The sequence below is a fragment of the Pseudomonas sp. SAR267 genome (assembly GCF_052077595.1).
GTDB lineage: Bacteria > Pseudomonadota > Gammaproteobacteria > Pseudomonadales > Pseudomonadaceae > Aquipseudomonas > Aquipseudomonas vlassakiae.
In genome coordinates this window covers 5166381-5218015 of the sequence record NZ_JBQIHU010000001.1, presented here as the reverse complement: position 1 = coordinate 5218015, position 51635 = coordinate 5166381, and the positions used below count along the sequence as shown (strand labels likewise).

75 protein-coding genes, 1 tRNA gene and 1 pseudogene (2 of these 77 cut by a window edge) are annotated in these 51635 nt (G+C 60.4%); 32 read left to right on the top strand and 45 right to left on the bottom strand.

All coding sequences use genetic code 11. From position 1 onward, the window contains the following. The 8 genes from ACTORR_RS24575 to ACTORR_RS24540 all read right to left on the bottom strand — a co-directional run. Positions 1 to 137 carry the 5' portion of a hypothetical protein gene (locus ACTORR_RS24575; protein WP_441343975.1) on the bottom strand. The gene continues 463 nt to the left of window position 1, outside the view, so the window shows 137 of its 600 coding nt (coding positions 1–137); the start codon lies at positions 135 to 137; its stop codon lies off the left edge, out of view. Beyond that, positions 137 to 721: a hypothetical protein gene (locus ACTORR_RS24570; RefSeq protein ID WP_441343974.1), complete on the bottom strand. Its 585-nt coding sequence runs from the start codon at positions 719 to 721 to the stop codon at positions 137 to 139. The genes ACTORR_RS24575 and ACTORR_RS24570 overlap by 1 nt, the downstream gene beginning before the upstream one ends. Before the next feature lie 26 nt (positions 722 to 747). Next, on the bottom strand, positions 748 to 885 hold the full coding sequence (locus ACTORR_RS24565) for a hypothetical protein (protein WP_441343973.1): 138 nt from the start codon (positions 883 to 885) through the stop codon (positions 748 to 750). Positions 886 to 906: 21 nt separating this feature from the next. Continuing rightward, positions 907 to 3387 (bottom strand): phage tail tape measure protein, encoded by a 2481-nt coding sequence (locus ACTORR_RS24560; RefSeq protein ID WP_441343972.1) that lies wholly within the window; start codon positions 3385 to 3387, stop codon positions 907 to 909. 44 nt (positions 3388 to 3431) lie between these two features. Continuing rightward, positions 3432 to 3758 carry a superinfection immunity protein gene (locus ACTORR_RS24555; RefSeq protein WP_441343971.1) on the bottom strand — a complete coding sequence of 109 codons (327 nt, stop codon included), beginning with the start codon at positions 3756 to 3758 and terminating at the stop codon, positions 3432 to 3434. 62 nt (positions 3759 to 3820) lie between these two features. Then, on the bottom strand, positions 3821 to 4039 hold the full coding sequence (locus ACTORR_RS24550; RefSeq protein WP_441344132.1) for a phage tail assembly protein T: 219 nt from the start codon (positions 4037 to 4039) through the stop codon (positions 3821 to 3823). A gap of 2 nt (positions 4040 to 4041) precedes the next feature. After that, positions 4042 to 4509: a phage tail assembly chaperone family protein, TAC gene (locus tag ACTORR_RS24545; protein ID WP_441343970.1), complete on the bottom strand. Its 468-nt coding sequence runs from the start codon at positions 4507 to 4509 to the stop codon at positions 4042 to 4044. A gap of 8 nt (positions 4510 to 4517) precedes the next feature. After that, positions 4518 to 5033, bottom strand: a complete 516-nt coding sequence (locus ACTORR_RS24540; protein ID WP_441343969.1) for a phage tail tube protein — start codon at positions 5031 to 5033, stop codon at positions 4518 to 4520. A gap of 187 nt (positions 5034 to 5220) precedes the next feature. Here ACTORR_RS24540 and ACTORR_RS24535 point away from each other — a divergent pair, with 187 nt between their 5' ends. Next, positions 5221 to 5421 (top strand): hypothetical protein, encoded by a 201-nt coding sequence (locus ACTORR_RS24535; protein WP_441343968.1) that lies wholly within the window; start codon positions 5221 to 5223, stop codon positions 5419 to 5421. A 170-nt stretch (positions 5422 to 5591) separates the two neighbouring features. Here ACTORR_RS24535 and ACTORR_RS24530 read toward each other — a convergent pair whose 3' ends face one another. The 12 genes from ACTORR_RS24530 to ACTORR_RS24475 all read right to left on the bottom strand — a co-directional run bounded on the left by ACTORR_RS24530 (position 5592) and on the right by ACTORR_RS24475 (position 13419). After that, positions 5592 to 5960 carry a DUF3168 domain-containing protein gene (locus ACTORR_RS24530; RefSeq protein ID WP_441343967.1) on the bottom strand — a complete coding sequence of 123 codons (369 nt, stop codon included), beginning with the start codon at positions 5958 to 5960 and terminating at the stop codon, positions 5592 to 5594. Continuing rightward, a complete protein-coding gene (locus tag ACTORR_RS24525) occupies positions 5957 to 6442 on the bottom strand; it encodes an HK97-gp10 family putative phage morphogenesis protein (RefSeq protein WP_441343966.1) in 486 nt (161 codons plus the stop codon). Before ACTORR_RS24525 ends, ACTORR_RS24530 begins: the two co-directional genes overlap by 4 nt. Beyond that, positions 6435 to 6773, bottom strand: coding sequence for a phage head closure protein (locus ACTORR_RS24520; RefSeq protein ID WP_441343965.1), 339 nt, complete (start codon positions 6771 to 6773; stop codon positions 6435 to 6437). Before ACTORR_RS24520 ends, ACTORR_RS24525 begins: the two co-directional genes overlap by 8 nt. Next, positions 6770 to 7099, bottom strand: a complete 330-nt coding sequence (locus tag ACTORR_RS24515; RefSeq protein ID WP_441343964.1) for a head-tail connector protein — start codon at positions 7097 to 7099, stop codon at positions 6770 to 6772. Before ACTORR_RS24515 ends, ACTORR_RS24520 begins: the two co-directional genes overlap by 4 nt. Continuing rightward, positions 7096 to 7362: a hypothetical protein gene (locus ACTORR_RS24510; protein WP_441343963.1), complete on the bottom strand. Its 267-nt coding sequence runs from the start codon at positions 7360 to 7362 to the stop codon at positions 7096 to 7098. The genes ACTORR_RS24515 and ACTORR_RS24510 overlap by 4 nt, the downstream gene beginning before the upstream one ends. A gap of 36 nt (positions 7363 to 7398) precedes the next feature. Beyond that, a complete protein-coding gene (locus ACTORR_RS24505; RefSeq protein WP_441343962.1) occupies positions 7399 to 8565 on the bottom strand; it encodes a phage major capsid protein in 1167 nt (388 codons plus the stop codon). Positions 8566 to 8580: 15 nt separating this feature from the next. Then, positions 8581 to 9246 carry an HK97 family phage prohead protease gene (locus tag ACTORR_RS24500; RefSeq protein WP_441343961.1) on the bottom strand — a complete coding sequence of 222 codons (666 nt, stop codon included), beginning with the start codon at positions 9244 to 9246 and terminating at the stop codon, positions 8581 to 8583. A gap of 18 nt (positions 9247 to 9264) precedes the next feature. Beyond that, positions 9265 to 10536 (bottom strand): phage portal protein, encoded by a 1272-nt coding sequence (locus tag ACTORR_RS24495; protein ID WP_392524732.1) that lies wholly within the window; start codon positions 10534 to 10536, stop codon positions 9265 to 9267. Continuing rightward, positions 10536 to 12257 (bottom strand): terminase large subunit, encoded by a 1722-nt coding sequence (locus ACTORR_RS24490; RefSeq protein ID WP_441343960.1) that lies wholly within the window; start codon positions 12255 to 12257, stop codon positions 10536 to 10538. The genes ACTORR_RS24495 and ACTORR_RS24490 overlap by 1 nt, the downstream gene beginning before the upstream one ends. Further along, complete coding sequence (locus tag ACTORR_RS24485) at positions 12257 to 12742, bottom strand: phage terminase small subunit P27 family (RefSeq protein WP_441343959.1); 486 nt, start codon at positions 12740 to 12742, stop codon at positions 12257 to 12259. The genes ACTORR_RS24490 and ACTORR_RS24485 overlap by 1 nt, the downstream gene beginning before the upstream one ends. A gap of 135 nt (positions 12743 to 12877) precedes the next feature. Beyond that, positions 12878 to 13246 carry an HNH endonuclease gene (locus ACTORR_RS24480; RefSeq protein ID WP_441343958.1) on the bottom strand — a complete coding sequence of 123 codons (369 nt, stop codon included), beginning with the start codon at positions 13244 to 13246 and terminating at the stop codon, positions 12878 to 12880. Next, a complete protein-coding gene (locus ACTORR_RS24475) occupies positions 13237 to 13419 on the bottom strand; it encodes a hypothetical protein (protein WP_441343957.1) in 183 nt (60 codons plus the stop codon). Before ACTORR_RS24475 ends, ACTORR_RS24480 begins: the two co-directional genes overlap by 10 nt. A gap of 109 nt (positions 13420 to 13528) precedes the next feature. Between ACTORR_RS24475 and ACTORR_RS24470 the strand changes: the two genes are divergently transcribed. Next, a complete protein-coding gene (locus tag ACTORR_RS24470; protein WP_441343956.1) occupies positions 13529 to 13936 on the top strand; it encodes a hypothetical protein in 408 nt (135 codons plus the stop codon). Between the two features lie 15 nt (positions 13937 to 13951). Here ACTORR_RS24470 and ACTORR_RS24465 read toward each other — a convergent pair whose 3' ends face one another. From ACTORR_RS24465 to ACTORR_RS24410, 12 genes are all read right to left on the bottom strand, one after another. After that, entirely contained in the window at positions 13952 to 14233 is a 282-nt protein-coding gene (locus ACTORR_RS24465) for a phage holin family protein (protein WP_441343955.1), read from the bottom strand. Continuing rightward, positions 14234 to 14608, bottom strand: coding sequence for a putative holin (locus ACTORR_RS24460; RefSeq protein WP_441343954.1), 375 nt, complete (start codon positions 14606 to 14608; stop codon positions 14234 to 14236). 97 nt (positions 14609 to 14705) lie between these two features. Continuing rightward, a complete protein-coding gene (locus ACTORR_RS24455) occupies positions 14706 to 14933 on the bottom strand; it encodes a hypothetical protein (protein WP_441343953.1) in 228 nt (75 codons plus the stop codon). A gap of 171 nt (positions 14934 to 15104) precedes the next feature. Then, complete coding sequence (locus tag ACTORR_RS24450; protein ID WP_441343952.1) at positions 15105 to 15791, bottom strand: hypothetical protein; 687 nt, start codon at positions 15789 to 15791, stop codon at positions 15105 to 15107. A gap of 12 nt (positions 15792 to 15803) precedes the next feature. After that, positions 15804 to 16121: a hypothetical protein gene (locus tag ACTORR_RS24445; protein WP_441343951.1), complete on the bottom strand. Its 318-nt coding sequence runs from the start codon at positions 16119 to 16121 to the stop codon at positions 15804 to 15806. Then, positions 16118 to 16531 carry a hypothetical protein gene (locus ACTORR_RS24440; RefSeq protein ID WP_441343950.1) on the bottom strand — a complete coding sequence of 138 codons (414 nt, stop codon included), beginning with the start codon at positions 16529 to 16531 and terminating at the stop codon, positions 16118 to 16120. The genes ACTORR_RS24445 and ACTORR_RS24440 overlap by 4 nt, the downstream gene beginning before the upstream one ends. Further along, a complete protein-coding gene (locus tag ACTORR_RS24435; protein ID WP_441343949.1) occupies positions 16528 to 17826 on the bottom strand; it encodes a tyrosine-type recombinase/integrase in 1299 nt (432 codons plus the stop codon). The genes ACTORR_RS24440 and ACTORR_RS24435 overlap by 4 nt, the downstream gene beginning before the upstream one ends. Then, on the bottom strand, positions 17823 to 18251 hold the full coding sequence (locus tag ACTORR_RS24430) for a VRR-NUC domain-containing protein (protein WP_441343948.1): 429 nt from the start codon (positions 18249 to 18251) through the stop codon (positions 17823 to 17825). Before ACTORR_RS24430 ends, ACTORR_RS24435 begins: the two co-directional genes overlap by 4 nt. Further along, positions 18248 to 18544 carry a DUF1364 domain-containing protein gene (locus ACTORR_RS24425; protein WP_441343947.1) on the bottom strand — a complete coding sequence of 99 codons (297 nt, stop codon included), beginning with the start codon at positions 18542 to 18544 and terminating at the stop codon, positions 18248 to 18250. Before ACTORR_RS24425 ends, ACTORR_RS24430 begins: the two co-directional genes overlap by 4 nt. Positions 18545 to 18546: 2 nt before the next feature. Continuing rightward, entirely contained in the window at positions 18547 to 19359 is an 813-nt protein-coding gene (locus ACTORR_RS24420; RefSeq protein WP_441343946.1) for an ATP-binding protein, read from the bottom strand. Next, the gene (locus ACTORR_RS24415) at positions 19349 to 20191 is read right to left on the bottom strand and encodes a replication protein (protein WP_441343945.1); all 843 of its coding nucleotides are present in this window, start codon (positions 20189 to 20191) and stop codon (positions 19349 to 19351) included. Before ACTORR_RS24415 ends, ACTORR_RS24420 begins: the two co-directional genes overlap by 11 nt. Positions 20192 to 20330: 139 nt before the next feature. After that, a complete protein-coding gene (locus tag ACTORR_RS24410) occupies positions 20331 to 20555 on the bottom strand; it encodes a helix-turn-helix transcriptional regulator (protein ID WP_301424465.1) in 225 nt (74 codons plus the stop codon). Positions 20556 to 20659: 104 nt separating this feature from the next. Between ACTORR_RS24410 and ACTORR_RS24405 the strand changes: the two genes are divergently transcribed. The 9 genes from ACTORR_RS24405 (at position 20660) to ACTORR_RS24365 (ending at position 25855) form a co-directional block, all read left to right on the top strand. Further along, positions 20660 to 21388, top strand: coding sequence for an XRE family transcriptional regulator (locus tag ACTORR_RS24405; RefSeq protein ID WP_301424464.1), 729 nt, complete (start codon positions 20660 to 20662; stop codon positions 21386 to 21388). 355 nt (positions 21389 to 21743) lie between these two features. After that, on the top strand, positions 21744 to 22181 hold the full coding sequence (locus tag ACTORR_RS24400; protein WP_441343944.1) for a tellurite resistance TerB family protein: 438 nt from the start codon (positions 21744 to 21746) through the stop codon (positions 22179 to 22181). Beyond that, complete coding sequence (locus tag ACTORR_RS24395) at positions 22178 to 22372, top strand: hypothetical protein (RefSeq protein WP_441343943.1); 195 nt, start codon at positions 22178 to 22180, stop codon at positions 22370 to 22372. The genes ACTORR_RS24400 and ACTORR_RS24395 overlap by 4 nt, the downstream gene beginning before the upstream one ends. 234 nt (positions 22373 to 22606) lie before the next feature. Next, on the top strand, positions 22607 to 22990 hold the full coding sequence (locus ACTORR_RS24390; protein ID WP_441343942.1) for a response regulator transcription factor: 384 nt from the start codon (positions 22607 to 22609) through the stop codon (positions 22988 to 22990). Positions 22991 to 23008: 18 nt separating this feature from the next. Next, the gene (locus ACTORR_RS24385; protein WP_441343941.1) at positions 23009 to 23278 is read left to right on the top strand and encodes a hypothetical protein; all 270 of its coding nucleotides are present in this window, start codon (positions 23009 to 23011) and stop codon (positions 23276 to 23278) included. Continuing rightward, on the top strand, positions 23275 to 23817 hold the full coding sequence (locus ACTORR_RS24380) for a hypothetical protein (RefSeq protein ID WP_441343940.1): 543 nt from the start codon (positions 23275 to 23277) through the stop codon (positions 23815 to 23817). The genes ACTORR_RS24385 and ACTORR_RS24380 overlap by 4 nt, the downstream gene beginning before the upstream one ends. An 81-nt stretch (positions 23818 to 23898) precedes the next feature. Continuing rightward, a complete protein-coding gene (locus ACTORR_RS24375) occupies positions 23899 to 24147 on the top strand; it encodes a hypothetical protein (RefSeq protein ID WP_313446888.1) in 249 nt (82 codons plus the stop codon). 77 nt (positions 24148 to 24224) lie between these two features. Then, positions 24225 to 25235 (top strand): nucleoid-associated protein YejK, encoded by a 1011-nt coding sequence (gene yejK / locus ACTORR_RS24370; protein WP_441343939.1) that lies wholly within the window; start codon positions 24225 to 24227, stop codon positions 25233 to 25235. A gap of 14 nt (positions 25236 to 25249) precedes the next feature. After that, entirely contained in the window at positions 25250 to 25855 is a 606-nt protein-coding gene (locus ACTORR_RS24365; RefSeq protein ID WP_441343938.1) for a hypothetical protein, read from the top strand. A 77-nt stretch (positions 25856 to 25932) separates the two neighbouring features. Here ACTORR_RS24365 and ACTORR_RS24360 read toward each other — a convergent pair whose 3' ends face one another. Then, complete coding sequence (locus tag ACTORR_RS24360) at positions 25933 to 26508, bottom strand: hypothetical protein (protein ID WP_441343937.1); 576 nt, start codon at positions 26506 to 26508, stop codon at positions 25933 to 25935. 71 nt (positions 26509 to 26579) lie between these two features. Between ACTORR_RS24360 and ACTORR_RS24355 the strand changes: the two genes are divergently transcribed. Beyond that, positions 26580 to 27134 (top strand): hypothetical protein, encoded by a 555-nt coding sequence (locus ACTORR_RS24355; RefSeq protein WP_441343936.1) that lies wholly within the window; start codon positions 26580 to 26582, stop codon positions 27132 to 27134. Next, complete coding sequence (locus ACTORR_RS24350) at positions 27131 to 27391, top strand: hypothetical protein (RefSeq protein ID WP_441343935.1); 261 nt, start codon at positions 27131 to 27133, stop codon at positions 27389 to 27391. Before ACTORR_RS24355 ends, ACTORR_RS24350 begins: the two co-directional genes overlap by 4 nt. Positions 27392 to 27411: 20 nt before the next feature. Here the strand turns inward: ACTORR_RS24350 and ACTORR_RS24345 are convergent, their stop codons facing one another. Together ACTORR_RS24345 and ACTORR_RS24340 are read right to left on the bottom strand one after the other, a co-directional pair. Further along, positions 27412 to 27693 (bottom strand): hypothetical protein, encoded by a 282-nt coding sequence (locus ACTORR_RS24345; protein ID WP_441343934.1) that lies wholly within the window; start codon positions 27691 to 27693, stop codon positions 27412 to 27414. Between the two features lie 105 nt (positions 27694 to 27798). Further along, entirely contained in the window at positions 27799 to 28095 is a 297-nt protein-coding gene (locus ACTORR_RS24340; RefSeq protein ID WP_441343933.1) for a hypothetical protein, read from the bottom strand. Between the two features lie 460 nt (positions 28096 to 28555). Here ACTORR_RS24340 and ACTORR_RS24335 point away from each other — a divergent pair. From ACTORR_RS24335 to ACTORR_RS24320, 4 genes and pseudogenes are all read left to right on the top strand, one after another. Continuing rightward, positions 28556 to 29263 (top strand): annotated as a pseudogene (locus tag ACTORR_RS24335) (hypothetical protein); the annotation flags it as partial. A gap of 179 nt (positions 29264 to 29442) precedes the next feature. Further along, on the top strand, positions 29443 to 29694 hold the full coding sequence (locus ACTORR_RS24330) for a hypothetical protein (RefSeq protein WP_441343932.1): 252 nt from the start codon (positions 29443 to 29445) through the stop codon (positions 29692 to 29694). Further along, positions 29691 to 30074, top strand: coding sequence for an ASCH domain-containing protein (locus ACTORR_RS24325; RefSeq protein WP_441343931.1), 384 nt, complete (start codon positions 29691 to 29693; stop codon positions 30072 to 30074). The genes ACTORR_RS24330 and ACTORR_RS24325 overlap by 4 nt, the downstream gene beginning before the upstream one ends. Next, entirely contained in the window at positions 30071 to 30502 is a 432-nt protein-coding gene (locus ACTORR_RS24320) for a phage protein NinX family protein (protein ID WP_441343930.1), read from the top strand. Before ACTORR_RS24325 ends, ACTORR_RS24320 begins: the two co-directional genes overlap by 4 nt. 10 nt (positions 30503 to 30512) lie before the next feature. Here ACTORR_RS24320 and ACTORR_RS24315 read toward each other — a convergent pair whose 3' ends face one another. Further along, a complete protein-coding gene (locus ACTORR_RS24315) occupies positions 30513 to 31232 on the bottom strand; it encodes a hypothetical protein (RefSeq protein WP_441343929.1) in 720 nt (239 codons plus the stop codon). A gap of 34 nt (positions 31233 to 31266) precedes the next feature. On the opposite strand from ACTORR_RS24315, the gene ACTORR_RS24310 reads away from it, so the two are divergent. Genes ACTORR_RS24310 through ACTORR_RS24300 form a run of 3 tightly spaced genes read left to right on the top strand, consistent with a single transcriptional unit; the run spans position 31267 to position 33157 of the window. Then, positions 31267 to 31818 (top strand): hypothetical protein, encoded by a 552-nt coding sequence (locus tag ACTORR_RS24310; protein WP_441343928.1) that lies wholly within the window; start codon positions 31267 to 31269, stop codon positions 31816 to 31818. Between the two features lie 39 nt (positions 31819 to 31857). Next, entirely contained in the window at positions 31858 to 32103 is a 246-nt protein-coding gene (locus ACTORR_RS24305; RefSeq protein WP_441343927.1) for a DUF4224 domain-containing protein, read from the top strand. A 1-nt stretch (position 32104) separates the two neighbouring features. Continuing rightward, positions 32105 to 33157 carry a tyrosine-type recombinase/integrase gene (locus ACTORR_RS24300; RefSeq protein WP_441343926.1) on the top strand — a complete coding sequence of 351 codons (1053 nt, stop codon included), beginning with the start codon at positions 32105 to 32107 and terminating at the stop codon, positions 33155 to 33157. A 96-nt stretch (positions 33158 to 33253) separates the two neighbouring features. Here ACTORR_RS24300 and ACTORR_RS24295 read toward each other — a convergent pair. Further along, positions 33254 to 33327, bottom strand: a tRNA-Cys gene (locus tag ACTORR_RS24295). 153 nt (positions 33328 to 33480) lie between these two features. Then, entirely contained in the window at positions 33481 to 34500 is a 1020-nt protein-coding gene (gene sohB, locus ACTORR_RS24290) for a protease SohB (RefSeq protein WP_054884933.1), read from the bottom strand. Positions 34501 to 34695: 195 nt separating this feature from the next. On the opposite strand from sohB, the gene ACTORR_RS24285 reads away from it, so the two are divergent. From ACTORR_RS24285 to ACTORR_RS24270, 4 genes are all read left to right on the top strand, one after another. Continuing rightward, a complete protein-coding gene (locus tag ACTORR_RS24285; protein WP_054884932.1) occupies positions 34696 to 35406 on the top strand; it encodes a histidine phosphatase family protein in 711 nt (236 codons plus the stop codon). Positions 35407 to 35460: 54 nt separating this feature from the next. After that, positions 35461 to 35778 (top strand): SCP2 sterol-binding domain-containing protein, encoded by a 318-nt coding sequence (locus tag ACTORR_RS24280; protein WP_054884931.1) that lies wholly within the window; start codon positions 35461 to 35463, stop codon positions 35776 to 35778. Between the two features lie 185 nt (positions 35779 to 35963). Beyond that, positions 35964 to 37031, top strand: coding sequence for a phosphotransferase family protein (locus tag ACTORR_RS24275; protein WP_054884930.1), 1068 nt, complete (start codon positions 35964 to 35966; stop codon positions 37029 to 37031). 23 nt (positions 37032 to 37054) lie between these two features. After that, a complete protein-coding gene (locus tag ACTORR_RS24270) occupies positions 37055 to 37822 on the top strand; it encodes an SDR family oxidoreductase (protein WP_054884981.1) in 768 nt (255 codons plus the stop codon). A 104-nt stretch (positions 37823 to 37926) separates the two neighbouring features. Here the strand turns inward: ACTORR_RS24270 and ACTORR_RS24265 are convergent, their stop codons facing one another. Further along, positions 37927 to 38277 carry a hypothetical protein gene (locus ACTORR_RS24265; protein WP_054884929.1) on the bottom strand — a complete coding sequence of 117 codons (351 nt, stop codon included), beginning with the start codon at positions 38275 to 38277 and terminating at the stop codon, positions 37927 to 37929. Positions 38278 to 38380: 103 nt separating this feature from the next. Here ACTORR_RS24265 and ACTORR_RS24260 point away from each other — a divergent pair, with 103 nt between their 5' ends. The 5 genes from ACTORR_RS24260 to ACTORR_RS24240 all read left to right on the top strand — a co-directional run bounded on the left by ACTORR_RS24260 (position 38381) and on the right by ACTORR_RS24240 (position 42977). After that, positions 38381 to 38674 carry an RcnB family protein gene (locus ACTORR_RS24260; RefSeq protein ID WP_054884928.1) on the top strand — a complete coding sequence of 98 codons (294 nt, stop codon included), beginning with the start codon at positions 38381 to 38383 and terminating at the stop codon, positions 38672 to 38674. A 113-nt stretch (positions 38675 to 38787) separates the two neighbouring features. Then, entirely contained in the window at positions 38788 to 38970 is a 183-nt protein-coding gene (locus ACTORR_RS24255; protein WP_054884927.1) for a hypothetical protein, read from the top strand. A gap of 74 nt (positions 38971 to 39044) precedes the next feature. Further along, complete coding sequence (locus ACTORR_RS24250) at positions 39045 to 39437, top strand: glycine zipper domain-containing protein (protein ID WP_082433539.1); 393 nt, start codon at positions 39045 to 39047, stop codon at positions 39435 to 39437. Between the two features lie 153 nt (positions 39438 to 39590). After that, on the top strand, positions 39591 to 41420 hold the full coding sequence (locus ACTORR_RS24245; RefSeq protein ID WP_313365456.1) for an SLC13 family permease: 1830 nt from the start codon (positions 39591 to 39593) through the stop codon (positions 41418 to 41420). Between the two features lie 138 nt (positions 41421 to 41558). After that, entirely contained in the window at positions 41559 to 42977 is a 1419-nt protein-coding gene (locus ACTORR_RS24240) for a GGDEF domain-containing protein (protein WP_262109616.1), read from the top strand. A 1-nt stretch (position 42978) separates the two neighbouring features. On the opposite strand, the gene ACTORR_RS24235 is transcribed toward ACTORR_RS24240, so the two are convergent. Then, entirely contained in the window at positions 42979 to 43737 is a 759-nt protein-coding gene (locus tag ACTORR_RS24235) for a sulfite exporter TauE/SafE family protein (RefSeq protein ID WP_262109617.1), read from the bottom strand. 98 nt (positions 43738 to 43835) lie between these two features. Between ACTORR_RS24235 and ACTORR_RS24230 the strand changes: the two genes are divergently transcribed. The 3 genes from ACTORR_RS24230 to ACTORR_RS24220 all read left to right on the top strand — a co-directional run bounded on the left by ACTORR_RS24230 (position 43836) and on the right by ACTORR_RS24220 (position 47881). Then, positions 43836 to 44756, top strand: a complete 921-nt coding sequence (locus ACTORR_RS24230) for a LysR family transcriptional regulator (RefSeq protein WP_313365455.1) — start codon at positions 43836 to 43838, stop codon at positions 44754 to 44756. 482 nt (positions 44757 to 45238) lie between these two features. Then, complete coding sequence (locus ACTORR_RS24225; RefSeq protein WP_054884921.1) at positions 45239 to 45811, top strand: cysteine hydrolase family protein; 573 nt, start codon at positions 45239 to 45241, stop codon at positions 45809 to 45811. A 123-nt stretch (positions 45812 to 45934) separates the two neighbouring features. Further along, a complete protein-coding gene (locus tag ACTORR_RS24220; RefSeq protein ID WP_441343925.1) occupies positions 45935 to 47881 on the top strand; it encodes a tyrosine-protein phosphatase in 1947 nt (648 codons plus the stop codon). Between the two features lie 62 nt (positions 47882 to 47943). Here ACTORR_RS24220 and ACTORR_RS24215 read toward each other — a convergent pair whose 3' ends face one another. The 5 genes in view from ACTORR_RS24215 to ACTORR_RS24195 are tightly spaced (at most 2 nt apart) and all read right to left on the bottom strand, a layout consistent with a single transcriptional unit that may run on beyond the window. Further along, positions 47944 to 48372 (bottom strand): phage tail assembly chaperone, encoded by a 429-nt coding sequence (locus ACTORR_RS24215; protein ID WP_135001205.1) that lies wholly within the window; start codon positions 48370 to 48372, stop codon positions 47944 to 47946. Positions 48373 to 48374: 2 nt separating this feature from the next. Beyond that, positions 48375 to 49604 carry a gp53-like domain-containing protein gene (locus ACTORR_RS24210; protein WP_135001206.1) on the bottom strand — a complete coding sequence of 410 codons (1230 nt, stop codon included), beginning with the start codon at positions 49602 to 49604 and terminating at the stop codon, positions 48375 to 48377. Further along, positions 49604 to 50185: a phage tail protein gene (locus ACTORR_RS24205; protein ID WP_135001207.1), complete on the bottom strand. Its 582-nt coding sequence runs from the start codon at positions 50183 to 50185 to the stop codon at positions 49604 to 49606. The genes ACTORR_RS24210 and ACTORR_RS24205 overlap by 1 nt, the downstream gene beginning before the upstream one ends. Next, positions 50178 to 51299 carry a baseplate assembly protein gene (locus ACTORR_RS24200; RefSeq protein ID WP_135001208.1) on the bottom strand — a complete coding sequence of 374 codons (1122 nt, stop codon included), beginning with the start codon at positions 51297 to 51299 and terminating at the stop codon, positions 50178 to 50180. Before ACTORR_RS24200 ends, ACTORR_RS24205 begins: the two co-directional genes overlap by 8 nt. Next, on the bottom strand, positions 51283 to 51635 hold the 3' portion of the coding sequence (locus ACTORR_RS24195) for a GPW/gp25 family protein (protein WP_135001209.1). Its footprint extends 25 nt past the window's final position; only the last 353 of its 378 coding nucleotides appear in the window; its start codon lies off the right edge, out of view; its stop codon occupies positions 51283 to 51285. The genes ACTORR_RS24200 and ACTORR_RS24195 overlap by 17 nt, the downstream gene beginning before the upstream one ends.

Here is a 51635-nt window from a genome sequence, read left to right as displayed (position 1 = left end):
AGCACCAGGTCACCGGTCCCGGTATGGGCGAACACCATGCCGTCGGGGAAATCCAGCTGACAGGCGTAGACCGCCATGAAGCGGCCCTGCCCGATGATGTCGACCACGCGCTGGCTGAATGGGAATGAACCCGCCATCAGAAAGCCTCCCTGAACTCAAGTGCGCCATTGGCCACCAGAGGACGCAGCGTCAACGAATGCGTGTCGCTGGTCCTGCGCATCTCGGCATACGGCGCCTTGTACTCGACGGCAGTGCCGGCGGCGATGGCCTTGCGGATTGGCTTGTTCACATTGATCACCACCTGGCCGGTACCGTCCGAGGAGGCATCGTCGATGACTTCGAACATGACCCCGCCGATGGTGATGTAGTCACCCATGGAGAACACCTTCTTGTTCGGTGTCACCCCGCCCAGCCGCATCGAAGAGGCCTGGGCAATGGCCGTGACCACCACGGGCGCGCCGATCGAATCGCTACGCGTGCGGGTGAACGCGGGCAAGTTGAAGGTGTTGAACATCCCCTGCAGGCGACCAATAAAGGCCGTCAAGATTCGCTCCTCATCCCGGGACAGCGCCGAGAACGTCAGCTGGCACTGCCAGTAGGCCCCCGGGTAACCCACGATCTGCTGGGCATTCGACAAGGTCGAGGTGAACGCCCGGTTGTTGTAGACGACGCCCCAGGTCATTTCACTCGGGCACAGGCCTTCCGGCCATGCGATTGCCATGTAGGATCTCCTGGTGATCGGTCTGGTTACTGCGCTGGGCCTTTGCGCAAGTCCTTGAGCACCATCTGATAGCCGAGCTGGGCGCCCTGACGTGCAGCTTCTTGGATTCGCGCCCGCAGCTCCACTACAGCAGCGTTATCGGTATTCTTCTGACGTTGAGCCATTCATGCTCTCCTGGCCGTGTATCAGCCCTTGCGCAGCTGCTGCCGCGCAGGACCGTTACTGCGGAAGTCCTTGAGGACCATCTGATAGCCGAGCTGGGCGCCCTGCCGAGCCGCTTCTTGAATCCGCGACAACGTTGCGTCGTCGGCAGAACCCTGCACCACGATGTGCTGCTGGATAGGCGGCATAGAGCTGCTGACGCCCTGGCCAATGCTGGACGCCTGAATGTCACTGAGGGTACGGTCAAGCTTGGCGCTCGTCCCGGCAGTGGTAACTCGCTCCCCCTTCTGGAGCAACCAGGTGCCTTCACGCGGCACGCTGTCGATACCGTCGTGCGCCATACCGACCAGGGCCAAGCTGCTGGCCAAGCCGGTGGTACTGGTGATGGCAGCAGAAGCCGGCGCGGCGTTGGCGCCGAAAGACGCCAGGGACGCCATCGCAGCCGCGGGAGCGTAGGCGGCAGCCATAGCAGTACCGGTCGCTGCAGCCAAGGCGGCGGACGAAGCCGCAGCCGCATCACCGATGGCCGCGTTGACAGCCATCTGCAAACCGACCTTCACGAGCATGTGCAACAGGTCATCCGCGATGCCCTCTGCGAAATCGCTGAAGTTGAACTCGCCGGTTTTTACGAACCCGACCAGCTCATCTTCCAAGCTGCCGAGCGCGTTGCTCGTCACGTCGTACATCTGCGATGACAAGTCGCGCGCGTGATCGGCATAGTCCTGCCAGGCGTCCTCCGCACCATCCAGCCAATTGGTCTGAAGCTCATCCTGCTTGCTGTAGTAGTCGACCTGCATAGACAGGCGCTCATCCAGCGAGGATTGCAGCAGTTCCGCCTCCCGCTTGAAAAGGCTCTCGCTGATGTCTCCAGAGTTGCGCTGGGCCTGGAGATCAGCGTATTTCTGGTCGAACTCCTGGCGTATCTCAAGAATGCCCTGCAGGCGTTCGCGGGTCTTGCTGCCCATGCCAGCGCCAACGAACTCCATGTTCAGGCCAGACTGAGCAGTCGCATTCGCTGCAGCCAGCGTTGAGGCGTAAGACGCCGCCTTGGCATTGTCTTCGTTGGCAAGTTTGAGCTGCTTGAGCTTGTCCAGCTCCTCGGCCAGACCCTTCAGCTTGTTCTGCTGTAGAGAGGTGATGCCCTTCAGCTTGCCCGACTCCACTTCGAACTGCAGCTTCGCTACTTCAGTTGCGTCTTTTCGTTTATCCACCTCGGTGTTGATGAGCGCTATCTCACGCTTGTAGCCTTCCTCAGCAGTATCAAACTGACCTTGCAGTTTTTTGCTCGCAGCTTCTGCCGCCTTCGCGGCAGCCTGTTGGTCTTTCGTAATAGCAGTGAAGCTTCCGGCGCCACCCTTGCGCATCTCGGCGAGTAAATCGGCCAGTTCCTTCACCTGATTGGTATTGCCACTGCTAGGATTTTCATCGAAGGAGGCCATCAGGTCGCCATAGCCGGTAGCAAGGTCGCCCATCTTCGCCTTGGCATCGCCAATGCTCTTGCCCATGGCATCGATGTTCTTGAAAGCATTGTAAATGCGCACCGGCGGCAGGTAGCGGTCCCACCACTTTGCCTCATCGCCGCCAACCATCGCATCATCTACATCAGACAGAGACTTCAGGCCGATGCCGAGCAGATGGATACCAGCCATAGTGCCGACAGCAAATTTACCCAAAGCGCGCAAGCTGGCCGCTAGATCATCTGAAACTCGCTTCGCCAGAACACCGTTGATGGTTGTATCGCTCAACCTCGTAGCAAAATTCGCGAGCGTAGGGAGCATCGCGCTGGTGATCTGGTTAGAAAGGCCACTTACAGACTGATCGACGAGCCACGTTGCAGCTTTCAGCTCTTGCGCGGCCCGAATGGTCTTGTCATCCATGATCGCGCCTGCAGCTTCGGCTGCATCACCAAATCGCTTGAATCCTTCCGAGTTATTCCTGAGTAGTGGCAACAGTAGAGTTGCATCGTTTGCAATCGCTTCAAGGTAGAAGGTCATGTCGGATTGACTTACCTTCGCTTTTTCGAGACTGGAAACATATAGCCCAAGAGCCTGGCTACCGCTTAAATTCCTGAACTGCTCCGCCGTCACACCAACTTTTGGAGCAATCTGCTCAAAAAAGTCGGCCATTTCGCCGCCGCCAGTATTTAGAAAATCACCAACCTTATCGTTTACGTCCTTCAGGATGTCGGAAAGTTTATCCTGCTCTATCCCTACCGTCTTTGCGCCGGCTGCCAACTTTTGAAAATCCGAAGTACTGACGTTGGCTACCGAGGCCAGGTTTGTAATTTCTGACGCTGAGTTTATTGCCGACACGGTGATGGCAGCGAGCGCAGTTACACCTGCAGCAACCCCAGCGCCGATTGCCGTACCGACTGCCTTTGCATTTTTCTCAACTTGCTTACGCCACCTCTCAGAGCTGCGTTCGGCCTTGTCCATACCAGCTACAAAACCACCAACTTGCGCTATCACATCAAGAGTCAACGTACCTAAAGATCTTGATGCCATAAAAACACTCCAAAAAAAACCCGCCGATTGGCGGGTGTGCGTTGTTAGCCCAAGAGCCGGGATTTCTCCCTTTCAAATTCTTCTTCTGTGAGATCTCCTTTCCTTTTTAATTCAGAGATCCGTTCAAGCTCTTCATATTTACTTGGACCCGAAGAGGCTGAATTTACAACATCATACCGCTTAGCACTGCCAACGAACGCCCAAACAAGACAAACTACCCAGACAATACCAGTCCAACCCAACAGAAGATTGATTAAGAAGATGGCCGTGTAGTTTTCATGACGACGATAGAATGCCACCATCATCGGCAGGATATAAATGAAGAATGAGGCTGCAGCTATGATCAAATAGCTGCCGTAGATGAGTTCCATGGCCACTCCCTTGGGTCGAAACCGATCAATCTACCACCTCGCCCGCCGATGGCCAAAAGTGATCACGTCCAAGTCGCCATTGCGAGTTCCAGGCTGGCCACCACCTGATCGCCATGCCTCATGAAATCATCGGGGGTGTACGGCTCTGGCCGGCGCTTACTGTCTCGCACCTGGTTGGCCAGCATCGAGGCCAACAGGGCGGCCCCTCGCTCGACACGCATGCCCACATTTAGTGAACCGCGCCGCCTCTGGTACTTCACCCAGGAATGGAACTCGCGCAGGCTCAGGTTTTCTTGCGCTTCCGCGATCGTGCGGCCGCCGACTCCGGCGAGGACGAGTTCGTGCCAGAGCTCGTCGAGGGCGGTGAGCTCGTCGTCTTTCCCAGGTTGTTCACCTCATGGATGGCGGTGAGCAGCGCTACGGTGAGGTTGCCGTCCAAGGCACCAAGGCGCTTGGTGCTCTTCGGGTCTTTCGCCAGCTCAGCCTTATCCAGAGGGCCATGGGTTATATCCAAGACCGAGAACACAGGCTGGCCTTCCTCGTTGCAGATCGCTGCGGCAATGCGGCCGGCGATGCTGTCTTGGTGGCCTGCAGCGGCAAGGACATCGCTGACGGCTGTCTGGTAGCCGAGTGGGCGCACAAACACTGTTCCGGTGAGCTGTTCGCCGCCTTGGCGCCAGGTGATTTCCTTTTCAACGGGTCGGCCAGTGAACGAGCCGACCTGCTGCAGCGTTTCAATATTGAGCTTCATGGGCCACCTCAAGCGGTCTTCTTGATCCAGGCGGAACCGCCCGAGCGCTGGATGGAAACCGCAGTGCTAACAACGGAGTTGGCGGCGAAGTCGAACGGGAAGTCCGCGACATAGCCTTGGAACACGAACCAGGTGCGGGACGTTGGCAGTTCGAAGTCATCACCTGCGGTGTTGAGTGTTGGCACAGCCGTCGGCTCACCATCGGCATCCAACGGCCCATCGGACCAACCCACCGCCCAGCGGATGGTGGTGTCACCGTCTGCCTCCGAGAGCTGGTGCAGCCGAATGTGGCTCGCGCTACTGGGGTCAGCGTTGATGGTCAGGGAAGCCTGGCCAGGCGTGCGCAGGCCAGGTTTGTAGGAGCGATCCTTTGCCTTCAGGCAGGTATCTTCGATCTGCTCTTTCGGCGAACCACCAGGGCTGAAGGCGGTGGCACACTCCACCTCCATCACGGTCATTGGGCCGGTGCCGGAGGCAGGCGGTACCAGGGCAAACACTTGGGTACCTTGGGTCAAAATCGACATGGTGGTCTCCTGTCGGGCAAAGAAAAGCCCGCGCTTGGCGGGCTGGTGTGATCTGTTTTCGGGTGGGAGTGGATGGAAATCCAGTACCGGGCAGTGTCGTAACCGTAGTAGCGTTGCGCCTCCAATAAACCGCCCCGGCCCGATGCCGGAAAGCCCAGGGACGGGGCATAACGACCTAGGAGGACAAATGAAGTACGCGTTGTCAGGGGTTACAATTGAGCAATCTCAAAACCCTACTAAGGTGTTGGTCAGCTTCAGGGAGCCGGCCACCGGCAATGACTTCAAGATTTGGGTGACCCCGAACAAGCCCATTATGGAACTCACCTTGAGTGAAATTCTTATGCAGGCTATCGGGTCGGTTCCCGGGAAGGAGGATCTGCAGCCTTAATGACGTTGGAGAGGCTGTCGATTCGAGCATATATCGCCGCTTCGGCAGCCATTCTCTCTGACACCTCTGCTACAAGCAGTGCTTCAAGCTCTTCCAGTTTCTCCCGAAGAACTATTTGTTGCTCTGAACATGAACAACTCATTTGACCTCCTGTGACTTGGCCGCATTAGTTATCTGCGGACTATCCAGTCCACGTCAAAGCTGGTTCGGAAATTCTTGGTGGTTTGGTCCCGCCCTTCGCCCCCCCACCGGGTGACGTTGGCACGCAGCTCAATGGCGTCGCGGATGGCGTCGCGCACCTGGCGAACCGAAGAACTTGTCGTGCCGTACACGTCAACCTGTAGTGTGAAACCGTCGGCGTCGGGACGGCCGGCCAGGTAATTCTCCGGTTCGCCATTGACCAACTGCCACACCGCGTAGGGCTTGGCCACATCCTGCGGGGCCTCGCCAAACGAGTAGAGCCGCAGATTCGCCCCGGCACCGAGCAGCGCCGTGACGCCCGCGGCCCGGGAGCAGATCTGAAAAATTGGTGGTGTCATGAGGATGCAGCCTTCTTCGCGGCGCGCCGGATGGCACGATCGATTGCCTTCTCGTACTCGGTGACAAACGTGTTGGTGACTTCGCTGATGCTGTTAGCCAGAGCAGACCGCATGAACGGATCGGCAGCCATGTTCTCGGTACCGAACTCAATCAGACGCCAGTGCGGCGTCGGTGAGTTCGGACTGAGGTCGCCGCCATCCTTGAGTACGGCGCCGTGCAGCACACCGATCCGGAACCCGAGGTTGCCGGTCTGCTTGAACAACCTTCCGTTCCAGCGCAGGGCGATGTTGTCGGCGATCGAGCGGCCGGTTTCCTTGTCGTCGATGCGCTCGGCGCCTTCCTTGGCTTTCTGCACCACAACCTGAGCGGCCTTCCGCAGCGCGGCCCGTCCACCCTTGCGCCGAACGTCATAGCTGACCGACTCCAGCTTCCCCAGCAGGCTATCCAAGCCGGTGATGCTGAACTCGACGCCGTCAGCCATCTTTCACCCCTTTCGATACGAGGATGGTCAGGTACTCCTGGCCGGACTTGTCGTCCTCCAGGGGTGGGCCTTCAATGCTGTAGATCTGTCCCCGATGGATAATTCGCATGGTGGACAGAACGTCAGGCCGGTACCGAATCACAACCCTGGCCGTGGCTTCCGACTGAGCTGCCTGGGCAGCGATGAGGTCTTTCGCGGAAAGAGGCTCAACCGAGGCCCAGGTATTGGCGAACGCCTGCCAATCCGGCTCACTAAACTCACCGGTGTCTGGATCGCGGACTGCGCTGAAGTGCTGTATCTCGATCGGGTGTCGGAGAGTGCCGGCCTTCATGGAGCCACCTCGTCTGGAGGCCCCCTCCAATCACGGGAGGACCAAAGCAATGAGTCGACGGCCATCGGCAGCTCTGTTGCGATGGTTCCTGTGACGATCGCCTCGCGGTTCGCATAGGAGTGGCCGATCAGCAGAAGAAGCGCGGCCTTAAAGCTGGCAGGGAAATCGGCCGCATCGAGCAGCTTTGGGCTATCGCAGTACCACAGCGCCCAGGCCAGAGCAGACTCCGCGTAAAGCTCAATCAAAGCGTCTTCAGCTGAATGATCGACACGCAGGTGCTGCTTGATCGTTTCGATCGGAAGGAGCTCAAGCGCTGTGACGGTCATTTTTTCTTGCCCGCCTTAGGCTCTGGCTCTGGCTCTGGCTCTGGCTCTGGCTCTGGCTCTGGCTCTGGCTCTGGCTCTGGCTCTGGCTCTGGCTCTGGCTCTGGCTCTGGCTGATGCTCGGGGTCGAGCACTTCCTCGGCAAGCCCCATCCCGATCAGAGCTTCTGCATACTCGTCCAACACGGTACGGGTTTCGTGCTGGTCGAAGTTACCGGCGTGATAGTGCGAGAACTGACGCAGTGCGCGAATTTTCTTCATGGTCATAGCGGGGCAGTTTCCTGCCCCGCTCCCTTGGCTGGATTATGGGGTTGGTACGGTGAAGGTGCCCTTGATGATCGCGCTGGTACGGTAATGGGCCAGCGCCAGGCGCTCTTCGCACAGAATGGTCAGCATGTTCTTCACGAAGTTGTCACGGTCTTCGCGGCTAATCTCGACAGTGGCATCCATGCGATCCCAGACTTGGGACGCCAGGTCGAAACCGCCGACGGTGAAGGTGCCGAGTGCTTGTGCCTTGGTGGCCACGACCGGCAGCCCCCACATAACCTTCGCGGCGAATGCCGCCGGACCGCCGAAGATGTACCGGCCTTCAGCATCCTTCAGCAGCGCGATGGCATGCCAGTCGCGCGGGTTCAGGATGATGCCCGACGCTTCGAATTCCGATTCGCTGGTCTGGAAGATGGCGTGAGCGATCTGGTCAGCGCGGGTGTCACCTGTGGCGTTCAGTGCGGTGTCGTAGGCGGTAGCGACTGTGTTCAACCCGGTGAGGTTGTCACCGGTGCCATCGCCATTCAGCAGCTGCCCTTCTTCGACCAGGGCCAGGCCGAACAGCAGGCGGTTGTTCACGTAGGACTCGAGCATCGGCGCATCGTCCATCACCTGGCGGGATGCCTGGATCCAGTGAGCGATGGTTTTGACGTTCGCGGTTTCCTTGGTGAAGGTCAGGTTGGACTCAGGCTTCAGGTTACCTTCAGCCACCGGCGCAGCACTGTTGGTGAACACGTTCTCGCGAACGTATTCCAGCGAGTTCGAGCTGATACGACCTTGAGCGAGCAGGTCTCGAATGGTCAGACGGCGGAGGCCTGGCATCAAGATGCCTGGGTTTACCTGCGGCTGGATCAGCGCGCCGGCAGAAGCAGCACCGCTGCCCAGCTGCTTGTCGAAGCTCTTCACATCCACCTTGCCCGAGGACTTACCATCCCAGGACTTTTTCAGGTCTTCAGCCGTCTGGGCCGCGAAGCTCTTCTTGGTGGACGGATCATCGACGGCGCCGCCAGCCAGCTTTTGCTCGATATCGAACAACCGCGTGCCGGCGGTCTTGAGCTCGTCCTGAACGGTGGTCAGGTCGATCTGAAGCTTCTTGCTGACCTCGCCATTCTGTTGGATCTCGGTTTTCTGGGCGTCGAACAGCTCCTGCATGCGGGTCTGCGCAGTCTCGATCGCCTTCTGGATTTGGGCCAGTTCGGACATAGGTGAATCCTCGGTTCAGATTTGGGGGAAGGTTTTCAGGCGCTCCAAGAGCGCGGCGATTTCAGTGGGGTCGCCGCTTTCGGACTCGCTCCGAACCGCGGACTTGATGCGGGCGATCAACGCCTGCGCTTCGGACTTGGAAAGGCCGGCGGATTCCCTCAACCAGCTCTCCGCATCGCGGATGCTTTCAATGGTGTCCATGCTCTTGAGCGTGGAAACGGTGGCCGCTTCGTTGGCCGGGAAGGTGCACACGCTGATCTCCGTCAGGCGCGATACCTTGCGGAAGGAGAAACCGGTGGCGATCGTGGACATATCGCCCTTGGCGATACTGCACCCGACCGACATACCCCCTACCGTCCCGTGCATCATTGCGGCTTTCAGGGCTTCGGACTGAGGGTTTCCGGGTGTTAGCTCGCCTCGAACGTGAAGACCGTGACTGTCTTCTGAGAGGTCGAGCCACTTACCCACCGGAATCTCATTGCGCTGGTGGTTGAAGAACATGGCCACAGCGCGGCTTTGATTCTTGAGCGCATCCGCGAAGGCGCCGGCCTCGATGACGTCGCCGTCGCTGTCGACCACGCCGAACACACTGGCATAGCCTTCGAACACGCCCTGGGCACCGCCATTGGCGAATTTGATTGCGGCCTGATCGAAGGCCAAGGTTTTGCAAACGCTGGGCATTTGCTGCCTCCAGAATGATCAAGCCCCGCTGGATGCGGGGCCTGGGTTGCCGAGTTGAGTGATGGGTATGTTTTGGGACTGCACGGTGGCTTCGTCCCCGCCAGGTAAGGGCGGCATGTTGTCCAGCCGGCGCAACTCGTTGCGAGTACGCAGCCCCTTGTCGGCCATCACGCCCATGAAGTTAGCGCGGGCCGTCGAGTCGCCGCGGAGTAGCCCATCGATGTTGTGCTCAGCATGGAAGCGACCGAGTTCGCCGGGCTTCAATAACCAGCGCTCGATCGCGTATTCCCAGCGGTTGAGGTATGGCGACAGGGTGTACTGCAAAAAACCCAGGTTCTGCTGCTCGATTCCCGACCCCCAGCTAGTGGACTTTTCCACATCGCCCACCAGGTGCGGCGGCACACCGAAGAATCGAGCCAGCTCGCTGACCTGAAACTTGCGAGCTGCCATCGTCTCCGCATCCTGGGGGCTGACCCCGATGGCCTGGGTGGTGAATCCACCTTCCAAAATCCACAGCCGCTTCTTGACGGGGCCGCCGGAAATCTCCTTGAAATTCTCTTCGACCTGGGCGCGCTGTTCCTTGTTGAGCACCTTCCCTTCGCCGGTCATCAGAAGTTGCGGCGACTTGGCACCGTTGGCATAGAAGTCCCGTTGCTGATCCTCCATCGCCACCGCGACCCCTGCTGTCTTCGCCGCGAAAGCGATAGGCGACAGGCCGACCAGCCCGTTGAACCCGAAACCTTTCAGGTGGAAGATTTCCGCGGGCTTGAAGTCTGCGTACTCGCTGTCTCGACGATATCGGTACACCACGCGCTTACCTTCAAGGCGGACATCCATGTTCACCGACATCAGGGGCATCATGCTGATCACGTCCCCGACGCTGTTGCGCTCAATCAGGGCATAAGCGTTGCCGTAGTAGCAGAGCTGCATGGTCATCGCTTCGCGGAACTCGACAGCAGTCATGTACTGGTTTGGGCTGTAGCGCAGCAGACGGGCCAGCGGGTTGTCGATGCCGACTTTTCTCCGGTCATCACCGGTAGTCTCGAAAACATCCAGCGGCAGGCCGGCCGTGACGGTGGAGATCAGGCGGACGCAGGCGAACACCGTGGAGATCTGCAAAGATCGCTCGTCGCTCACGACCGAATCGCCCACCACCCCAGAGGCGGACACTGGCCCGGTCTGCGAACCCTTCTCCGGCGAGACCAGGCGGCCGCCGACAAAGAAGCTCGCCATACGCGCCCAGAAGGGACTGCGCGTGCGCAGATCAATGCTGTAGTCGGTGTCTGCCATTACATGCTCATCGGTCTGGAAAGGAAGTCGTCGACAGAACCTTGGGTATCCGCATTCGCGAGCACCCGGCCTATCGTCATGATCAGCGCTACGGCGCCGTCGATCTTGTTGTCGTCGCCCTGCTTGATCGGGCGCACCACGTCATCGTTGCCCGGCAGGTACTTGCCGATAACATTGCCGATACACCAGGTCATGATCGGATTGCCGTCGTGATGGAACCTGCCGGCCTCGATCGCTGCCTCCAGCTCCTTCATGCCGTCGGACATGTTGGTGTAGTTCTGGGTGATGGTGATCGGGTTGAAACCCTCGTCGTCTAGGTCATGGCTCAGGCCCGTGGCGCCGTGCGGATCGATCGGGCATTCCCTGATCGGTGCCAGCTTATTGGCTTCCTTGGTGTCCTCGAGGATTTCGCGGTAGTCCACCTCGGCACCAGGTGTGGCGGTCAAGTGGCCGCTATTGACCCAGGCCTGGAAGCGCTCGGCCATGCGCTTGTTGTCCACGTCATTCGCAGTGTCCTCGGGAACCCAGAACGCCGGACCCACGCTGTAGTAATGGACCTTCCCATCGATTTCTCGCCAGAACAGCCTGGCCCTGGAGTTCATGTCGAGCTTTCGCGCCAGGTCGAACCCCGCCATCCACTCTTGCCCCTCGAACTGCTCAAGCGTGAGCGTCTTGTCCTCGCAGGCCTTCCAGCTTTCCATGTTGAAGAAGCCGGATTTGGCGCTCACCCACAGGTTCAAGTGCTTGGTCTTGAACGTGTTGGTGAAGCGCGCCGAGCGGATCGCCCGGGCCAGCTGGCTCTCCAGGTACTCCTGAAACACGGACACACCCATGCAGGGGTTGGCCTTGGCCAGATTCTTCGGGTCGGTCCAGTCGTCGCCCTCGTCAAGCGTCCAGATGTAGCCGAACAGCTCGTCGTCCGGGACGGTACTGTTGAGCATCTCGATGACCTGGCGGCGCTTGTCGTAGCACGGCCCCTCGATGTTCGCGCCGGCGGTGGTGATGATGAACATCAACGGCTGGCGGCGGGCGCCCATCCCGGTGAGCATCGTGTCGTACTGGGCGGCGCTGTCGTGCTCGTGGTATTCGTCGATGATCGCGCAGGACGGCGACGCACCATCACCTGGGTTGCCAATTAGCGGCTCGAATCGGCTGCCGTTCGACGGGATGTTCAAGTTCGAGGCGTTGACCTCGATGCCGGCTGCCTCGATCAGCATGGGTGACCGGCTGACCATCAGCCTTGCAGGCCGGAAAACCTCCCACGCCTGCTTCTCGGTGGTCGCACCGGAGTAGACCTCGGCGCCGAACTCGTTGTCGGCGGTGAACATGCTGATGCCGACGCCCGCGGCAATCACCGATTTGCCGTTCTTGCGCGGCACTTCCCAGTAGCTCTCGCGGAAGCGCCGGTACCCGCCCTTCTTCCGGACCCAGCCGAAGGTGCAGGCCAAGCCGAAAAGCTGCCAGGGTTCCAGGGTGATCAGTTGTCGCTTGAACGCCCATTCGCCCTTGGTGTGGGGCAGCAGCTGCATGAGGCGCAGCTTCTTCTCGGCCTTGGCCGGGTCGAACTTATACGGGTAATTCTTCGAGCGGCTGGACGACACATCCTCGAAGTGCCGCTCGATCGCCTGGTGGATGTAACGACATGCCGGAAACTTGCCCTTGAGGACAGACCTTGCCCACACCATTGCCTTGTCGACATTGGTGTACTTGGCTCTGGTCATCAGGAACTCAGTAGGGCTGCGAACTCGTTGGTAGATTTCTGCTTGTTGCCGCCAATGATCCGCGTGCGGCTGGCTGGGTCCAGGCCCAGCATCGACCCGAATGTCACGATCTGACGCATTGCTTCGTTTGCAGCGGTAAGCGCCGGGTTCTTCATAGGACTACCCTGCGACGACTCGACCACCGGGCCGAACTGGTCGACCGCCTCCTGAGCCATTCGCCAGTTGCTGTAGGCGGTGCAGAAAGCCTCAACGTTGTGCAGGTCAGTCAGTGCGATGACGTTCTCGCGCAGCAGTTCGGGTACCAGCATCTTCCACATCGTGGCCGCACGCTCGCTCAGCCAGTCCGGCGGATCCACATTGGTTACCGTGGCGAACTGCGGCTCAGCCTTGTTCAAGGCCCGTTTTCCGGGGTTGCCCGCTAGCTCTTTCTTGGCCGTCGGCTTGGGTTTGCGACCACGGCCGGCGACCTTGGCGGTGCCTCCCATCGCGCAACTCCTGAATTTTTAATTTCGCGGGTGTAAAAAAACGACTGAGGGCGCGGTGTCCGAGCGAAAGGGCCTGAACTTTTGACCCTCCCCCTCCCCGGAAACGAGATTTCGTATCATTTCCGCTGTTTTCGATCATTTTTTGCTCGTTTTCGACTCCCGCTGCGTCTTGGCCTTGTGGCAATCACGGTTGATCGCCCGCAGGTTGTGATCATCGTCGGTGCCGCCGTGGGCTACGGCCACGACGTGGTCAACCTCATGGGCTTCGCGGATGCGACCGAGCTGGGCGCAGTCATCACACCGACAGAGGTACTGATCTCGCTTCAGGATTCGCTCACGCTTGCGCCGCCACGGGCGACCACCACGGCCTGACCCCTTGCGTGTCGCCCAGGCCTTGGCCTGCTCGGCAGCCAGCTCGGCGTGTCCGTCACAGTATCCATTTGCGTTCCGGTGCAGCGTTCGACAGCCCTGAGCCCTGCACGGCCGTTGCGGTCTCAGCGGCATGGCGAACCGTCCAGATAGTGCATGCGTGGCAGTTCGTCTGGGTCGATGGCCGTATCGTCAGCCAGAGCTTCGATCAGGGCCAGATTCTGGCTTGCGATCGTCTCCAGCAGGCTGGTTTGTTTCTGCTCCTGCTCCAGAATCTGCTGGATCAAAGAGATTGCGTGCTCGTTCACGGGCGACCCTCATCCATTTGTTAATCCATTCACGCCGTGCGGCACAGCCTGAACATGTCGTCACAATCTTTTACACTCCAAGCCTCTGACAGAAATCGAGATTCTTTGCATGCCTAACAGACCGAGCTGGCTTACCGTGGGAGTACTTGGACTTGCTTTAACCGCAGCTACGCACCTTGGCACTGTTGCTTTCAAATTCGGCCAGCAAGACACTGCTCTAGCAGCCCAGGCTGCGAGGAATCAGGAACTGAGCGCCGAAAGGGATCGGCTTTACAATGTCATTGGGGATTGGAAAAAAGCCTACGAATCCCAGCAATCGTTGCTGCAAGCAGCTCAAGCCGACGTGGTTCGTCTAAAAAACGACCGGTGCAATCCTATCTACGATCAAGTCTACGATTTGAAGCAATCAATCAACTTCCCACGTCGTTACGGCTTCAATGATGCAGACGTTGCAAACTTTCACATCATGCTGCAGGAGTTCCAGAGGACCCTTCAGGCTTGCTATCAAGCGAAATGATCGGTCGCTCTGTGCTTAGTCAATCCGCACGATCTTGGCAACGTTGCCCTTGGCCCGGCACACCAGAACGGCGGCCAGCAGGTAGAACGCAGTGTTGAACCAGGACGCATCGGCGAACTCGTCGTGCATCACCATGCGGCCAACGAGGCTGACGCACTGCATGCCCGTCACAGCGCAGGCCGCCCACGCCATCAGCGAGATGCCCAGCTTGTAGCGGGCATCTGGATGCGGCCGGTAGCGCAGCCCGATCATTACGAAGATGACGGCGCACAAGGCGGCCTGGATAACGGCAACCATTCAACCCTCCTTCCTGGCGCGCAGGCGGAAGACCCATTGCAGCCAGCTAGGCATGCGACCGGTCTGCATCCACTCCAGCAAGCCAGAGAATGTGACGACGCAGAGCACGCCGCATACGAATGCGCTGAAGCCAGCGGTCTGGGTCCAGGCCCGGCCCATCAGCTCGGCCGCACCGAAGTAGCCGCCGATCCAGCCAGCCAGTAGGTAGCCGAGACGGCGCCAAGTGCTGATTTCCTTGGCGAACACCACGTAGAAGAAAGCCCCGCCGAACGCGCCGACCAGTGCGGCGAGATCCAGCTGAGGGAATGCAGCACCCAGGCCGACGCTGGCAAGTACGCCGGTCACTGCGAGGACGCCGGTACTTGGCTCGGCCATAAGCACTGCTCCATAAAAAAGCCCCGGCATTTGCCAGGGCTCAATAACGAAAAAGCCCAGCTACATGGCCGGGCTTTCTAAAAATCACTGGTCTAGGTCAGAGATCATTCCACTTTTCAATGTTGTGTTCCCACCCTTCCCTGTTGTCTTTCTCGTACTCGTCTTCCTCATCCTCGTCATCATCGAATGGAGACTCATAAAACGGGTCGACCGGCTCTTCGTCATCATCTTCAATCGCGAAGTCACCATCGTAGTGGGGCTCAGGATCGTGCTCGTGCTCGTGCTCGTGCTCGTGCTCGTGCTCGTCATCAATATAGTCGGTCACTATCGCACCTCAAATTGGCTCACTGGGCGACCGCTATATATAGGGGCGATGATTGTTAGTCAACAAAAAACCCGGCGCATCGGCCGGGTTTTTTACGTCAGTCCTCAACGTGCGCAGGAATGACAGGATGGGGATAATTTCGCTCAGTCGCTCACTGATGTCAACAGGCAATCATGCGGCCTCTTTCATCAGGAGACCCTCGGCCTCAAGGATTACCTTCACGTCAGCCAGCGCATCGTCCACCAATCCATCCAGCTTCTCGTTGATTTCAGCCCTCCAGCGACGGCGGGTCGACTCCGGGGCGGCGTCCAGATCCCAGGTGTTCATGTCGTAGAAGCTATCCGGCAAAATGATCACATCTTCTTCGACCGCATCGATCCGTTTCTTCGCTGCCTGGCCAGCGGCGACTGCGGCGTTCACTGCGGCCTCCCGGCGCCAAGGCGACGCATCCAGCGGGATATCTACCGAGACAGTTTGCGGCGCCTTGCGGCGTGCTCCCTTGAGCTTTGGGATTGCCCAGGCGGTCACTGCCTTGTAGATGAACAGTGTCGGCGCCGGGCTCGCGATGAGTGGCCGGATCAGCGTGATCGCCTGAACCTTCTTCGATTTGTTGGTGCTGTACTTGGCGACCAGTGCATCCCAATGCCTACCCTTCAGCATGTGGTGCAGGCGGGCCGACAGCCAGTAATCGATCTGGGTGCGGTCGATGCCGCCGGATCGCCCTCCCAATGAAGCCAGGCAGCCACCCTCCTCCTCTGCCGACTTGTACAGCTTCTGCCAGGCCTGGGCCTTCGCCGATCCCTTCTCGCCCGCCGCCAGAGCGGCAACTACTGCACCCGAAACGCTGCTGTAAACCATGGTCCTTTCCCCTCAATCCCCGGTGTAGTTGGTGCCGCCGGCGCCGCGCCGGTTGCTTCCTTGATATGTCGCCTCAGGCCCGGATGCCTGAGGGTTCTTCAACTGATCGATCTGCCGGAGCGCCGCCCGAAGCCTCATGCTGAGCTGGGTCACCAGTTCATCCAGGGCCAGGGCCTCGCCGGTTGCAGCCGCCACAAAGCCCGAGGCATGGCAGTGGCCGCATGGCAGTTCGTGAAACACACCCTGAGTGACCGCTCTCCCACGGCACAAAGGGCACTGAGCCAGATCGATCACAGCCTTCTTGAAGGCTGGGCCGTGGCTCTTCCTCATCGCCCACCCTCTTCGAGAGCCCAGCCAAGCTGTGCAGCAACGAGGACGATTGCCCGGCGGGTCGCCACGATTCTCGAAGGCTCAGACCTGAACTCCTGCATTACAGAATGGCCGTGGCCGGACACGCAGATCCATGACTCCTCGCTTTCGGAGGTCGTGTTCTGCTCAAGGTCAAGCCGGAGCCGGGACAAGAGACGGAATGCATCACCGTCGTCCCCCAGCGGGTCCCACGCGCCAGTGAGCCCACGCGTCGAGTCGTACCAGCCCACATCAATGCGACCGAAGGACGCCGGGACAACTCCAGCAGCCTTACCGGCCAATATCAGCAACTCCATCTCGCCGCGGATCTTGCGTTTCTGACCTTCCAGGCCGAAGAGGAAGGCGACGGCGCCGTGCTCGGAATTTCTCATTTCGAATCCTCGCTAATTACAAATTCGGCAAGGTGGCTGGAAGCCTTGTGTTCCGCTGGCTCGCCGGAATTCTGTGAAATTTCGGATAAGGCCTTGGTAAGGCCGTGAATGGCACCGAAGCCGATGCCGTCTAACCAGGCGTGCCACTTCTCCAGGGCCGCCCGGCGCTGCTGCATGGCTTGGGTGTGGATGTAGGTGCTGGCGATCTTGCCCAGCGTGTGGTTCAGCAGCATCTCGCCGATGTGGCCATCGATGCCGAGGTCGGTCCAGGTGGTGCGGGATACCTTGCGTAGGTCGTGACTGGTCCACTCGCCCTGCCCCAGTCGGGTAAACACCATGCTCGCCTGGGTTTCGCTCAGCGGCAGCCCGCGGCGGTTCGGGAAAAGGTACACGCCCTCGTAGCCCCGGGCCTGCTGATTCGCCCGATACCGGCCCAGCAGCGCCTTCACCTGGTCGGTCAGTGGCAAGCGGTGCTCGGTGCGGGTCTTGGTGTTGGCGGCGGGAATGAACCACTCGGCAGCGGCGAGGCTGATCTCGCTCCAGCGCGCCAGGCGGGTCTCGCCGATCCGGGTGCCGTGGGCCAGCATCATCAGGGCCAACATGGCGTCGCCCGCCTCATCCTCGAAGGCCTTGGCCAGCTGCTGCATCAGCTCCGGCAGTTGCACGTCCCGCAGGCGAGCCGCTTTGGGTAGGATCTTGGCTTTGGTGAAGTCGTTGAAGCGCATCCCGGCCATTGGGTTGCGGTCGATCAACCCCAGCTGCAAGGCCTGGCGGAAGGCAGTCAGCAGCAGCGCGAACATCTGTCGCAGGTAGGACAGCGACACTTCGGCCTGGCATGGCCACATCAGGTGCTTGTCCAGCGCATCAGCATTCACGCAGGCCACGGCCAAGTCATCCAGGCGCGGCTTCAGGTGCTGGGCGATGGCGGAGCGGGCGCCGGCCTTGCGCTTCGCCGACAGTGAGCGATCACGCGCCATACGGTCGCCATACCAGTCCAGCAGCTGCCCCACGGTGGCCATGCCCGACACCACCGGCGCTGTGGCCGGATCGCGCAGCAGGCGCTGACGCAGCGCGGGCAGCTCGGCAATCACCGCCGCCACGCTCAGCTCTGGCCAGCGGGCGACCGGCACCCAGTTCTTGCCGCGCACCAGGTGCCACGTGCCGCGCTCGCGGTTGCTCCAGAAGCGCAGGTACAGGCCAGGGTGACGCGGATCACGCAGGTCGCGCACTGACTTGTCGGCGGCCTGCCGGCGCACTTCGGCCTCGCTCAGCTTCACTTCCCGGGTCGCGCTCATGCAGCCACCGTGGCGGGCTGCAGCAGGTAGCCGCGAATGGCCTCGACCGCGTCGATGTTGCCCCGGCACACGATCGCCAGGTAGCCCTGGGCGGCCAGTGCCTGCAGGTAGGCGTCCTGGCTGGGCGAGACCGGAGCATCGAACGGCGGCATGGCCTTGAACTCGATGTAGAGACCGAAGTACCCACCGCGAGCCATCGGCAGCACCAGATCAGGAACACCGGCCTTCACGCCCTGCCCTTTCAGTTTGGCGGCCACGGCCTTGACCCGGTGTCCGCCGTTCGGGACGTGGTAGATCAGCTTGTAGGCCTGCGGGTAGCGCAGCTGCAATTCTTTCATCAGCGCAGCCTGCTCCTGCCCTTCCCTGTCGACGGGCTTGGCGCGAGCCGCTTTGGCCTTGAACGGGCGAAGGGCGGGAGCATTCATGCGACCAGCACCCCCTCGTTCAGCAGCAGCGCCTGGGTACGCATGACGCCCTCGGCGTGGTACCGGCGTGCGGTGTCTCGATCCACGGCTTGGCTGCGCCCATCACAGGCATCGTGGCAGGCGCTGCAGGACCAGGCGCCTTGCAGGTCGTGCGGCTTCTTGCCCACGCCACAAGTGCCAGCCAGGCGGTAATGCGCGAGTACGGTAGTCTGGGGGTTGCCGTTGCAGACGCCCGGGATGCGCACCTGGCACTCCCGGCCGCGCGCGGCCTTGGTCAGTTTGGTTTGACGCACGTTCAGGACTCCTTCTCGCCGCGGTGCGATTCCCACTCGAAGGGCACAATCACCCCTCCGCCCTCGCGAAGGCGGTCGTAGCAGCGCTCGCCCATGGCATGGCGCAGCTGGTCTCGGTCGAGGTTGGAAATCACCACCGTGGGGCGCATCTGCTCGTAGCGCCCGTTGATGATTGAAAACAGGGTGGTCAGCTCGAATTCACTCGGCTGTTCCTTACTCGCGCCGACCTCGTCCAGCACCAGCAGCGACGGCTCGATCAGGCTAGACAGGATGTCGGCCTCGGACTGCTCGCTATGGCGGTCGTAAGTGGCGCGGATGGACTGCAGGATCGCGCCCACCGTGCGATACACGGCCGTTGCCGACGTGTTGCGCATCAGCTCGTTGGCCATACCGGCGCCCAGGTGGGTCTTGCCGGTACCGACCTTGCCCAGCAGCATCAGGCAACGCCCGGTACGTTCGATCTCTTCGAACGCGGCCACGTAGCGCGTGCAATAGGCCAACGCCTTGCGCTGGCCTTCGTGCTCGACGCGGTAGTTTGCCAGGGTGCGCTCGGCGAAGCGCTTCGGTATCAGCGCTGAACCCAGCTTGCGGGTCATGGCCTCGCGCTTCAGGCGGGTTTCCTCGGCCTGCTGCTTGGCCTGGCGCTCGGCAATGGCGACCTTTTCGCACTCAGGGCAGCGGCCAACAATCTCGCGCCCCATCAGCATGGTCACCCGCTGTTCGAAGTCGCCGTGATGCTCGCAGTGCGCAGGCTGGACGCGGAAACCAGCGGCGTTTCGCACGTCGGACATGGTAATCACCGATTCAGATCGCATAGGTGCCGTCCCCACGCTCGGCCAAGCCGGCGGTGTAGTCGCGCTCGTTGAAGCCGTGGTGACGGCTATGGGGCTTGCCATGGGTTGGCAGCTGGGCACTGATGCGCTTGGCGATCCAGTCCACTTCGAAGCCCTGCCAGCCGTTCTCCACGGCGACAGCCAGGGCCTGAGCCGGCTGTACACCGTAGGCCTTGCACTGCTCGAGCTTGGAATTCAGGGTCGACCAGACGCGAGCGGTCAGAGGGGCGCGCTTGGCCTTTCGGACCGCCAGGTAGTCAGCGATCAGGGATTCGCTCAGGCTGTGGGGATTGTCAGCCAGCATCGCGGCCTTCCCGAACGGAGCCTTGCGCTCAGCCTTGGCCGCTCCGCTGGGGGGGCATGTAATCTCTTCCGAAGGAAGAGTTACATAGGGGGTTTGTTTCTTAGAATAAAGAAGGGAGTCGGCGGTTTTGGTCTGTTTCGACTCCTCGCCGATTCGGACCACTTCAGCCGAGTCGGCTGTTTTGGTCTGTTTCGGATCAACGTAGATCCAGTCCTTCGGGTCATTCACACCGATGTCACCCCGTGCACCGCCCTCGCGGAACAGGACACGGCGCCGCAGCAGGCTGGAAACAGCCTTGGACACGGTGTCAGGGTGAGCGTGGATGGCTTTCGCAATGTCGGTAGCTGGGATGCGCTGAGCACCCGCACCGAAGTTGATGGTGGCCTTGGCCACGTACAGCACAATCTTCATCTCCCGGGCTGGGAGATCGATAGCCAGCAGGCCATCCATGAGCTGGTTGTCCATCCGGGTGAACCCCCTGGACTTGTCAAGTGGGACGATGTTTGTCATGCTTCAACTCGTTCGAAAGTTGTAGAGAAAGCCGCCCCGCCAGGCGGTTTTTTTTCGTCTGCGATTCCGGTACTGGATGGATTCGCAGGTGTTTCGGTCATCTACTGGCTCATCGCCAGTTCACACATACTTCATCTCATCAGGCCGCCGACTTTCCGCAGTCTGGCGAAGGGAAGACATCGTCCAGGTCGCAGGCAGCGCCGAGAGAGTTCAGCGCCGCGACGATCTTCCTAGCCTCCTCAAGGCCTGGACTCCGTCGGCCAGCCTCATAATTGGCGAGGCGCGACTGGTTCCAGTTGAGAGCTCTCCGAAGCTTTGCCTGACTGATCTCCGCCCCCTCTCGGATCTTGCGAATGTTGTTCATAGGGGTTCCTCGTTGACTTGGCCTCAGGATAAACACGCATCGTGTTAATGGCAATCACAAAGAGTGAAAGCACGACATTTCATAACGTGATTAGAATCGCGACCATGAAAGAAACCCTCGGACAACGAATCAAACGTCACCGCAAGGCCGCGGGACTATCCCAGGCGGCGCTGGCATCTGCCTGCGGCTGGAAATCTCAATCGCGAGTTGGTAACTACGAAGCAGACAGCCGAGAGCCGTCGCTTGCCGACCTGCGGCTGATCGCTAAAGCGCTCCGTGTAGACGAATCGGAAATAATCCTGGATTACAAACCGAGCGCTCCTGAGCCCTCCCAGAATCCAATCCAGGCGAACGCAACGCTGCTGGGCCCCATTGAAGTCTGGGATGACGACACGCCATTGGATGAGGACGAGGTCTATGTGCCATACCTGAAAGAGGTTGAGCTTTCGGCAGGCCAAGGCCGCACCGTTGTTGAACAGTCTCACACCCGACGCCTACGGTTTGGCAAGCTCACCTTACGCCGCCAGAACGTTCAGCCAAGCGAGGCAGTGTGCGTCACCGTAGGCGGCAACAGTATGGAACCTGTGCTCCCCGACGGTAGCACTGTCGGCGTAGACCAGGGTGCTACGACCGTAGTCGACGGCAAAATGTACGCCATCAACCATGGCGGCCAGCTCCGGGTGAAAACTCTGTACAGACTTCCTGGTGGCGGCATTCGCATGCGGAGCTTTAACCGCGACGAGCATCCTGACGAGGAATACAGCGCAGAAGAGATGATCACCAAAGAAATCATCATTCTCGGAAAGGTCTTCTGGTCATCAGTCCTCTGGTAATCCCTCTCAATCCAACGTGAAGCCCGGCCATGCGCCGGGCTTTTTGTCGCCTACGATAAAAATAATCACATTTCGTGTTGACATGAATAAACACGTTGCGTGATATTAGCGGCACGCCGGATGAACACCGGCCTGGTCAACAGGCATTCACGAATGCCGCCGCTCTTTAAAAACCAGCAGACGAGCCACCAGGCGCCGAGTGAATCCGGCCGTTGAGCCCTGGTGGACAGTACGCAACACAGCAAGCTTCCTCGCTCGACATGTCGGCCCGCAGGTTTGCTGAGCAACACCGATTTCACTGGCTGGCCTTGGCGACAGGGCCAGACGGGAAATCAACCCCACGGAGCAACACCCCATGCTTGGAAAACTGTTCGGCAAGAAAGGTCGTGAAGCCCGCGCTGCTATGCAGGTGGTTCAGAACCGCGACCTGATGCAGGCGATCGTCTACGGCGCCTTCTACGTCGCCGCTGCCGATGGCGAGATCGGCGAAGACGAGATCAAGAAGACCGAAAAGCTGATCGCCAACACGCCTCAGCTCAAAGGCTTCGGGCCGGAGCTGTCCAACACCATGGACCGCGCCGAAAAAGACTTCCACGACGGCGGCCATCGCATCCTGCGCATGAACGCCGAGAAGGAGCTGAAGGACCTGGCCCACTCGCCGGAAGAAGCGGCCATCGTCATCAACGTCATGCTGACCATCGCCGAGGCCTCGGGCGACATCGACGACAAGGAAATGGCCGCACTTGAGAAGTCGGCGAAGCTGATGGGCCTGAGCCTCAAGGACTACCTGTGAAGCGAGTGATCGCTTCGGCGCTGATCTTGATCGGCGCAATCTGGCTGATTTTTCGCCTGATCGACTGGGGCGGCTGCGCCTGGTACGGCCACCAGACAGAGCGCGAGACACGCTATGCCGCCTTTGTCGGCTGCATGGTCAAGACCCACATCGGCTGGGTTCCTCGCGCTGAGCTGCGCACTCAGCAGTGACAACCAGCGCCACGTCAGCCTGACGATAACTGCCCGATCTACCTGGTTCCCCATCACCAGGCTGCATCGGCGTGTGATCTGAATGCGCAGGCTTGCGCACAACTGGAAGTGGTCAGCCCGTCAGGCGTTTGCCGGGGTAGCACCAGCGGCGGCCAGGTAAAGCTGAGTCGAAAGAATGACCCCGGCGCCGAGCCGGCCAGATCACACACCAATGCAGCCCACCGAGGACACTTCATGGAAACGATCACTTGCGGCTCATGGATTGGCCAGCTCGGCAAGGCGCTGGCTCCCCGTGAGCTCGAAGCACTGCTGTGGGTGGCTCAAGGCCTCACCACCAAAGAGATTGCTAAGCAGATGGCGATCAGCCCGGGCACCGTGGCCAACCGCATCGAGGACGCGGTGTTCAAGCTGGAGGCGAAGAAGCGCCTGGACGCCGTGGTGAAGGCTATGCACCAACAGATCATCAACCCTCTCTGCATCGCCCTCGCCTGCCTCATCGCCATGCATGCGGTGATCGACGACGGCGACCCGATGCGCCGCGACCGTCGCGCCCCTGAGCGCCGCACCGCCCAAGTTCGAATCGTTCGCAAGGCTGAGGCCTTCGAGCTCCACGCCTGACCCACCCGAGGATCAACCATGCAGACAACAATGCACCCGGCCTTCCAAGAGAAGGTGGACATGCTGACGGCGCTTCTTGCGCGAACCCAGGAAGCCCGCGACGAGGCATTTGCAAGGATCGGTAAGGGCGCCCCTCGCTATCAGGCCTCTGGCAAAGGGAAGATCTGGGACATTGTTGAGATCGCGACGGGCACCAAACAAGGCTTCGCCTTTACTTATGAGACCGCTCTCCGGTTTGTAGACGCGATGGAGGCCGGGGCAGCGAGCAAGGGAGGTGGACTGCAGTGAACAGCTCCCAACAACAGGACCAGCGCGAGGCAGTGCTGGCCCAGCTCAATGCGAGCATCGACAGCTTCTTTGGCAGCGGCGGTGTTGTCCAGGTGCTGCCCGGTACCGGTTACGTGCCGCCCAGGCCGCGCCGCGAAACTGTCAACGTTGAAGTCAGCGAGGCCGCCGAGAAGCAGGTGTCAGCGCGCCAGCAGCGCCTGGATGAGATCCGCGAGCTGGCAAAGACCATGACCTACAAAGAGGCCATGGCCCATACCGGACTTTCCCAATCAGCGCTTGTCAGGGCTGCGTCGCGTGGAAATTTCAAGTTCAAGCGCGACCCGAATTACGGCATGAGCAATTACGGCAAGAAGCTCAGCGACCCCGTCGAAGACAGGGAAAAGGCTGAGCGGATCATTGCCTATCGCAATGTGGGGATGACCAGGGCGGATGTAGTCCGGGCCTTGGAGATCTCCTACAAGCAGCTGGGAAGAATTATTAGGGAGTTCAAGATCGAGTTCCCAACTACCGCTGAGAAACGAGCGAAACGCAAAGCATGAAACGCATCACCGCGCGCGTCCGGCACGGCCGGCGCCAGCAGCACATCAATCTGCCGCCCAGCGGCCTGGGAGGTATCAGCAATGGCGAAGACGCCAACCCAGCGAAAGAAAGAACAGCGCGAGCGGGACAAGCTGACGAAAGAGGAGCGCGAAGCCCTCTTGCTGTCACGCCGCATTGTCACGGACCTCTATCACAACACGGACAACGCGCTTAAACGCTCGATGGCCCGCGCCGGTATCGAGGAAGAGCAGGACCTGATTTCACGCCTCATCCACGGCGCCGATCGCCTCACGGACAAGCAGCTCGAAAAGCTGATTCGTACAACGTGACATGTCGCCGTGACAGGCGATCCCGATAAAACAGACCCATTGCCACCATGCCGCACGCCGGCCACGGAGAATCACCCATGCCCATTCGCCACGCAGTGATGCACTTCATCGAAAAGAAGCCAGACGGCAGCCCAGCGGCCCTGCAAATGGCCAGCGCCAGCCTGCCGGAAAGCGGCGCCATCGAAAATCTGGTGCACGATGTCAACGACGGCTACAACGGCAAGACCGGCAAGGCCTGGGGCTTCTTCCACGGCGAATCCGGCGCCTTCCCCCTCAGCGGATGGCTGGCCAAGGTCGTCAGCGGCGACATGCAGTTCATCGACTTCACGCGCACCGCGGTTGAGCACCTGATGCGCCTCATGCAGGAATCCAACCTGGCTGTCGGCGGTCATGTTCTCTTCGCCCTGTACCAGCAAGGCATGACCGACTACCTGACCATCGCAATCCTGCGCCAGGCTGAGACGATCTCGGTTGCGGATGACCTCACCGTTTCCGTGTCGCGCCACCTGGACACCAGCGCCCTTCACTTCGCGGCCAGGATCAACCTCAGCGAGTGGAAGCACAACCCGGCGTCGCGCCAGTACATCTCGTTCATCAAGAGCAAGAACGGCCGCAAGGCTTCCGACTACTTCCGCGACTTCATCGGTTGCCAGGAGGGGATCGACAGCCCGGGCGAGACGCGCACGCTGCTTAAGGCTTTCGCCGACTTCGTGAAGGCTGAGGACTTGGCAGACGAGGCCGCCAGCGAGAGGAGCCACAACCTGGTGGCCTACGCCCAGGCACAAGGAAAACTCGGCGAGCCGGTCAGCTTGGACGAAATTTCCGAGCTGCTGAATGAGGAAAGCCCCAAGACCTTCGCCGACTTTATCCGGGCAGGTGAATACGGGATCTCCGAGAGCTTCGCAGCCGACAAGCGCACTCTCAATCAATACCGGCGCTACACCGGCCGCGCTGAAGGCATGTCGATCAGCTTCGAAGCGCACCTGCTTGGCAAGCGCGTCGAGTTCGACCAGGACAGCGCCAGCCTAACCATCAAGAACCTGCCGACGCAGCTGATCAGCCAGCTGAAACGCTCTGCCGCAGCCTGATCAAGGAGAAAGCCATGATCGATGCCACCGAGAAGCAGCTCGGCCTGCTCTGGCACACCCTGGGCCTTTGCGCTGAGCGATCAGATCGCCGCAGCATCAGCCGCAACCACTTCCTAACCAGCCCAGGCTACGACGACTCGAACAACCTGGATGTGCTGGTGGCTGCAGGCTTGATGACTCGCGGAAAGGCACCGGCCTTCTGCTCCGAGGACGAGGTGGTGTATCGCGCCACTGACGAGGGCAAACAGTTCGCCTTGGACAAGCTGCCACCGCCCCCTCCTCCGGCCAAGCGCACCAAGTTCGATGCCTACCTCGACGAGTGCGAGTGCTATGACGGCTTCGCTCACTTCCTCGGCATCAACATGCCGCAGTACCAGCAGCGCGGCGATTGGGGTGCACGGGAGTACCGGATGGTTCGCTACCCCCGCGGGAGCGCGTACCGGCAATACCGCCGCCATTACGACTTCGCGCGGTGGTCACCCTACGAGACGCTTGAGGTCGTGGGCGGATGGGCGCCGACCCTGAAGGAAGCCAAGGCAAGCTACAAGGTAGCCCTCAAGGAGTTCCGCGCCAAGCCCAAGATGCCGCTCAACGACTTCGATCGCCTTTACTCCGCCTGACCCTCCAGCGCTGCCCGCCAGCGCCTTCCCCTATTCAACGATAACGCCTCAAAACAGCGCTTTCAGAGCGCGGAAGACTAGATAGTGACAGCCGATCCAGTTGATGCTTTGGTGAGCAAACTTTTAAGTGCCCAACCTGAAACACCGACAACAGCAGCACCAAACGTCGTCAACAGAATCATTAGCATACCCCACAATCGGTCGTAATCAAGCTTTGACGCAACTAAGCAATCATTAAACTGCTTAACCAATAGCTCATGATCCTTCCGCAACATAGGAACTACTAGAGCTTTCTCGGGATCGCTAGCAATAGCGCTTTCCAAGAGTTTCAACCGGCGCGAGAGATCATCTAACTTTCCATCCATCACGGACAAATCCATATTTGGATAGCTTTTATCAGCAGATTCCCTCATAGCTGCCACAATTGAATTTACGGACTTTATCTCCGCATTCAGACTATCCAACTTCTCTTTCGCAGAAAAATCGAAGCTAACAGGACTGCTTAAGAAAGAAGCCCAATTTTTCGCTTCCTTTTTTGTGCCCACAAATTCCGTAAAAGTAACAACTGACGTAACTATTGAACCCACCATTACCGCTGCCAATAGGCTTGCTGAAAATGCTTTCACTGGTGATATTTTGACCTCGTAACTCATACTGTCTCCTGAAATTCTGAAGCCAATCATTGTCGCTGGGATTTTGCCAGCAAGGTCGTTGAGATTGCCATATGCCCACAGAAAACCGATCCAGCAACACCGAGATGGTCAGCGCCAGCGAAATGACCGAATGCCAGTTCCACACCAACTGCGGCGGTTGGTGCGAGACGCGTCGCGAGCTGGAGCACAACCTGTGCGAGCACTGTCTAGAATCGCATGACGAAGAGATGGCTGAGCCAGCGACAGCCCCACAGCCTACCCCAGAACCAGCGACACCATATGGCTGGCACGTTGAATGGGCCGACTCAGGCGATCACTACCTGTTCACTAAGGTAGAGAAGCGCATTGAAGCCCTGCGTCTTGATTCAGACGTCAAGGTCGTCCAGCTCTACACCCACGCCTACCCTGGCGAGGTTGAGCGGCTGTCACAGATCATTCGCGACCTCAACGATGAGCGTGATGAGATCGGTGCTGACGCCGGCAGGCTGCGCGCCCAGCTGGCCGAGCGGGATGCGCTGCTAAAAGAAGTGCTGATCAAAACTGACAAATGGATGCTGCCTGACCTGTACGAGCGCATTCGCCTGTCGTTCAAGTCCACCAGCGCAGAGCCGGAGTCAGCGTCGTGAAGACGCACTTCGCACCATTCGCCGACCTGGAAGACGTTGAGCAAGCGCCATGCGGCACCTGGCTGGGGGAATCCTCCGAGCTCTCACGCGACTGGGCCATGGTCGATTGCCGACTGTGCCGGAAGCGCAAGAGCAACATCACCAAGGCCGCAGCGGCCGAGGAACGCGCCATCATCGAGCAGATGGGCGACATGGTGGCCTTTATGCGCGCGGAAGACTCCGCCCCGCAAGAGAACATTTGTACTCCAAAGCTGTAACCCCTCTCCCCTCTATACACTCAGCGAGGGCTGAGCCGCTGACCTGCTATCCAGTCGTTGGCGCGCTGGAGCGCCCAGGCCATTGCAGCCGTCATCGTCTGCCCTTTGCAGTCTGGGTAGCTTTCTTCAAGAAGCATAAGCCCCTTCTGGCCATAGATGCCGAAGAAGAGCTGGGTAACGTTCTCTTTTGAGGTGCGCACCTGGATGTTGATGAGGGTGCCGCAGGAAAGGCGCTCATCGTAGTTGCGGAAGTGCAACTCCGGATCGGCCCACTCCCAATAAATTTTGCCTCGCTTGCGCATCCAACGGACCTTCAACTCAGATTCTTGACTGGTGAGACAGCATACAGAGCTGCTACATCGAATCCACTACCGAAGGTGAGCATTACGATTTTTTACAACTTCTGGTCACTTGGCAGCCTTGATAGGAACAATCGCTGTCCCTTCAGCCGCCACGCGGCGAGCGCGGCCCACGCCCCACGCCAGTGCCCTGGTCATTGACTCACCAGGTCGCGAATCGAACGCCTCCTCATGAATTGCGGCGCCGCTTGAAGCGTATACCCCGATAAACATTTGGGTCGCTCCTGTAGGTGACAGCCGGACCTGCACGTCGATGAAACTGCCATCGCTTAACGTTTCCTCGTGAGAACGCTGGTGGAGCGTAGGGTCGGCCCACGACCAGAAAACATCGCCACGGATTCGCATGTCGCACTCCTACGACTTTCGTTAATTTTGGGAGGGTGTAAATCCAAAAAATAGCGAAAGCGAAGCTGTTATCAACCGCAGCAGAGGATGTTGAGAACTGAATCGGACAAGCGGAGCCATCAGCTTGCGTCCGGTGGCTCTGGGACATGCATCGTAGCGGCAAACGCCATCCAATCTTCAAAGATACGTCGGTGCTCGTCGCAATCGGAGCGCCAGCTGGAGGAAGACGTCACACCATACACAACCTGACTCATAGTTCGAGCAGTGTATGTATCGAGCTCTCGAAGCAGTTCGTACGCACGAAACTGTTGATCCCTGCTGATAGAGCTCATGTGATCCACCACCGTTGATGAGGAGCGATGTACTCCTCGTGACCGGTGGACACCCCGCCACAGATTAAAGTCACCAGAATTTAAACTTTTTTCTCTAACTGCCGCGATATGGCGGCCAAGGCGAAGCTATGTCTCAAGCAAAGGAACGACCGATCCTGTTCAGCGGGCCTATGGTCCGCGCCATCCTGGAAGGCCGGAAGACGGTCACCCGCCGCGCGCTGAAGATTCAGCCCCGCACCCCTGGCGACATCGGGAGCTACGGCCGTGGCCAGCCATTCATTCGCCACCCGGACCCGACCAAGCGAAACCCTGGATGCCCTTATGGTCGGCCAGGTGATCGCCTGTGGGTGCGGGAAACCTGCTTCATCAACGACTACCGGGAGGCCAAAGTCCCCGTTGACGAGCGAGCCAGCGTTGATGTGGTTTACCGCGCCGATCCATTACCGGACTGGGAGGGTGAAGAGAGCCTGATTACCTGGCGGCCCAGCATTCACATGCCGCGCTGGGCCAGCCGCATCCTGCTGGAGCTTACCGACGTTCGCGTAGAACGACTGCAGGACATCAGCGACGACCAGGCCAAGGCCGAAGGCATGGTGTACACCGACTTCGGCATGCAAGAGCGGCCCGGCAAGGTCAGCGTGGACGGTGGCAAGACATACCACCCAGTGAAGCCACGGCAGGCTCCAGGCTGGCACTCTGGCGATGCAACCCACCCTGACCAATGCCTCGACCGAGCCAGATGGGCGTTCGCGAACCTCTGGGAAAAGATCAACGGCGAGTACAGCTGGGACGCCAACCCATGGGTCTGGGTCGTCGAGTTCAAGGTGATTAAACCGTGCGACTACCAGGGCAGGCACTTCGGCGCGCCGTATCCCGATGCTCAGTGCGTTTATGGCTTCCTGTGGGATGAGGACAGCTGCGATGTGCCAGGCGGCCCACTGCTAAGCGGCGGCGACATCCCCTGCCCGAAGTGCAATGCAGAAGCCTATGCCGACCACCAGCGGGAGATGAGCCAATGACCCGCCTCGCCCTCTGCCTCCTGCTGCTGGCCGCCGGCGCCAGCGCAACCGAGAACGTCATCGACGTGCAGCACGACAGCCAGCGCGGCGTCACCTGCTACCTGCTGAATGGGGTCGGCATCAGCTGCATCCCCGACAGCCAGCTGCAGGCCGGCAACCAGCGCCAGCTCTCCCCGCACGAAACACAACCCGAACCTACACCCGCACTGGCGCCTGGGCGCTGGATTGATGAGAGGTATGAGCTGTGAAAGCACTTTCAATTCGCCAGCCTTGGGCCTGGCTGATCATCAGCGGCGATAAGGACATCGAGAATCGAACCTGGCACACGAAGTTCCGAGGTCGTTTCTTGGTACACGCCGCCAACGGCATGACCCGTCGAGAGTTCCTTTCGGCGTTTGATTTCATGGCCAGCAGGGGGATCAAGCCGCCCTTCCCGGTGCCGCCTGACAACCTGTTGAGAGGCGGAATCATTGGCTCAGTCGAGCTTATCGACAGCGTCGATCACAGCGAATCGCCCTGGTACATGGGCGGGAAAGGGTTCGTGCTGCGCGATCCAAAGCCGCTCCCGTTTGTCCCGATGAAGGGGCGCCTAGGATTCTTTGATGTGCCCGCCGAGGTGCTGGTATGACCGACCTGATCGAAGTGAGGTCATCCAACCTGGTTGGCGTGGCGCTGGACTGGGCGGTGGGCATTGCTGATGGCCGAGAGCTGGAACTGCCGAGCGCGTTTCGTGGGCGCAAGTGTGTCGTGTGGTGCGATCCGTTCGTGATCAGGCGCGAAGGCCGTCCCGATTTCCACGACAAGACCCGCCGGCATTGGCGTCCCTCCACCGAATGGAGTGATGGCGGACCGCTTATCGACAAATACCAAGGCAGCGTGAGGCATGACAAGCACCTCAATGATGGGCCTTGCCGCTACGCCGGTGGCACTGGCATGGATTCGCCCTGGTCCTACGGGCCAACTCCACTGATCGCATTCTGCCGATCATTTGTCCTCGCCAAGCTCGGCGATACCGTCCAGGTGCCGAAGGAGCTGATGCCATGTTCCTGCCCCTGATGTACATGGCCTACCTGATCGACTTTGAAATCCGCCAACCGTCAGTAGGCTCTACCACCATCAATGAGGTGTCCTTATTTAAAAGTAAGATTTTACCGTTGGCTGAATCGACGACGAAGTGAACTTCCGCAAAGCCCTCTTTATAAGCCTTCATCATTTTCGCTCTATTATTATCCGCTAGCTCCTGTGCATATTCCTGAGCGTGAACAATTGGAAACCCGACCAATACTGAGTAGGACAGCACAGAAAATAGAGCCACATTAAAAACTTTGAATATTACATGCCCGCTAGATACTGGATGCATGCAGTTCGCAGCCGCAACCACTAGGCTCAGCAACGTCCAAGACATTACCCAGTAGCTTTTATAAACCGAACCCCACGCCCCATCAGAATACTCGTCGTAGACAATAATTACAGCAAACAGCACAAAGAATGGGTAGCAAACAATGCGAGCCATCCACAGCAAATGCTGCTCGGTTACTACTGGACTCTGGGTAACGACAACTAAAACCAGCAGCCCGATAGCGCCATATACTGCATTCCAAATCCCCCTAACCACAAACTCAATAAATGTGAAGCCGCTCAAAAACCAACGAGCATCGAAAAACTCTAAATAGGCCGAACTATAAAAATAGCCAGCGCAGAAGGCCACTCCCAAAAATAGAACAGAGCAACCCGCAAGCTTACCGAGAAAATCAATCAGATTAGAAAGTTCACCACTATTACCCATAACCATCCCTGAACTTTTTCATTGAGTCACGCTTATGATCATTGATGACGTCATGACTGACAAGATCACACTGCACGGCCTGGGCTTTGTTCAGGTTCAGCTGCAGGGCGATCAGCGCCTGCATGTGTGGCACCCCGAGCTGCCCCGCCGCAGCTGCTTTGAGCACTCGGCCATCCACGACCACCGCTTCAGCTTCGTCTCTCGCGTGCTGGTCGGCGAGCAGATCAACCATCGCTACGACCCTCTGCGCCATGCCGAAGGTGAGTACGTGTTGTACATCCATGAAGGGAAGCGCCAGGCAGGTGGTGGGCGTCCGTGGACGCCAGATGGCCGGGCCGACATGGTTCACCAAGGGACAGACCTGATCTATGCGGGCGGCGAGTATCGAACCACTGCCTATGACTATCACCGGACCGAGCCCGGCGGTGACGGCAGAGTCGCAACCATCATGCAAAAGCGCGACGAGTACCCACGCGGGGCTCACTCCACCTGCCGCTATGGCGTGCAACCGGACACCGACTTCGACCGTTACCAATGGCCCGCCGCCCGACTCTGGGAAGTCGTCCGCGACGTGCTGCTGACTTGACCACCAACCTGCCGCCGCCGGCGGCGTGGAGACCATCCCATGGAAACCGAGATCCTTTCGGACGAAGAGCTGGTGGTGATCACCGGCTACAAACCCCGGGCGTGGCAGCGCCGCTGGTTGAAAGAAAAAGGCTGGCATTTCGTCGAGAGTCGCGGCGGCCGGCCCCTTGTGGGTCGTCTGTACGCCCGCCACAAGCTCAGCGGCGTGGTGATCGACACCGTGCCGGTAGCTGCAGCCCCGCCCCCGGCGCCCGCCTGGACCCCTGATTTCTCCCGAGTAAAGTGAAATGCGACCCAGAAGTACCGAGAACCGCGACCTGCCGCCGGGCATGTACCGGCGCAAGCGCACCAGAAAGAACGGAAAAGTGTGGGTTGGGTACTACTACCGCGACCAGGCCGGCAAGGAAATCCCTCTCGGTACTGATCTGGTGCAGGCCAAGCTGAAGTGGGCCGATTTCGAAGCCAAGGCCACCCCGGCCGAGCTGACGACCATGAAGGGGATCTTCGACGAGTACCTGCTGAAGATCATTCCCGGCAAGGCCGCCAGGACCCAGAAGGACAATATCTACGAGCTGAAGCAGCTGCGCGCCGTATTCGACTCGGCGCCGATCGACGCCATCACGCCGGCGATGATCGCGCAGTACCGCGACTCGCGGTCGGCGAAGACCAGGGCGAACAGGGAAATAGCCCTTCTCTCCCACGTATTCAACACAGCAAGGGAATGGGGGCTCACCACCCGGGACAACCCATGCCTGGGCGTGAGGAAGAACAAGGAGAAACCGCGCGACTTCTACGCCAACGAAACAGTCTGGCAGGCGGTGTATGAGGAGGCTCCACCGGAGCTGAAGGATGCGATGGACTTGGCATACCTGACTGGCCAGCGGCCGTCGGACGTGCTGTCCATGCGGAAGGACGATATGGAAGGGATCTACCTGCTGGTCAGCCAAGGCAAGACCGGCAAGCGACTGAGGATCGTCCTGGAAGCGAATGGCGTGAGGAACAGCCTGGGCCTTCTGCTGGACCGCATCATTCGATACACCAGCCAGCACCTGTCGCCGTTCTTCATCGTCAACGAACACGGCAAACGCATGAGCTGGCCCATGCTGCGCAACCGGTGGGCGGAGGCTCGCGAAGCTGCCAGGGTGAAAGCCGAACTGGAGAAGAAGCCAGACCTGGCCAATCGAATCGCCCAGTTTCAATTCCGCGATATCCGACCGAAGGCGGCATCGGAAATCAACGATCTGAGCGATGCAAGCGTGCTGCTGGGCCACTCGAAAGAGGGAATCACCGAGCGCGTTTACCGCCGCGTCGGCGCCATCGCCAAGCCCTCGAAAGGCTGAAGTTTCGGAACTCCGTGCCTTTTGTTTCGGAACTCTTGGCTTTTTGGGCCCATAAAGAAAAACCCCGCAGACGTTAATCTGCGGGGCTTTCGAATGTGGAGGCCGAGGTCGGAATCGAACCGGCGTAGACGGATTTGCAATCCGGAGCATAACCACTTTGCTACTCGGCCTCAAAGTTCGGATCTAGCAGCTTGCGCTTCGCTATCTCCTTGAAACACCGCACCTTTTCAAGGTTTGCTGCGTTTCGATGGGCGCCATTATGTCCGCATTCTTTTCACCTTGCAACCCCCTGAACGAAAAAAAATTTCAACGGGTTCAAGGTGTTAGCGCAAGCGCCCAAGTTTACTCCATAAACCTACCACGGTGTTCTCAACCGTGCCGCTGGCGGCCATGCCGATTCGCTCCTGCAGGCTCTTGCGTTCGGCATAGTGCAGGTGGAACAGGCTGGCCGTGCGGGCGCGCTCACTGAGGTACTCGTCGCTGGTCTGCAGTGCATCGACCAGCTTGCGGTTCAATGCGGCAATGCCGAGCCAGACTTCACCGGTGGCGACCTCATCGATGTGCAACTGCGGGCGGTAGCGGGCCACGAAGTCCTTGAACAGCTGGTGGGTGATGTCCAGGTCTTCCTGGAACTTCTCCCGGCCTTTCTCGGTGTTCTCGCCAAACACGGTCAGGGTACGCTTGTACTCGCCGGCGGTCAGCACTTCAAAATCGATGTCGTGCTTCTTCAACAGGCGGTTGACGTTGGGCAACTGCGCCACCACACCGATCGAGCCCAGCACGGCGAAGGGCGCGCTGATGATCTTGTCGCCGATGCACGCCATCATGTAACCGCCGCTGGCCGCGACCTTGTCGATGCACACGGTGAGCGGGATGCCGGCCTGGCGGATGCGCGCCAGTTGCGAGGCCGCCAGGCCATAGCTGTGCACCAGGCCGCCGCCGCTTTCCAGGCGCAGCACCACTTCATCGCGAGGGTTGGCGAGGGTCAGCAGAGCGGTGATCTCGTTGCGCAGGCTCTCGGTGGCTGAGGCCTTGATGTCCCCGTCGAAGTCGAGCACGAACACCCGGCCCTTTTCATCAGCCTTGCCCTTCTTCTGCTGTTTTTCCGCCTTGGCCTGTTGCTTGCGCAGGGCCTTGAGCTGGGCTTTGTCAAGCAAGCCGCTTTCCAGGCGCTCGCGCAACTCCTTGTAGAATTCGTTGAGGCGGGTGACCTGCAACTGCCCACCGGCCTTGCGCCGCCCCTTGCCGCGCAAACCGGCAATGGCGGACAACACCACCAGGATGGCAATCACCAGGGTGGCGGTTTTGGCGAGAAAGCTTGCGTATTCGGCAAGAAACTCCACGTTGACTCCTTATGAACCTGCGCCCGATCGGCGCGAAACTGCTGCAAGCATACCGTTGCGCCCGTGCCCTCGCCAGCCGAGGTAAATGCTGGCAACACAGTTCAAACAACCTTTTCAAACGCTTGTATGTTTTTTCGTTGACAGCCTGTCTGGCGCATCCTAACCTCGCAGCAACCTTCAACGCCGGATACCGCAGTGGGCAATCTCTACCTGATCCGACATGGCCAGGCTTCCTTCGGTGCAGACGACTACGACGTCCTCTCCCCTGTCGGTGTGCGCCAGAGCCAGGCCCTGGGCGCACACCTCGCCCAGCTCGGCCTGCACCTGGACCGCTGCGTGGCGGGTGACCTGCGCCGGCAGCAGGACACTGCCCGGCACGCACTGCAGGCGATGAACGCCAGCGGTTGCCCGGTACCGGCCATTGAGACCGACCCTGCGTTCAATGAGTTCGACGCCGATGGGGTGATTCGTGCCCTGCTGCCCGGCCTGTTGACTGAGGAGCCGCATGCCCGGGAGATCCTGCGCAATGGTGCCCGCAACCGCAGCGAGTTCCAGCGCCTGTTCGCGCTGATGGTGCAGCGCTGGCACGCGGGCGAGCATGCCGATGACGGCCTGGAGACCTGGCAGGCCTTCACCGCACGGGTCGAAGCCGGCCTGCAGCGTGTGCTGGGCACTGCTGGCAGTGGCGAAAACATCGCCGTGTTCACATCCGGGGGCACCATCGCCGCCCTGCTTCACCTGGTTACCCGAATCACGCCCAGCCAGGCCTTTGCGCTGAACTGGCAGATCATCAACACGTCGCTCAGCCAGCTGAAATTCCGCGGCCGTGACGTGGCACTGGCTTCCTTCAACAGCCAAGCCCATGTGCAGCTGTTGAGGGCCCCGGAGCTCATCACCTACCGTTGAGCCCGGCCCGTTGTGTCCTTACGGACGCGAATATCACTTAACAAGGAAAACACCATGAGCGATGTAGCTAAAGCCGTCGAAGCGATGAAAGCAAAATTCAACCCAGCGGCTGCTGAAGGCCTGGACCTGGTGTTCGGCTTCAATATCACCGACGAAAACAAGCAATACGCGCTGATCGTCAAAGATGGCACCTGCGACATCCAGGAAGGTGAAAACCCGGATGCCAACTGCACCCTGGTGCTGGACAGCGAAACCCTGAAAGGCATCGTCAGCGGTGAAACCGACGGCATGCAGGCCTTCATGGGCGGCAAGCTGCGCGTCGAAGGCGACATGATGCTGTCGATGAAACTAAGCGAGCTGTTCCCTTCCTGAGTGCTGGGCACAACGCAGAATCAAAGAACCGAAGCCTGGCCGGCTTCGGTTTTTTTTTGCCTGGCATTCGGTGCAGTGATCGACCAGCAACACCCTCGCCTATATGGCGCCTGGCACGCTTGTTCCACTGCCGCCAGGCCATTAGATTAGCCAATAGTCCTTGCACCAGATAATAAGGAAATCGCATGACGCTCACCGACCAGTCCACCCAGGTACGCCCCGGCGAAGAACTCGACGCGGCCGTCATCGATCCTTATCTGAAGGGCCACATCGCCGGCCTCGAAGGCCTGCCGCGCATCAGCCAGTTCCCCGGGGGCGCGTCCAACCTCACCTACCTGGTCAGTTACCCGGGCCGTGAATTCGTGTTGCGCCGCCCGCCCTTCGGTCACAAGGCCAAGTCGGCCCATGACATGGGCCGCGAGTTCCGCATCCTCAACCAGCTCAACAGCGGATTCCCGTATTGCCCCAAGGCCTACGTCCATTGCACCGACGAGTCGCTGATCGGGGGAGAGTTCTACGTGATGGAACGGGTCAAGGGCGTGATCCTGCGCTCCGACATCCCCGCCGAGCTGGGCCTGGACGCCAGCCGCACCGAGGCCCTGTGCAAAAGTTTCATCGACCGCCTGGTCGAGTTGCATCAAGTGGATTACCAGGCCTGTGGCCTGGCCGACCTGGGCAAGCCGGAAGGATACGTGCAGCGCCAGATCGAGGGCTGGACCAGCCGCTACGAAAAAGCCCTGACACCCGATGCGCCACGCTGGGAGAACGTGATCGCCTGGCTGCACGAGAAGATGCCCGCCGACCACCCGCGCCCAGGCATCGTGCACAACGACTACCGCTTCGACAACGTCATCCTCGACGCCGACAACCCCATGCGCATCATCGGGGTGCTGGACTGGGAGATGGCCACCCTGGGTGATCCCTTGATGGACCTGGGCAACAGCCTGGCCTACTGGATCGAGGCCAGCGACCCGGCGCCGGTGCAACTGATGCGCCGCCAGCCAAGCAATGCCCCAGGCATGCTCACGCGCCGCCAGTTCGTCGACTACTACGCCGAGCGCGCCGGCATCCACCTGGACAACTTCGATTACTACTATTGCTACGGCCTGTTCCGCCTGGCCGGCATCGTCCAGCAGATCTACTACCGCTACTACCACGGCCAGACCCAGGACAAACGCTTCGCCCAGTTCATTCACATGAACCGGCTGCTGGAGCAGATGAGCCTGCAAGTCATCGGCAAGTCCACGCTCTGATGCCAGACAACAAGGAAAACAGCATGTCCAAGACCCAACTGTTCGACCTCGACGGCAAGATCGCTTTCGTCTCCGGTGCCAGCCGTGGCATCGGCGAGGCCATTGCCCATCTGCTGGCCCAGCAAGGCGCCCACGTGATCGTCTCCAGCCGCAAGCTGGAGGGTTGCCAGCAGGTGGCGGAGGCGATCATTGCAGCGGGTGGCAAGGCTACGCCGGTGGCCTGCCATATTGGTGAGCTGGAGCAGATCCAGCAGGTGTTCGCCGGCATCCGTGAACAGTTCGGGCGCCTGGACATCCTGGTCAACAATGCAGCCACCAACCCACAATTCTGCAACGTGCTCGACACCGACCCGAGTGCCTTCCAGAAGACCGTCGACGTAAATATCCGCGGCTACTTCTTCATGTCGGTGGAAGCCGGCAAGCTGATGCGTGAAAACGGTGGTGGCAGCATCATCAACGTCGCCTCGATCAACGGCGTTTCGCCGGGCCTGTTCCAGGGCATCTATTCGGTGACCAAGGCGGCGGTGATCAACATGACCAAAGTGTTCGCCAAGGAATGCGCGCAGTTCGGCATTCGTTGCAACGCCCTGCTGCCGGGCCTGACCGACACCAAGTTCGCCTCGGCCCTGGTGAAGAACGACGCCATCCTCAATGCCGCGCTGCAGCAGATCCCGCTCAAGCGCGTGGCCGACCCCAAGGAAATGGCCGGTGCCGTGCTGTACCTGGCCAGCGATGCTTCCAGCTACACCACCGGTACCGCGCTGAATGTCGACGGTGGTTTCCTGTCCTGATCATCGCTTGCCGGCCTCTTCGCCGGCTTGCCCGCTCTCACAGGTACTGCACAGCGCCTTGTGGGAGCGGGCAAGCCCACGAAGAGGCCGGTACTGCATCGCCGTTACAGACAGGTGGCCGCCGCCGCCCGACGCTGCAGGGCCACTCCGTCATTCTTCTGCGCATAGTAATCCACCCGCGTCCCACCCGCCTGCGGGTACACATCCACGAACGACTCCGCCTCGCGGGTATAAACCGTCAACCCACCCTGCTTGCGCGGTTCCAGGTAGCCGCTGGCGTCGTCGCCGAACACTTCCTCTTTCTGCCAGCTGAACTGGATGCACTGGGCCACCAGCTCCGGCGCCTTGCGCGAGTCAAGCTGGGCTGTCGGCTTGCCAGCGCGTGCCGCATCCATGGTCGCGCTCGCGCAACCGACCAACACCAGCGCCGCAGCCATCGGCAGAATTGCTCGCATGTTCCATCCTCGGGGCAAAAAAGAAAGCGACTCTAGCACCGCAAGTGAATTGTCCCAAGCGGGCCGCTGTCGCATCTGTTACATACCCCTCAAGGAGATTGCCATGAAAACCAACCACCTTCTGCCTGCACTACTGCTGGCCAGCCTGCCGATGATGACCCTGGCTGCCCCTTCGGCCGAAGAAAGCGTCAAGGCACCGGAAACCCATAACCGCGAACTCAAGGTCGGCGACAAGGCGCCCGACCAATACAAACGCGACGATGCGGCCCTGAGCGACTGGAAAGCCAAGGGCCTGCCCGCACCGGAAAAGGAAAGCCACTGGGTGCGCATGGGGGATCACTATGTGCTGGTTCAGACGACTAATGGCGTAGTGCTTGCCATCCACCCTGCCTCCTGAGCGCCATTCATCGCTTGCGCAGCAAAATCTTGCGGGTCAAGGAAACCAAATGGATCGATTCCAGTCTCAGTTAGTGTCCCGTAAACCTATGCGGATCAAGGACCTAAATCGAGATGACCCGCTTTGCAAGCTTTTCACTGATCGCCGCTATCCTGCTTTTGTCGGGCTGCTATCACCACCACTACCGTGATGACGGCGGCTGGCGCGACGACGACCGCGGCCACCGTCACCACCACCGGCACGATCGCGACGATGACGACGACCGCCAATGGCGCAGTGACCGTTACGATCGTTGAAGCGTCTTCCCTACCCTGGCCCGCCGCCCATCCGTGCGGCACCTTAACCTGATGATTCCTCTGAGGTTCCAATCATGCGTCTGACTCTACCTTCCCTCGCCCTTGGCCTGCTGCTGTGCCAGGGCGCTTTCGCCGGTGACGGTACTGCCGCCATTGGCGGTGGCCTGGGTGGTGTCCTGGGCAACGTTGTCGGTCAGCAGATGGGCGGCCGCACTGGCGCAGCCATCGGCGCCGGTCTCGGCGGTGCCGCCGGTAGTGCAGTAGCGGCGAAGAAAGGCAACCGTACCGAAGCCGCCATTGGCGGTGGCCTGGGCTCGGCCGGCGGCTCGCTGCTGGGTGGCGCAGTAGGTGGCAGGACCGGTTCTACCATCGGTGCAGGTCTGGGCGGCGCGGCCGGTGGCGCCTTGGGCAACCACCTGGGCGACAACGGTGGCAGCAGCAAGCACCGCCATCACCGTCGCCACTGAGTGACGTCAAGCGAAAGGGCCGCATCGTGCGGCCCTTTTCATTTACCCTTGGCTGCAAACCCTGCAGCACATCAACACCACCTTCACCGCAAGCTGCCACACTGACTGCTACTGTCTTTCGTGCCCCCTTGAGTGAAGGAACACCCTCGCCCCATGAACCAGGAATTGCTCTGGGTACTCGGCCTGCTGGCTGTCGTCGTCATCCTCTTCGTCATCAACCGCCCGCGCATGGACGTGGTCGCCCTGCTGGTGATCCTCGCCTTGCCACTGTCGGGCATCCTCACCGTGGAACAGGCCCTGGCCGGTTTCAGCGACCCCAACGTGGTACTGATCGCCGCCCTGTTCGTGATCGGCGAAGGGCTGGTACGCACCGGCATCGCCTACCGCATCGGTGAATGGATGAGCGAAAAGGCCGGTAACAGTGAGGCACGGCTGCTGGTCTTGCTGATGGTCTCGGTGGCCGGGCTGGGCTCGGTGATGAGTTCGACCGGCGTGGTGGCGATCTTCATCCCGGTAGTGCTCAGCATTGCCACGCGCCTGAAACTGTCGCCCAGCCGGTTGATGATGCCGCTGAGCTTCGCCGGCCTGATCAGCGGCATGCTCAGCCTGGTGGCCACGCCCCCCAACGTGGTGGTGCACAGCGAACTGGTACGCCATGGCGCGCCCGGCTTCAGCTTTTTCAGCTTCACCCCGTTCGGCCTGGTGGTGCTGGTGCTCGGCATCGGCTACATGCTGCTGACCCGCAACTGGCTCAATGGCGAAACGCGCAAGGACGGCCGCGTGGAAAGCCGCCGCACACTGCTTGACCTGGTGCTTGACTACAAGCTCAACGGCCGCGAACGGCGCCTGCGCATCCGCCCCAGGTCGCCACTGATCGGCCATACCCTGGGCGAGCTGGAACTGCGCACCAGGCATGGCGCCAACGTCATCGGCATCGAACGCCAGCACAAGTTCACCACCCGGGTGATCGCCGCCGACTCAGGCACCGTCCTGCAGCAAGGCGATGTGCTGCTGCTCGACCTGTTCGCCAAACGCGACGACCTGCGCACCCTGTGCCAGACCATGCAACTGGAACCGCTGCATTTCAAGGCCGCCTATTTCATCGACCAGTCGCAGGACCTGGGCATGGCGGAGGTGTCGCTGCCGCCGGGCTCGCAGCTGATCGGCAAGAGCATTCTGGAACTGGCCTTCCGCACCCGCTATGACCTCAATGTGGTTGGCCTGCGCCGCGAGCAGGCGGCCATTGAAGAACAACTGGTGGAAGAGAAGCTGCGCCTTGGCGACACGCTGCTGGTGGTCGGCCCATGGAAAGCCGTGCGCCAGCTGCAGAGCCAGCCAAAGGACTTTCTGGTGTTGAGCCTGCCGGCCGAGATCGATCAGGTGGCGCCAGCCCGCGCCCGTGCACCCCATGCCCTGGTCAGCCTGGCAGTGATGGTCGGGTTGATGGTCAGCGGCGCAGTACCCAATGTCATCGCCGCGCTGATCGGCTGCCTGCTGATGGGCGCCGGGCGCTGCATCGACATGAACAGCGCCTACCGGGCCATTCACTGGCAGAGCCTGGTGTTGATCGTCGGCATGCTGCCGTTCGCCCAGGCGCTGCAGAAAACCGGCGGCATCGACCTGGCCGTGGGTGGCCTGGTCAGCCTGCTGGGCGGTGCCGGGCCGCTGGCCATGCTGGCCTGCCTGTTCATGGTCACGGCCATCATCGGCCTGTTCATCTCCAACACCGCCACCGCCGTGCTGATGGCCCCGGTGGCGATCAGCACGGCCACTCAGCTGGGCCTGTCGCCCTACCCGTTCGCCATGACCGTCGCCCTGGCAGCATCGGCAGCATTCATGACGCCGGTGTCTTCACCCGTCAACACCCTGGTGCTCGGCCCGGGTCAGTACCGCTTTGCCGACTTCGTCAAAATCGGTGTGCCTTTCACCGTACTGGTTATGCTGGTCACGGTGCTGATGGTGCCCTGGTTCTTCGGTCTTTAGGCAACATGGCGAGGATTGGAGGCTATTTGACATCAACTTGCACGAACACGGCAGATTGACATCAAGCACCCGGTGCCAACACACTGACACGCCAATGCCCCAGGTGCTTATAGCCGTTGTCCTGGATTTCGTTTCCGCTTGTCGGTCGAGCCTATGGTTTTTCCAGCACAATCGCGTTTGTTGCCCTACCTTGCCCTGTTCGCCCTGACCTTCGCCCTGACCCTCGGCGGGATCCTGGCCCGGCCGATCGAATCATTATCACTGTTCTGGCCGGTCAATGCGGTGCTGGCCGGGGTGCTCTTGCGTTACCCGCGCCAGGCCAGCCTGGTGGGCTTTGGCCTGGTGTGGCTGGCCATGGTCGCCGCCGACCTGGCCTGTGGCAGTGCCTGGGCTCCCGCCCTGTGGTTCAACCTGTGCAACCTCGGCGTGGTGGTGACGGTGTGGTGGTTGCTTTCGCGCTTGCCCCGCCTGCATAGACGGATGCGTACCCCGCATGGCGTGCTCAGTGTTTTCGGCGCCTGCGCAGCGGGTGCCGTGGTGGCGGCCAGCATGGCCTGCGTAATGGCTACACCGTGGTTCGAGAAGTCGCTGGAGGCCACCTGGCTGGCCTGGTTCAGCGAACAGTTCTCGACCAGTGTGCTGGTGCTGCCGGTGCTGCTCACCGCCCATTCGACCCGTGTACTGATGCGCAGCGGCGCCCAGGCTATCCGCCTGGCGCCCTTGTTGGTGCTGCTGGCCTCACTGGCCTTGAGCATCGCCTTCGGCGGCCCTGGCGCCATTGCCTTTCCGATTGCCGCGCTACTGTGGTGTGCCTGGACGTACTCGCCTTTTCTGGTTTCGTTGCTGGCGCTTACCGCTGGCAGCACACTGATCGTGGCGGTGGCGCAGAACCTCATGCATTTCAGCGTGCCGCAGAGCGAGCCTGGGGTCACCACGCTGATGTCGGCGCGCCTGGGGATCGCCATGCTGGTCCTCGGCCCGCTGGTCGTCGCCTGCGTCAGCCAGGCCAACCGCAGCCTGCTGGCGCGCCTGGCGCACCAGGCCACCATCGACCACCTCACCGGCCTGCTCAGCCGCAGTGCCTTTACCCGGCGCGCCAATGCCCTGCTCGACAGCCGTCAGCAGCATGGGCTGCCGCTGACCTTGATGATGCTCGACATCGATCATTTCAAATCGATCAACGATTGCCATGGTCATGCGGTCGGTGACCAAGTCCTGCGCCAGTTCGCCAGTACCCTGCAGGAGCAGTTGCACGACGAAGCGCTGCTGGCTCGCCTGGGCGGTGAAGAGTTCGTGGTGGTGCTGCCGGGGCTACCACCGGAACAGGCCACGTTCACCGCCGAACGTCTGCGCCGCGCCGTGCAGGACCTGCATGCGGCTCAGGGCGATACGCGCTTGCAGATCACCGTCAGCATTGGCCTGGCTGGCTGCGCGGCGGACGAGAGCGCGCCGAGCCTGGACGACCTGCTGGCGCGCGCCGATCAGGCGCTGTACCGGGCCAAGGCGCATGGCCGCAATCGCGTCGAGCAGGCCGAGGCGCAGCGCCAGGTCATCTGAGTCAGTTCAGCAGGTCCCAGGACAGCTTGGCGATCAGTACGCACAGCAGGATCAGGAACAGCCCGCGCACAAAGCCCGCGCCCTTGCGCACCGCCAGCCAGGTCCCGGTCAGCGCACCGAGGATATTGCATGCAGCCATCGGCAGGGCGATGGCGTAAAGCACATTGCCCGACGGCACGAAGAACACCAGCGCTGCCAGGTTGGTGGCGATGTTGACCACTTTCGCCGATGCCGAGGCATGCAGGAAGTCGAGGGCAAAGAAGCGGATGAACAGGAAGATCAGGAAACTGCCGGTGCCCGGGCCGAACAAGCCGTCATAGAAGCCGATCGCACCGCCGATCAGCACCGCCAGGCACTGCTCCCGGCGGCCGATCCTGGCCGGCTTGTGCAAGGTGCCAAAGTCCTTCTTGCAAAAGGTGTAGATCGCCATCAGCACGATCAGCACCAGCACCGCCGGGCGCATCACGCTCGGCGGAACTCGCGAAACCGTGGCCGCTCCGGCAAACGACATGACAAAGGCACTGAGCGCTGCCGGCACGATCAATCCCCAGTCCAGGGTCACCTTGCGAATGAATGAGCGAGCCGCAAAGGCCGTGCCGCACACCGAGGCCAGCTTGTTGCTGCCCAGCAGCGCCGCCGGCTGCGCCGTGGGCAGCACGTTGAACAGCGCCGGGATCTGAATCAGCCCGCCGCCACCGACGGCGGCATCGATCAGGCCGGCAGCGAAAGCGAACAGAGAAAGTACGGCGATATCCATCATGGTGCGGTCCTGGCAGTGAAAACAGACCGCAAGGCTAATCAATCCAGCGCGCGTGTGTTGAAATGCCGCATTGCGAAAACTGCAATCAAGAGCACTCCATGGCATTGAACATGCTGCGCGAAATCCAGGCATTCGTCAGTGTTGCGCACAAGCGCAGCTTCGTCGCCGCCGCACGTACCCTGGGCCGTTCGCCCAGCGCAGTAACCCGCGCGGTGCAAACCCTGGAGGACAACAGCGGGTGCAAGCTGCTCAACCGGAACGCCAACGCGGTTACGCTAACCGAAGCCGGTGAACGCCTGCTGCCCCATGCCGAGCGCTTGCTGGATGTGCAACGCGACGCGGCCGATGAACTGGCTGCGCTCACAGGTACTGCGCAAGGCTGGGTGCGCTTTGCCGCGCCGCAACTGCTCGGCGAGCACGTATTGCCGGGTGTGCTGGCCAGTTTCAGCCAGCGCCATCCGCAAGTGACCCTCGACGTGCAATACGGCGATGCCGCCTTCGACCCGTTGCACGGCAAGTTCGATTTCGTGGTCCGCGGCGCCTTTGCGCAGTCCAGCGAACTGATTGGGTACCCACTGTGGCGCTATCACCGCCACTTGTATGCCAGCCCGGCCTACGTCGCCCGCGCCGGCATGCCGGAACGGCCCGAGCAGCTGGACCAGCATGCCCTGATCCTGCACACCGCGCCGCGCATCCTCAAAGCCTGGCATTTCTGCCGTGACGGCCAGATCACCAGCCTGCGCCCTCATCCGCGCTTGCGCCTGGGCTCTGGCGACGCGGTGTACCACAGCACCTTGGCCGGGGCCGGCATCGCACGCCTGGCAGACTGGGTGGCAGAAGCACAGGTGAAGGCGGGACGCCTGGTGCGGGTATGCGCGGATTACCGGCTGACCTCAAGCACCGGCCAGGACCCGCAGATGCACGCGGTGTACCCCTCTGGCGAGCTGCCAGCGCGCGTGCGTGAGTTGCTGCTGGCCTTGCGCCAGGCCGGCTCAGCCGCCTCTGAACGCACCAGGTAGAGGCTGCTCAATTTCTGCTCAATTTAACAGAGCCCGCAAATTACCTGGCCTGCAGAACTTTATCCACAGACCTACCCACGTTTTTTGTGGACAGATTTCCTCGGACAATTAAGGACTTATCGCACAGTGATCGCCGAGACAACGTCCAGCGGTGCAGCCGGGGGAGGACCATCAGGATCTGGCAGCAGTCTGGCCCGTCCAACGAGGCAGACGGGCCGAAAGGGGTGAGAAGAATCAGCTTGGCGGAATGGTGCCCAACAAGCCGATCAGAACGGTCAACAGCAGAAAGCCACCCAGAAACAGCGCGAGCTTGCCCATCGGAACCTCTTCATTGTGATAGCAGGGACGAACAGCATTGTGCGCGTCAGGCTGATACGGTTACAGATTCAGGTTCAAGGAAAAAAAGCAGATCAGATGACCCGCTCGCCTCCCACTCTGTCGCCTGTGCTAGGGTCAGATGCTCGCAGACAAAGGAGCCTCGCATGACTGCTATCGCCGCCAATGCCGCATTGTTGCTGATCGACCTGCAGGTCGGTATCCATCACCCACGCCTGGGCCGACGCAACAACCCTGAGGCCGAATTGCGCATGGGCGAACTGCTCGCGGCGTGGCGCCTGGGCGGGCGGCCCATCGTGCATGTGCGGCATGTGTCCCGCTCACCCGACTCGGTATTCTGGCCAGGCCAGGCGGGCTGTGAGTTCCAGCCGGCGTTTACACCACTGGCCAGCGAAACGGTGTTCGACAAGCATGTACCGGACGCTTTCGCCAACTCGGGCCTGGAGCGCTGGCTGCACGTTCGCGGCATCGGCGAACTGGTGATTGCCGGCGTCATCACCAACAACTCGGTGGAATCCACGGCGCGCTCGGCAGGCAATCTCGGTTTCGATGTCGTGGTCGTGGCAGACGCCTGCTTCACCTTCGACCAGCAAGACTGGCAAGGCCGGCTCTGGCCTGCCGAGGATGTGCATGCATTGTCGTTGAGCAACCTGGCCCTGGATTACGCCCGGATCCTGGAGAGCCACGCGGTCTGTACCGGCCTGTTGGGGGCGGCGTAGCCAAAAAACGCTCACAATGGACAGAACGCGCAGCCATTTACGCTGCGCGGCTACTTGTAACATTCAGTTTCATGTTGCCCGCCGACAGTAGCCAGCCCAACGCACCTGATCGAGGCTACTTCCGTGTTGCAACGTCTGTTCTGCTCCGTGTCCCTGCTCACCCTGGCCGTTTCCGCTGCGCATGCCGCCGACTCACTCGACACGCCGCGACTGGCCGGCATCGACAATTTCCGCGATATCGCCGGCACCACCAGCGCCTATACCACCCGCCATGATGGCGTCATGCGTAGCGGGGTGTTCTACCGCTCCAACGCCCTGACCCCTACGGCGGCCGACCTCGCAATCCTCAACGGCCTTGGCATCAGCAATGTCTACGACCTGCGCACCCCCAGCGAAATCGCCAGCACGCCCGACACCCTGCCAGCAGGCGCCAGCTACACCAACATCGACATAATCGGCAGCACCACCTCGGGCTCGAACATCACCAACATCTCGTTCACCAGCGCAGCCCAGGCGCGGGCGATGATGCAGGACACCAACCGCGCCTTCGTCAGCGATGCCGGCATGCGCGGGCAGTTCAGCGTGCTGTTCAACGAACTGGCCAACGCCGACGGTGCCGCGCTGTTCCACTGCACCGCAGGCAAGGACCGCACCGGCTGGACCGCGGCCGTGCTGCTGAGCATTGCCGGGGTCGACGAAGCGACCATCATGAACAACTACCTGGCCACCAACGACTACACCGCCACGCGCGTGGCGGCGACGCTGGCGACCATGCCGGCGAGCATGGCCGCCATCTACGCGCCGCTGCTCGGTGTCGAAGCCAGCTATCTGCAGGCTGGGCTGGATGAGGTCACCGCCGAGTACGGGACCATGGACAATTACCTCAAGGCAGGCCTTGGGCTGTCGCAAGAAACCCTCTATGTGCTGCGCGGCAAGATGGTGCGCTACGGCACGCTGCCAGGCGAAGCCGGCCTGCTGGGCAACGCAGCTGCCGGTGCACAGCTGCTGGGGCAGTTGCAGGACACCCCGTTGTCGGGCACCTACAGCGCCTACAACTACTACCTGCAGTCAGCCATCGACGCTGGCACGCTGGGGGGCGTCGAGTCGACCGTGGGGGGCCAGGTGCATGCCGACGCCGCCAGCTTCCTGCTGCGCCAGGGGGCGATGATCGACCGTGCGGCCGCGCCGTTTGCCGATGGCCCCGACCTCAAGGTCGGCCAGTCGCGCCTGTGGAGCACTGCGCTGACCGGCTACCTGGGCACCGACGGTTCCTCCCGCGCGGCCAGCAGCAACGAGCACAGCCAGGGGCTGATGGTCGGGCTGACCCAGCGCTTCTCCGAGCAGCTCAGCGCCCATGCCGGTTTCGGCTACAGCAATGGCAATGTCGGCGGGGCCGGTGGCGAGGCGGACACCGACCTGACCTTCCTCAGCCTGGGGGCGCGCTTTGCGCCCAATGGCCTGGAACGTGGCCTGTTCATCGACGCCGATGCCAGCGCCGGCTGGCTCGACTATTCCAGCAAGCGTGAGCTCGGTGGCGGCCTGGGCACGGCGAAGGGCGACAGCCATGGCACGCTGGCTGGCGGCAGCCTGACACTGGGCTATCGCCTGCCCACCGCCGCCCTGCTGCTGGAGCCGAGCCTGGGGCTGCGGGTCAGTCGCGTTGAGGTGGAGGGTTTCACCGAGAAAGGCAGCGAGCTGGCCCTGCAGGTCGATGACCTGAAACAAACCCGACGCACCGCCGTGGCCAACCTCCAGGCCTCGTTCGCGCCAGTCGCCATGGGCAGCTGGCAGCTGGTGCCAGGCGTCGAGGTGGGTTACGAGCATGTGCTGGGCGACCGCCAGGTCGACAGCGAAGGCCATTTGCTGGGGCTTGATATCGCGCAGCGGGCGGCCTTCGACAATCGCGACCAGTTCACCGGCGGCGTCAACCTGATGGCCAACCTTGGGGCGCTGAGTGTCGGGGCCGAGGTGGCAGCCATGGGTGGGGGTGACAGCCATGGGGTCAGTGGCAGCCTCAAGGCCAGCTACGCGTTCTTGATGCGCCGCGCGAAAAAAATCACCTCGAAGTGAGATAAATGCCTTCGCAAGCTATTGCACCATATGCAACGAAATTGCGATGCGACGCATTCCGATCACTCAATATGCTCAGCCATCCACGCAGGAGCCTGAGGGCGGCTTGCCTCCTCAAGAAAGGTCTCGGCCTGTGGCCAATCACGCAATGCTTGGCGGTACGCTAGAAGTTCATTGTATTGAGCTGCAGTCAGAGTGGTGGATCGACTCATGTCCAACTCATCACGATGGCGAGCGGTCAACCACTCGCTCTTGGGAAGTTGCCCGTCACGCCAGAGGCGCTCGTTGGCAATCAGCTCCTCGTACGGTATCTCGCGATCAGCCAAGCAAGGTTGGCCGTCTACTCCCAGCGCGATTTTCTTGCCTTGCTCTAGCCCTCTCTTAAGCGCTCCATACTCATCGGCGCTTAAAACTACTGCATCATCAGGGATGGTGGTATGCACAGTTGGCGAGTAGAAGCCACCTGTGGAGTCGCTGTAATACATTTTCATAATCAGTATCCGATGGAGATCCAGGTGATGCCGTAGTTTCCTGCGGGTTGGTTTGTCATGATTCGATAGGCCGTCGTGCTCGGGAAATGCCCCATGAATGTCGGTGCCGTGCTGGTCACTTGGGAGGTTTGTGACCACATCGGCCAAAGCCCAAGAGCCGCATTGGGAAAGGCTAAAGGCATGACGATGTCAGCACCTTCCGCGCCCCCTGGAACGGCGGCTGAGCCCCATTGCAAAATGACGCCCCCCAAAAATTCTGGGAACGCGACAAAGCCGGTGTTACCGAGGCTGATCAGGAAACCGAAGCGCAACTTTTTGGGGGTGACAATCGTATTGTCGTCGGTCCCCGCGTTAACCTGCCCTCTGGTCGCAATCTTTGCCCATCCGAATGCAAATTCGGTTGCTTGAGTAATGGCCTTAGCCAGTGCTTGAAAAACGCCCTTGGGTGTGACCCACTTACTATCGCTGACACCGGCCTCGACATCTTCTTGGCTGGCCTTATCAGCGCTTTTTACAGCATCGGTGATTCCGTAGCCTGCAAGCGTGGTAGGCACCTCTTTCAGGTAGCTGAATAAGGCGTTTGAGGTGTCCAGCGATGTCGATATTGTTTCCCAGTTAATCGGGTTAGGACCGGCGGATACCCGCAGCACGGACAATTTGTTGTTGGATAGCCCTACGCTGATAGCAGGCCGACCTACATCGTGTCGGACCCAGTTGGTCCCATCGAAGTAGCAGTTTTGCCCTAGGGACGTCTCAGCAGGGGACGTGACATGCGCGAAGTTGGCGCCATGCAGGTCGAGACTCCCATAAGGTAAAGGATTCAAGTTCGGAAGCGCATCGGTGATCCCGTAACCGGCCAACGAGGTGGGGTTGCTACCGCTGATGACCAACCCTTTTTCATTGAGGGTCACCTTGCTGTAGGCGCCGGCTGCAACTCCCGTATTAGGCAGCGTCAGGGTTATTTCAATGTCGCTGCTCCCATCGAAGCTTCCGTTTCCGCTGGCTGCTCCTTTGAATTTGAGCACGCGGGCCGTCTCCAGGCGAGCGGCTTTGCCTACAATGGTCACACCGTTCACCAGTTTCTGCAGCGCGTTGAACAGCCACCTCGTTCGGCTCGCAAGCTGTTTCCCTTGAAGGTTATCAATACCATCAGGACCGCCTAGCACTGGGTCAGACGTCTCCAACTGGTAAATGCCCGGTGTCCACTCATCCACTTCTGGTAGGTCTGCCATCAGCTACTCCCTCGGTTGTATTGGCCATTGCGTGATGCGCGACCGTTGTGGCGGATCGCGACTGCGGTGTAATCAAGTGAAACAAGGCGGCACCGTGCTGGAGCCCCCGATAAGAGCAAGCGCCGAACCAAAACGGCTTGGTCGTTTGTGATGGAGCGATTCAAAAACACTCGATAACAGGGCCAGGAACCAGGATCACCATGAACATGACTCCCATCTCTACGGATTGAACCGTTCCTGACTTGTCCGCTAAGCCCTTCTTGGATTGTGACTTCGCCAAAGCCCAAGAGCCGAATGACTTCGCGTACTGCCCAGGGCGTTCCTTTATACCGGTGCAGTTCAGCAGCGCCTTTGATCAGGTTGCGCCTGGCGTCCACAGACTCCGCCAACAGCCAGGCAGCCTCATCAAGCATGGAGAATTGATCTGCCAAAACTGGCAGAAGGGTCGGCTTAACAAGGTCCACCAGGTACACCAGCATTGCATCCAGGTCGACCTCGGCCATGGTCTCGTCAAGGAGTGCGGCGAGCAGCGCAAATCGCTCATCGCTCGCCAGGACTGGTGGTAGTTGCTGCTCAGCCAAAGGCCACCCCCGCAGGGATCAGCTGGATGTCTGTGCAGTTAGCCCATTCATTGCCCTGAAGCTCTTGCATAGCAGCGGGCAGCTCCAGATCGGCGCGATACACACCGGCAACCTGCAGGACAGCAGTCAACTGCTCACGCACCAGGTCGAGACCGAGCTTGGATCGTCTGTCGGCTGCATAGGCCTCGGCCGCGACCTGTGCTGCAGCCAAGGTCGTGCTCTGCTCAGCGGTATCGTAGAACGTCAGTCGGGCCTTGATGGTAAACGGGATCTCGACCGGCATTAGGGCATGCACGGTGTCACAGAGGGGGCGTACTTTTTCGCCACTCACACGAGCTTTCACCTGCTCCAGGAGATCGGCCGACGGTAATCCCGTGCTGGTGAGGGGATACAACGCGACATGGCCATCAAGCTGCCCTTCGTCAGGTCCATGGACGGCGACGTCAATGATTGACTGGTGCACAGCAAGCGCATGGTAGCGATAAGCACCGCGACTGCCGGCGTTACTGAATGCTTCTGGCGCCAGGATGATCCGCTCGCGGTAGCGGTCATCCTCTTCGTCTTCAGCGCCATCGGCGGTTATCGTGATGTTGCTGGCCACCAATCCTGCAGCGGGAGTGTTGCTGATGACGTTGATCTGGCCGAGAGCCCAGTCATTACCCTGTGTACCTGGAGTCAGGCAGGTTGCGGCAACATCTGCCTTGAGCTGCCCGGCAGCAATCGACACTTCCCGATCTGTCGTGAAGGTCAACTTGCCGTCTTGCGTGCTTACCCGTGTACCAGCACTGATGTACACCGGCTGAGTCGAGACTGTTGGCAGACTGAAGCGGATCTGGCAGCGAGCGGGTTGCGCCAACAGACGTGGGGTGGCAACCAGCTCGCCCAGATAGTCAAGGATCACTCCTCTGGCGAACCGGACGAGCAACTGCTCACCAGCGTTCTGGATCGACATATCCACGCGAGAGCGGGTATAGGCAATCAGATCGATGAACAGGCGCTCGATCTGCGCGGGATACAAGGTCTTGCCGGATTTCGCTTCATAGCGAGCGATGAGGTCTGCCTCCACCGCTGCCGGGTCAATCTTGACGAACTCAGGCTTAGGCAGCTCGCGCATATGGCACCTCGGTCGTCTGCGCCACACCGTCAGCGACACGCCAGACCACCCGCAAGGTTAGGTGCGCTTCCTCTATCAGCACCTGCACCTGGACAACTGCAACACGAGTCTCCCAGCGACGGATTGCCTCAACCGTCTCACGCACCAGGTACGGCGTAACACGGTCGTGCGGCCAGTCAATATAGAGGTGTAGGTCGCTGCCAAACTCGGGGCGATGGGCATCACTGCCCTTGGGCGTGGTCAGGATGATGCGAATGGCCTGGTCAATATCGTGCAGGCCCTGGACCACCTCACCGGCGGTGCCGAGCGCAGGTTGCCAGTGGGCGGCGGTAATGG

Bases quoted from the DNA above. Each gene is read 5' to 3' on its own strand.
- ACTORR_RS24535 (WP_441343968.1), top strand. From the start codon at position 5,221: ATGAAGTACGCGTTGTCAGGGGTTACAATTGAGCAATCTCAAAACCCT.
- ACTORR_RS24200 (WP_135001208.1), bottom strand. From the start codon at position 51,299: ATGCGCGAGCTGCCTAAGCCTGAGTTCGTCAAGATTGACCCGGCAGCG.
- ACTORR_RS24545 (WP_441343970.1), bottom strand. From the start codon at position 4,509: ATGAAGCTCAATATTGAAACGCTGCAGCAGGTCGGCTCGTTCACTGGC.
- ACTORR_RS24465 (WP_441343955.1), bottom strand. From the start codon at position 14,233: ATGGTTGCCGTTATCCAGGCCGCCTTGTGCGCCGTCATCTTCGTAATG.
- ACTORR_RS24485 (WP_441343959.1), bottom strand. From the start codon at position 12,742: ATGGGAGGCACCGCCAAGGTCGCCGGCCGTGGTCGCAAACCCAAGCCG.
- ACTORR_RS24260 (WP_054884928.1), top strand. From the start codon at position 38,381: ATGAAAACCAACCACCTTCTGCCTGCACTACTGCTGGCCAGCCTGCCG.
- ACTORR_RS24280 (WP_054884931.1), top strand. From the start codon at position 35,461: ATGAGCGATGTAGCTAAAGCCGTCGAAGCGATGAAAGCAAAATTCAAC.
- ACTORR_RS24555 (WP_441343971.1), bottom strand. From the start codon at position 3,758: ATGGAACTCATCTACGGCAGCTATTTGATCATAGCTGCAGCCTCATTC.
- ACTORR_RS24480 (WP_441343958.1), bottom strand. From the start codon at position 13,246: ATGCCGCTGAGACCGCAACGGCCGTGCAGGGCTCAGGGCTGTCGAACG.
- ACTORR_RS24340 (WP_441343933.1), bottom strand. From the start codon at position 28,095: ATGCGAATCCGTGGCGATGTTTTCTGGTCGTGGGCCGACCCTACGCTC.
- ACTORR_RS24500 (WP_441343961.1), bottom strand. From the start codon at position 9,246: ATGCCCAGCGTTTGCAAAACCTTGGCCTTCGATCAGGCCGCAATCAAA.
- ACTORR_RS24330 (WP_441343932.1), top strand. From the start codon at position 29,443: ATGACCCGCCTCGCCCTCTGCCTCCTGCTGCTGGCCGCCGGCGCCAGC.
- yejK (WP_441343939.1), top strand. From the start codon at position 24,225: ATGCCCATTCGCCACGCAGTGATGCACTTCATCGAAAAGAAGCCAGAC.
- ACTORR_RS24440 (WP_441343950.1), bottom strand. From the start codon at position 16,531: ATGAGAAATTCCGAGCACGGCGCCGTCGCCTTCCTCTTCGGCCTGGAA.
- ACTORR_RS24345 (WP_441343934.1), bottom strand. From the start codon at position 27,693: ATGCGCAAGCGAGGCAAAATTTATTGGGAGTGGGCCGATCCGGAGTTG.
- ACTORR_RS24520 (WP_441343965.1), bottom strand. From the start codon at position 6,773: ATGAAGGCCGGCACTCTCCGACACCCGATCGAGATACAGCACTTCAGC.
- ACTORR_RS24415 (WP_441343945.1), bottom strand. From the start codon at position 20,191: ATGACAAACATCGTCCCACTTGACAAGTCCAGGGGGTTCACCCGGATG.
- ACTORR_RS24505 (WP_441343962.1), bottom strand. From the start codon at position 8,565: ATGTCCGAACTGGCCCAAATCCAGAAGGCGATCGAGACTGCGCAGACC.
- ACTORR_RS24270 (WP_054884981.1), top strand. From the start codon at position 37,055: ATGTCCAAGACCCAACTGTTCGACCTCGACGGCAAGATCGCTTTCGTC.
- ACTORR_RS24445 (WP_441343951.1), bottom strand. From the start codon at position 16,121: ATGAGGAAGAGCCACGGCCCAGCCTTCAAGAAGGCTGTGATCGATCTG.
- ACTORR_RS24210 (WP_135001206.1), bottom strand. From the start codon at position 49,604: ATGGCAGACCTACCAGAAGTGGATGAGTGGACACCGGGCATTTACCAG.
- ACTORR_RS24310 (WP_441343928.1), top strand. From the start codon at position 31,267: ATGATCATTGATGACGTCATGACTGACAAGATCACACTGCACGGCCTG.
- ACTORR_RS24215 (WP_135001205.1), bottom strand. From the start codon at position 48,372: ATGAAAATGTATTACAGCGACTCCACAGGTGGCTTCTACTCGCCAACT.
- ACTORR_RS24495 (WP_392524732.1), bottom strand. From the start codon at position 10,536: ATGGCAGACACCGACTACAGCATTGATCTGCGCACGCGCAGTCCCTTC.
- ACTORR_RS24360 (WP_441343937.1), bottom strand. From the start codon at position 26,508: ATGAGTTACGAGGTCAAAATATCACCAGTGAAAGCATTTTCAGCAAGC.
- ACTORR_RS24230 (WP_313365455.1), top strand. From the start codon at position 43,836: ATGGCATTGAACATGCTGCGCGAAATCCAGGCATTCGTCAGTGTTGCG.
- ACTORR_RS24305 (WP_441343927.1), top strand. From the start codon at position 31,858: ATGGAAACCGAGATCCTTTCGGACGAAGAGCTGGTGGTGATCACCGGC.
- ACTORR_RS24570 (WP_441343974.1), bottom strand. From the start codon at position 721: ATGGCAATCGCATGGCCGGAAGGCCTGTGCCCGAGTGAAATGACCTGG.
- ACTORR_RS24265 (WP_054884929.1), bottom strand. From the start codon at position 38,277: ATGCGAGCAATTCTGCCGATGGCTGCGGCGCTGGTGTTGGTCGGTTGC.
- ACTORR_RS24275 (WP_054884930.1), top strand. From the start codon at position 35,964: ATGACGCTCACCGACCAGTCCACCCAGGTACGCCCCGGCGAAGAACTC.
- ACTORR_RS24365 (WP_441343938.1), top strand. From the start codon at position 25,250: ATGATCGATGCCACCGAGAAGCAGCTCGGCCTGCTCTGGCACACCCTG.
- ACTORR_RS24470 (WP_441343956.1), top strand. From the start codon at position 13,529: ATGCCTAACAGACCGAGCTGGCTTACCGTGGGAGTACTTGGACTTGCT.
- ACTORR_RS24320 (WP_441343930.1), top strand. From the start codon at position 30,071: ATGACCGACCTGATCGAAGTGAGGTCATCCAACCTGGTTGGCGTGGCG.
- ACTORR_RS24450 (WP_441343952.1), bottom strand. From the start codon at position 15,791: ATGGTTTACAGCAGCGTTTCGGGTGCAGTAGTTGCCGCTCTGGCGGCG.
- ACTORR_RS24405 (WP_301424464.1), top strand. From the start codon at position 20,660: ATGAAAGAAACCCTCGGACAACGAATCAAACGTCACCGCAAGGCCGCG.
- ACTORR_RS24565 (WP_441343973.1), bottom strand. From the start codon at position 885: ATGGCTCAACGTCAGAAGAATACCGATAACGCTGCTGTAGTGGAGCTG.
- ACTORR_RS24420 (WP_441343946.1), bottom strand. From the start codon at position 19,359: ATGCGATCTGAATCGGTGATTACCATGTCCGACGTGCGAAACGCCGCT.
- ACTORR_RS24300 (WP_441343926.1), top strand. From the start codon at position 32,105: ATGCGACCCAGAAGTACCGAGAACCGCGACCTGCCGCCGGGCATGTAC.
- ACTORR_RS24430 (WP_441343948.1), bottom strand. From the start codon at position 18,251: ATGAATGCTCCCGCCCTTCGCCCGTTCAAGGCCAAAGCGGCTCGCGCC.
- ACTORR_RS24250 (WP_082433539.1), top strand. From the start codon at position 39,045: ATGCGTCTGACTCTACCTTCCCTCGCCCTTGGCCTGCTGCTGTGCCAG.
- ACTORR_RS24255 (WP_054884927.1), top strand. From the start codon at position 38,788: ATGACCCGCTTTGCAAGCTTTTCACTGATCGCCGCTATCCTGCTTTTG.
- ACTORR_RS24560 (WP_441343972.1), bottom strand. From the start codon at position 3,387: ATGGCATCAAGATCTTTAGGTACGTTGACTCTTGATGTGATAGCGCAA.
- ACTORR_RS24355 (WP_441343936.1), top strand. From the start codon at position 26,580: ATGCCCACAGAAAACCGATCCAGCAACACCGAGATGGTCAGCGCCAGC.
- ACTORR_RS24400 (WP_441343944.1), top strand. From the start codon at position 21,744: ATGCTTGGAAAACTGTTCGGCAAGAAAGGTCGTGAAGCCCGCGCTGCT.
- ACTORR_RS24540 (WP_441343969.1), bottom strand. From the start codon at position 5,033: ATGTCGATTTTGACCCAAGGTACCCAAGTGTTTGCCCTGGTACCGCCT.
- ACTORR_RS24530 (WP_441343967.1), bottom strand. From the start codon at position 5,960: ATGACACCACCAATTTTTCAGATCTGCTCCCGGGCCGCGGGCGTCACG.
- ACTORR_RS24460 (WP_441343954.1), bottom strand. From the start codon at position 14,608: ATGGCCGAGCCAAGTACCGGCGTCCTCGCAGTGACCGGCGTACTTGCC.
- ACTORR_RS24225 (WP_054884921.1), top strand. From the start codon at position 45,239: ATGACTGCTATCGCCGCCAATGCCGCATTGTTGCTGATCGACCTGCAG.
- ACTORR_RS24245 (WP_313365456.1), top strand. From the start codon at position 39,591: ATGAACCAGGAATTGCTCTGGGTACTCGGCCTGCTGGCTGTCGTCGTC.
- ACTORR_RS24410 (WP_301424465.1), bottom strand. From the start codon at position 20,555: ATGAACAACATTCGCAAGATCCGAGAGGGGGCGGAGATCAGTCAGGCA.
- ACTORR_RS24525 (WP_441343966.1), bottom strand. From the start codon at position 6,442: ATGGCTGACGGCGTCGAGTTCAGCATCACCGGCTTGGATAGCCTGCTG.
- ACTORR_RS24375 (WP_313446888.1), top strand. From the start codon at position 23,899: ATGGCGAAGACGCCAACCCAGCGAAAGAAAGAACAGCGCGAGCGGGAC.
- ACTORR_RS24390 (WP_441343942.1), top strand. From the start codon at position 22,607: ATGGAAACGATCACTTGCGGCTCATGGATTGGCCAGCTCGGCAAGGCG.
- ACTORR_RS24235 (WP_262109617.1), bottom strand. From the start codon at position 43,737: ATGATGGATATCGCCGTACTTTCTCTGTTCGCTTTCGCTGCCGGCCTG.
- ACTORR_RS24435 (WP_441343949.1), bottom strand. From the start codon at position 17,826: ATGAGCGCGACCCGGGAAGTGAAGCTGAGCGAGGCCGAAGTGCGCCGG.
- ACTORR_RS24515 (WP_441343964.1), bottom strand. From the start codon at position 7,099: ATGACCGTCACAGCGCTTGAGCTCCTTCCGATCGAAACGATCAAGCAG.
- ACTORR_RS24490 (WP_441343960.1), bottom strand. From the start codon at position 12,257: ATGACCAGAGCCAAGTACACCAATGTCGACAAGGCAATGGTGTGGGCA.
- ACTORR_RS24510 (WP_441343963.1), bottom strand. From the start codon at position 7,362: ATGACCATGAAGAAAATTCGCGCACTGCGTCAGTTCTCGCACTATCAC.
- ACTORR_RS24315 (WP_441343929.1), bottom strand. From the start codon at position 31,232: ATGGGTAATAGTGGTGAACTTTCTAATCTGATTGATTTTCTCGGTAAG.
- ACTORR_RS24385 (WP_441343941.1), top strand. From the start codon at position 23,009: ATGCAGACAACAATGCACCCGGCCTTCCAAGAGAAGGTGGACATGCTG.